Source organism: Paenibacillus contaminans (genome assembly GCF_003285015.1).
Taxonomy (GTDB): domain Bacteria; phylum Bacillota; class Bacilli; order Paenibacillales; family NBRC-103111; genus Paenibacillus_V; species Paenibacillus_V contaminans.
In genome coordinates this window covers 173,015-230,685 of record NZ_QMFB01000010.1, presented here as the reverse complement: position 1 = coordinate 230,685, position 57,671 = coordinate 173,015, and the positions used below count along the sequence as shown (strand labels likewise).

The following is a 57,671-nucleotide window of genomic DNA, read 5'->3' as shown; positions in this document are numbered from 1 at the left end:
AAGAAGCTGGAAAAGCTTGAGGAAACGATGGAGGATGCCAAAGACGCCGACCGGTTCCGAATTCTCGGCGAGCTGGTAACCGCTTCTATCCATCAGATCCGCAAGGGCGACAAGCAAGTCGAGACGATCAACTATTACGATGAAGAGCAACGGACTGTCGCGATCGAGCTGGATCCGCAGCTGTCGCCGTCCGAAAACGCCCAGCGTTATTTCAAAAAATACGCCAAAAGCAAAAACAGTCTGATTGCCGTTCGCGAGCAGCTTGAGAGTACCCGCACGGAAATAAGATACCTCGAAACCGTTCTGCAGCAAATCGGAGACGCCTCGCTTTCCGATATCGAGGAAATCCGCGAGGAATTGATCGAGCAAGGTTATATCCGGCACCGCGGCAAAAAGTCGGTCAAAAAGAAAAAGCCCGACAAGCCGGTCATCACCTGCTACATGTCGAGCGAGAACATTCCGATTTATGTCGGCAAAAACAATACGCAGAACGAGTATTTGACGAACAGGCTGGCGCAATCGACCGATACGTGGCTGCATACGAAAGATATTCCCGGTTCGCATGTCGTCATTCGCAGCGGCAAATTCGGCGAGCCGACCTTGTCCGAGGCTGCGCAATTGGCCGCTTACTACAGCCAAGCCAAACAGTCCAGCCAAGTGCCGGTCGACTACACGCTGATCCGCCATGTACGCAAGCCGAACGGCTCCAAGCCGGGGTTCGTCATCTACGATCATCAAAAAACGCTGTTCGTCACGCCTAACGAAGCCGCGATCAAATCGCTGCAAACCGCCGGAAAGAGCTGAGCAGCGAACGGGCTTCCGGAGTCGTGCCGAGTATATTGACGACTTCAACCATTTATGTGCGCATGCCCTGGAACGGCTTTGCGGCAGCAATCAAAAACGGCGCCTCCGTTACTGCAGGGGCGCCGTTTCTGATTGTTTACCGGTCATCACGGCCGTGTTTGCGCGACGCCGCTTTTTCCCGCAGCGCATCCACCGCGGACATGGCAATTTTCCGCGAGCCGAGCGGAGAATGGAATACGATGCCGTCCCGCTCCCCGTGAAAATCGGAGCCTGCGGTCACGAGCAGCCCGAAGCGCGAAGCGATTTGCTCGTAACGCCCGGCGTCTTCCGCCGAATGATCGGCATGGTAGGCTTCGATGCCGTCCAAGCCGGCTTCGGCGATCCGTTCCACAAGCTCGTCATCCGCGTACAGCCCGGGATGGGCGAGAACGGCCGAGCCTCCCGCCTCGTGGATCCAGCGGATCGCTTCCGCCGGCTCGATTCTCGGCGCATTGACGTAAGCTTTGCCGCCTTTGCCCAAATAATCCGAGAACGCCTCCTCCAACGAGCCCACATAACCTCGCTTGACAAGCAAAGCTGCGATATGCGGCCTGCCGACCGATTCGTCCGGCTTCAGCTCGCGTCCTATATTGGCGATGACTTCATCCATCGTCAATTCGAAGCCGCATGTCTGCAGCTTCTCGATCAGCGCGTCATTGCGCCGCTTGCGCACCTCGCGAAGCTGCTCCAGTCTATCGAGAAGCAACGGGTCGAGCGTGTCGATAAAATACCCGAGCACATGGATATCCTGGCCGCGCGCCGATGTGGATATTTCAACGCCCGGCACGACCTCTAAGCCGATGCTCCGGCCTTCTTCCACCGCTTCGGCAACGCCCGAAACGGTATCGTGATCCGTAATCGCCACAGCGGCAAGACCGGCAGCTTGAGCCAATCTTACATTCCCGCTCGGGGTCAGCATGCCGTCGGAAGCGATCGTATGCGTATGTAAATCCGCAAAACCTCTATCCATCCCCAATTCCTCCATTTATCATTCGATAAAGCGCCATCGGCGCCGTCATTTTATAACCATTTGTTCAAATCGCGTTCCCGCAAAAATTCGAGGAACGTAATGGCAGCCATTGGCAGCAAGGCCGACTTCAAGCGAACGGCATAAAAACTGCGCGTGAACCGGATGCCTTCTATTTCTCTAGCCTGCACGATCCCTAGCGCAACCTCATGCTTCACCGCCGATTGCGATAAAATGGACAGCCCCAGGTTTGCTTCCACTGCCGATTTCACGGCGCCCGTGCTTCCCAGCTCCATCACGATGCGCATGCCGCGGGGATCGACGCCGCGCCGAAGCAGCTCCTCCTCCATCACACGCCGGGTCCCGGACCCTTTTTCCCTGAGTACAAAAGGATAGGACAAGGCGTCCTCCATCGTGATTTTCGTCTGTTTGGCTAGCGGATGCCCCGACGGGACGATCAGCTTCAGCTCGTCGCTCAGAACGGCGTCGGACTGCATATCCGGATGATCGACAAGAGCCTCCACCAAGCCGAAGTTAAGCGTATGCTGGGCGATTTCCTCGACGATTTGCGTCGTATTGATCACCTTCAGACTGACGGATATTTGCGGATATTCCTCGTTAAACGGCCCGAGCAGCCGCGGAAGCATATATTCGCCGACAGTCAAACTGGCTCCGAGGTGGAGCCTTCCCGTCAGCTTATGGCAATAACTCGCCATGGCCGACTCCGTTTCCTGAATCAGCTCGATGCTTCGTCTGGCGTAAGGCATAAGCTCGCGTCCCGCTTCGGTAAGCTCGATTTTTTTGGTCGTGCGGACGAAAAGCTTCACGCCAAGCTGCTCCTCCAGCGATTGCACCTGCATGGTCACAGCCGGCTGGGTCATATGCAGAGCCTGCGCAGCGCTCGAAAAGCTGCCCTTCTCCGCGACGGTATAAAAAATATGCAATTGATGAAAGTTGATTGCCATTTGATGCCGAACCCCCGTTTCAAGCCTTACGGCTCCATCCATTATAGCATAATCAAGCGCAATCCCCGCGACTATTGCTCCGCAACGAAAAAGAAGCCTCCGTCCCCGCAGTTTCAGCGGTTTGGCTGGCTTCTTCGCTTGGATTATGGTCTATCGCAATTTCGCTTCGCTTACCGGGACGCCCGCTGTCGCAACAGGTTCGCCCCTTCGTTATCTGCGTTTACGGCTGTTTTTAATCAGCGTCATTCTTCGGGAATGGCGCAGCCATGAATAATACGATTTAAGATCACGCAGCTCGATCGTTTCGGACATTCGCCCAAGGAACGTAACGACGATCATTTTGTGCAGCACATTCCCCGTTATGTCCGTTTCCGATTCGATGGGCGAAAATTCCGCAACCATAACCAAATCGTCGTCTATTAAATAAACATCCTGCTCATTTCGGTAATAAGATTGTACGCTTGATTGCTTAAGCTTGCTCCATAGAAAAGCACAAATGTCGTCAAAACCTGTTTTTTCGCTTTCAACCCGATCGATCCAGCGAGAGCGGGCATGGTTTGTAATTACGATATCGGCGATTCTTTTTTCCCCAAGCTCTACATAAAAAGGCTCGTAGGTGCTCCACCTGTTCATCATTCTATCTCTCATTATCGCAACTCTCCTCCCAAAAAAACAGGCCCTTCAGACTATGTACTTTTCGATATCGCCCTCTTTAATATATTTTACTCCATATTTACAAATATTACAATTAATTAATTAAGAAGTTTAACGGTTTCCATATAAAATTTGTCCGCCACCGTAATTTCGCCGATAAAATGCCCGGCGAAAGGCGCCTCGTCATACCGTGTAAGAACGTGTTTTGTCCGGTACGTTACGGCTGTACTCCGTCTTGATTTCATTCCGGAAAGAACGTTCAACCTTTTTGACGTAGGGAAGCTTTTGAATGTTGCGCACCGTTTCATCCAGCTTGTCCGCATGAATGTACATGACGACGTAATGCATTTTTTTGGACATATAGTGGATAGAGCCGAATCGCTCCAAGTTTTTGGCCGGCTTCAGATCGTTTACCCATACGATCAGCCCGCTGCGCTGCGTAAGCATGCGAGTCCCTCTCTTCCAATGGTTAATTATGCCGGCGAATACGCTGAAGGCGTTTTCGCAATCGGGTGCTGTCGCAGCATGCCGGGAGCGGAAAAGGCAAAAGCAGTCCGCTCCCTCATGCACTGTGCGATTTATCCGCAATTGCCGCTGCAGCTGCCGCCGGAGCTGCAGCCGCCCGAACCGCAGCCTCCGCCGTCTGCCAGCGGATTATTGCTCGGAACCTTCACCGTTTCGGAAACGGCGTGTGCGATCGTTTTGGAAATTTGATAAAGCAGGTCGTCCACCCGCTCTTCCGCTTCCTTGAATTGCCGTACGGCTTCCATTCCGTCCAATTGCGCCTGAACCCGTTTTACCTCGTCCATAGCTGCATGGTAGTCCGGATGAAAGTGGCCGAACCGCTCGCATTCCTCGAACAGCTCTTTCTTTTTGGCGAAGAGCCGAACAAGCCGTTTGACTTCCTCGTCTTGTTCGACCTTCCGCTTCCAGTATAAATATTGCGAAACTTCAGCCGATCCGTTGATCAGATCGCCAAGCTCGTATGCGTGCATTAAGACACCGGCCATATCGATCGCTTCCGCTTCCAATATACTCATCGAATCACGACCTGTCCTGTAATTTTTCGGCATCCGTTAAGATATACCGTTTTATGACGGGCTGCAGCCGGGCAGCATGATCTGCACCGCATGCCATTGATCCGGCGTCAGCATGACGACATGTTCGGCCTCCCGGCCGCGAAGCTTCCACTCCCCTGACTCTTCGACAATGGCTGTAGGAACGATGTGCCGCTCCGTTCCCTCGACATCCATTCTAACATAAGTCTTCCACTCCATCGCCTGACGCAGCAGCTCCTTGCAGGTAGAAGCGTGATACGGGCGATATTGCTTCACCCACATAGCCGGAATTCGTCTTATGTCGGGAACGAATTCGTTCGGATCGGGCAGAGAAGAATCGACGTTGAAGACCGAAGGCTCCTTATGAAACAAGAAGCTGCCGCAATGCACAGCCTCTGATTCCAGTATAAAGTTTTCCGGGCTCGCGCTCAATACTAAAGAAACATTGTTTTTCATTGTTTTTGTATGATGAAGTTTTTTTTCAGCCGAATCCGCTTGCTGAGAAGCCCACTGAAGCAACGTCGTTTCGACGTTATCGGGAAGCCCGTAGTAGGCGCGGGATCGCAAAAAAAGCAAGGATTCCTGCATATCGCGCACGATCCCAAGATGCCGCGCTTGCAGCAAGCGGTCCTTGGTCAGCCGCAAAACGCCGATATTCCGGTCCACTCTAACCGTCTCGCTTATTGCGGTCAATTGCCAAATATCGGCATAAGAGGCGCCTGACGGGACGAGGAGCTCGAAATCGGGCTGAACATATAACATTCGCTCCGGTTCCTTGCCGGCTTTTGTACCGTCATCGCTGTCTGCGTTCGCATTCCGTGCTGTCGCTTCTCCCGACACCTGCGTAACGATTCCCGTGCCGCCATCGGGCTGGGCGAACAGCTCCAGCCAGCCCAAATCGGCCATCGCTTCCAGCCAGCCGTCGAGAATTTCCCAAGCCGCGTCTTCTTCCGCAGCCGGAACGATGCGATTATCCGCTAGCCAGCTGCGCAATGCGGAAACGGTTTGCATGGCGCCCGCCTCCCGCCCCTCCAGCCAGACAAGCGCATGCTCGAGCCATAACGCTTCCGGCCGGTATAGGCCCCGCCAGCAACGGTATAGCATAGCATGAATGCGCTCGTTCGATACGTCTAGCATATGAGCGACGGCTTGCCGATTAACCGCCAATGTTTTGTTATCGATATAAAGGAGCCCCAGCCGAAACGCCGTTTCCAGCAATACCGCTATATGGGCAGGATAAAACGCTTCATGCTCATAGGAAAGCCCGAACGGGCGGAGCTGCTCTTCTTTGAGTGTCAGCCTTTTGAGCAAGCCGGCGAGATGCTGCTTCGCGATCGTTCCCTTCCCCGTTAACGTTACCTCGAATTCGCTGCAATAACGGAGCAAAAGCAGCAAATTCCAAGCGATGCCAAAATATCCGCCGTTCTCCGGATCGGCGCTTTCGCTTGCAGCCGGCTTCTCAAAGCCATCGTCGCATAAGAGCGACTGCCAGATTGCAAAGCTATCCTCAGGCAGCAGCAAAAGCGTCTCGCCCCATGATTTGCTCAAGGCGAATAAAATGCCCCTGCGGCGCAGCTGCAGAAGTCCAAGCCGCAGTTCCGCGCCGGACAACGCATCATGCCGCGAAGCCTTTTCCAGCGCCGAAGCATCGAACGGCCTGCTGCCGAACGAGATGACAATTCGTTTGAGCGTTTTTATTTCCCATTCTCGCATCGTGCGGTACAGCTCGGACAATATGCGCCTCGTTGTATAGGCTTCCCCAAGCGTTACCCCTTCGTTCAAGCTCCCAGCAATCACATCCTGCTGCTTGAAGATGGCAATGGCCGGCTCAGGCAGCCGTTCCAGCAGTTCTTTTACGTTCATCCGACTATTCCCCTTTACCGGGCGGAAATCGTCAAGTAACCGATACCGCCTTGCTTTGCTCGCCCGTATTCGTATGTTGGAGTGACGACGCTTCGATCATTTCATACCTGTAGCCTTGCTCGACCAAAAACATTTGCCTGTTCAGGGCAAATTCCTCTTCCTTCGTATGTTCGCTCACAAGCGAGTAAAAGTATACCGTCTTGCCGTCCGATTTCGGACGCAGCACCCGGCCGAGACGCTGAGCCTCCTCTTGGCGGGATCCGAAGCTGCCGGACACTTGAATCGCTACGGAAGCGTCGGGCAAATCTACGGCGAAATTGGCCACCTTGGAAACGATCAGAAGCGACAGCTTCCCTTCACGAAATCGGCGGTACAGCCGGTCCCTCTCGTCATGGGGCATTTGCCCCGACAGCAGCGGCGCCCCCGTTTTCTCGGAAATCGTTTGCAGCTGGTCAAGATATTGTCCGATTATTAGGGTCGGCTCGCCCGCATGACGCTTCAGAAGCAAATCCAGCACCTGCCACTTGCCCGCATTCTCCGCTGCAATGCGAAGCTTGTCTCTGGCAGCTGCCTGCTCATACCGTTCATGTATGTCCGATGGCATTTGCACTTTAACCTCCGAGCAAACCGCTTTCGCGATCCATCCCGCTTGCTCTAGCCGTTTCCACGGCATGTCGAATCGTTTGGGACCGACAAGCGAAAACACATCCTCCTCGCAGCCGTCCTCCCTTACGAGAGTTGCCGTCAGGCCGAGTCGTCTAGTTGCTTGTATTTCGGCCGTGACCCGGAAAACGGGAGCCGGCAGCAAATGCGCCTCGTCATAAATGATGAGCCCCCAATCGCGCTCCTGAAAAAGCTGCATATGCGAAAAAATATCGTTTTTCGTTTGGCGATGAGTCAATATTTGATAAGTCGCGATCGTAACGGGACGGACCTCCTTGCGGCCGCCGTTGTACTCGCCTACCATATCGGACGTTAAATCCGTTTTATCGAGCAGCTCGTCCCGCCATTGGCGAACCGACGTTACGTTTGTCGTCAAAATAAGCGTTGCGCAGCCGCATTTTTCCATGGCAGCTATGCCGATGATCGTTTTGCCCGCTCCGCACGGCAGAACAAGCACGCCGCTTCCCCCGTCGCGGGTGCCGTCCCTATAGAACGCATCGACCGCCGCTCTCTGGTAGTCGCGCAGCCCGAAGGGAGTGCCGTCCGCGCGCGCCGTCCGCAAACGAACCGGCAGCGTCTCGCCTTGATGGTATCCTGCCGCGTCTTCGACCGGATAGCCGAGGCGGGTCAGCTCCTGCTTGAGCCGTCCGCGCCATGCAGGGTCGATTACAGCGCTGCGCGAGTCCAACGTCGCCGTCAAATACGGCTGCAGCGAAGGATAGGCCGCGATCTTGAATAAGATGCCCGCATCCTCGGAAACAAGCAGCAGCTTCTCTTCATCCTGCACCATACGAAGCAGCCCGTACCGGTTCATCGCCTGCTCGATGCTGCGTTTGACCGACATGGGAACCCCGAGTTTGCCGTGTTCGTTCAAATAGGAAAGCAGCTCCCCGGTCTTCATTCCGGAAGCGGCGGCATTCCATAGCGATAACGGCGTCATCCGGTACGTATGAAAATGCTGCGGGCTTTTCACAAGCTCGGCGAACCGGCAAAGCTCCATGCTGACCGTTTCCGCATCGGGGTGATTCGCTTCGAGCAGCACCGTCATATCGTTCTGCACGAACAGCGGGGCATTATGTACATGATGGCTCAACGATGTTGCCTCCTATTCCTAGCTATGCCTTTCTCTTAGTATGAAAGGAAAGAACGAAAAATAAACTTGGCGACAGTTCATCCCGCCTGACAGAGAAATGACGCAGCTAATAGCGAAGCACCTCTAAGAGCCATTGGACGAAAAAAAATTTCGTTCACAATATAAAAAAGGCTTTCCGCCTCAATACGAAGCGGGAAGCCTTCTGGTATATCGTTTAGAAACGGGAGCCGGCTGCCGCGGTTTCCTTCAAGCCTTCGGCGACGATTTCTTTCGCACGGTCAGGATATTGATTATGGCCTTCGATAACGACGGTTTCCGGAGTATGAATGCCCCAAAGATGAATAGCCGATTTCACAAAGTTCATCGCCATTTCCATTGCGGCCATTTGTTCGGACGAGTAGTCTCCGCCGCGGGCGCAAAGCAGCATGACTTTTTTATCGGCAGCCATGCCTACAGGGCCTTCCGGCGTATATCTGAACATTTTGCCGGCTTGGGCCAAATACGATATATAAGTGACGAGAGGGGCGGGAACCGTAGAATTCCACAGTGGGAATGCGAAGACGATTTTCTCTGCCGCCATGAATTGATCGAAGTAAAAATTGGCGATTTCGGCCAGTTTGCGTTCGTCCTCGGTCGGCTCCATATTTTGTCTCAGCTTGAAAAGGCCTGTAATCATCGTGTTCCCATAGTAAGGGAGCTCGGCGTCGAACAAATGAAGCTCGGTAATTTCGTCCTGCGGATTCGCTTCGCGGTAAGACTGCAAAAAAGCTTGATGCATTTGAACGCTCACGGCCTGGTCGGCGGGACGGTCGTTCGAGTTGATGAAAAGTACTTTTGCCATGGGGTTTATTCCTCCGATGTTTTAATAGTTGATTGATTTTACTGCAATTATAATTAGCACAGTTAAAGGCGCAAAAAGCCCTGCAATTTCAGGCTTTGCTTAACTGCGTGCAACGGGTTATTCACCCTTTAACTGCAACTTCTACTAGCACATTATATATGCGTCACTAACTTTTTGCAAGTAAATTATGAATTCTCCATGTCCAGCTCATGTATCCGATTCATCAAATCGGCAAGCGTGTAGCCCGCCAAAAACGAAATGGTGTTCCGTTCCGCCTCCTGCATGATTTCTTCGAGCGCGACATCGACTTTTTTGCCCGATTCGCCGCCGCAGCTCATATTTTCTTCGGATTCCGCGGCGTCCGGTTTCACAGCGACATACACATCGGCAAGAGATAGCTCGTTCGGCCGCGCCTTCAACAGATAACCTCCGTCCCGCCCTTCCCTTGCTTCGACGATGCCGGCTTGCACTAGCCTTGCCAGCACTCTGCGTAAAAAAGTGGCATGCGAATTAACCTCGCAAGCGATGGAGCCGCTGGACAAAACGCATTTGCTCTGCGCAAGCCAAACGAGAGCGTGTACGGCGATTCCGAAGCGCGGCGGTCCGATTTGGCCGACCCGATTGATCGAATTCATTGCTATCCCTCCCAACATCATTCTAGTTATCAGTTTACCTTGCTTGCTTACGAGAAGGCAAGACGAGAAAGCGAATCGGTTTGCTAGCCAATGCTAGTAAAAGTCCGCAGCGCAAATTAATCGCCAAGGATAAACGGCTTCGCCGTCCTAAACGCTTTCGAAGAAAGCGACTTCGTAAGCATTTGCTTAAAGACCGGCTCGTTTATCGAGGTTTAGAGCTGCTTCCACGTTATACTTTCCGGCAAACTAAAAAGAGCCGGATCGCTCCGGCCCTTCCCCTGCATATCGTTTATTATTTCGTAGTCGCGAACGTTTTTTCGCTTTCGGATATTTTACCGAGCGCTTCGCCTACATTATCCTCGAAAACGTCGCGGATCGCCAAATCGCCGATTGCCACGACGCCCACCAATTCGCCGTTCTCGACGACAGGCAAGCGGCGGATTTTATCGCGCGCCATAATTTTGGCGGCCTCGCCGACCGGCGTGTCCGGCGTAATGGTCGTCGGATTTTGGCTGACCACTTCCATAACGGCTGTCGAGCCTTCTTTCTTATCGGCGAAGCCCCGCACGACAAGATCGCGGTCCGTAACGACAGCTAGCAGCTTTTTGCCTTCGACGACAGGTATAAATCCGATGTCATGCTGTTTCATTTTGAGCGCAATCTCATATACGTTATCTTTGGGCGTCACGGTTATACAGTCGGTCGACATGATCTGCTTGACGGTTTTGGCGGTGCTCAAAGCAAATTCCCTCCTCCATATGTGTAGAAGCTTTCTTACGTAGCTTCTCCTGCAGGAGGACAAACGATGCCCGCAACAAACTGGAAACGGGCCGCTCGGGAAACCTATGCGTGTTCGTTCATATAGTCCATCGCCAGTCCAATCAGCAGCCTAGCTGCATGCAGCATGGACGTCTCGTCGATATCGAAGAGCGGATGATGATGCGGCATCACGATTCCGGCATCCTTGTTCCCCGCTCCGACAAACACGAAGCACCCCGGCACGCGCTCCAAATAATAAGCAAAATCCTCCGCCGCCATAATGTAAGGCGATACTTGCACATTGCTTTTGCCGAATAAATCTGCGCCTACTTTAAAAAAACGTTCCGTCTCCTTCTCGTCGTTCACCACGGGCGGGTAACCCACCTTATAGCGGAAATCGACCTGAGCGCCGTACATGGCGCAAGTTTGTTCGACGATCTTCCGCATCTGCTCGCGTATCCGATCGCGCGCTTCGATGGAAAACGTGCGGACCGTACCGTTCAACGAGCACGTTTCGGCTATGACATTAAAGGATGAGCCGGCATGTATGGAGCCTACCGATATTACGCAAGGCTCCGTAGGATCCATGTAACGGCTGGCGATCGTTTGGAGATTGACGACCAGCTGCGAGCCGATCAGGACGCTGTCGATCGTTTGATGCGGCAGACCGCCGTGTCCGCCCTTTCCTTTAATATCTATAAAAAATTCGTCGGCGGCAGCCATGAATGCGCCGCTTCTCGTCTGGGCTTCGCCTATCGGCATCTGCGACCATAAATGCACGCCGTATACGGCGTCTACGCCATCGATCGCCCCTTCGCCGATCAGCGGGGCTGCGCCGCCGGGACTGATCTCTTCCGCGGGCTGAAACAGGAATCGGATCGTACCCCGCAGCTCCGATTTTCTGGTGCTCAACACCTCTGCGATCCCGAGCAGCGTCGTCGTATGGGCATCATGCCCGCATGCATGCATGACGCCGGGTGTTTTAGACGCGTATTCGACCGATTTGGCATCCTGGATCGGAAGTGCGTCCATATCCGCGCGAAGCGCGACGGTCGGCCCCGGCAAATCGCCCTTCAGTTCGCCGGTCACGCTGTATCCCTTCTCGCCCCGTTTGATTGGAATGCCAAGCTCCTCCAAGCATTTGGCCACATATGCGGACGTTTCTTTCTCTTGATACGAAACCTCCGGATGCTGATGCAAAAATCGGCGGCGTTTCACCATCTCTGGAAACAGCTGCTCTAGCTGTTGTTCGATCGTTTTCATTTCCCATACCCCCAGCGTTTGCTTACACCGTACATTTTACCAGAAGCCTATTCGGGTTGCCTACCGCCTTCACCTGCAATTTCCAGCTCTCCTTGTCCAAAATTCGACCCAAAAGGCAAGCGGTCGGCCACAAAATAGCCACATATGCGGTATCTCACAGTTTTGCTTTAGGCTTGCACAAGTTTGGGAAACATACTATCATGAAAATGCACGTAACTTATGCATCGATGCATGTAAATGAACCGGGAGGCGTTCTTTAATGATTATTGAAAATACAGGCTTAAAAGGACTGAAAAGCGAGCTCGCCCATCTGGACGAATCCACCGAAAAATTGGGCTTCGTTCGTTGGCAGTGGGAATACTACCGCGCGACATACGATTGCAAATTCGAAGATGTTGCGAATAATGCCGAATACTACTTACGGATCAATGCGCGCGTGGAAACGGGCAAACTCGAAAACCCGTATGCCGTTCTGTATCTCGAGGATGCATACATAGGAAAAGGATCGTTTCCTCACGGACTGGACTACAACGCGCCGATTCCGCAGCCGGTCATGCAAGCGGCCAATCAAAAACTTAGCCAGCTGAAGCAAGCGCTCGAGCACTAGGCGCGTGAGCCATGACCCCGCCGCGTAGAGGAACACCGGACTTTCTGTTGCTGTTTCTGACACTGGCGCTTGTCGCCTTCGGTTTTCTGATGGTGTTCAGCGCCAGCTCCGTGTCTGCGACCTACTACTGGGACGATCCTTGGCACTATACGAAGAGACAATCCGTTTCCATTCTAATCGGTTTGTTCCTTATGTTTTTTTTCATGAACGTGAATCCGGCGAAGCTCAAAAGATGGGTAATGCCTTTGTTCACTCTCGTATTTTTGAGTTTGCTGTTCGTATTGGTCATTGCAGCCGAGAAGAACGGTGCCCGAAGCTGGATCGAAATCGGCCCGCTCAACCTGCAGCCCTCCGAGTTTGCCAAGATAGCGGTCATCATGTATTTGGCGCTTATCATAAGCAAGAAGGAAGAACGTTTCCGCGATTTCAAGAAAGGCCTCATGCCTGCGCTCGTCATCGTCGGGCTCGTTTGCGGATTGATTCTGATGCAGAACGACCTGGGGTCGACCGCCGTTCTTGCAGGCGGCGCCGCGGTCGTCATCATCGTCGGCGGTGCGAATCTTAAGCATATTTTTGCGCTTGCGGCCGGGTTTCTCACTGTAGCCGCTTTGTCCGTTTCCGTCTATTTGCTTAGGAACCCCGGCTTAATGGACGGCACGACAAGCGATTATCGCTTGAACCGGATTACCTCCTTCCTCGATCCGTGGCATAGCCGTCTTGATAGCGGCTACCATTTGACCCAGTCGCTTATGGCCTTCGGGCATGGAGGACTGACGGGAACCGGCTTCGGCAAAAGCATTCAAAAAATGCACTTCCTTCCGGCGCCGCATAACGATTTTATCTTTTCCGTTATCGGAGAGGAATTCGGCTTTTTGGGCAGCACGCTCTTTTTACTCGTGTTTTTGCTCTTTATTTGGCGGGGAATCGTCGTATCGATAAGATGCACCGATACGTTCGCCAGGCTGTGCGGCATCGGCTTTTTCGGATTATTCGGCATTCAGGCGTTCATCAACATCGGCGGCGTCACGGGAGCGATTCCGCTGACGGGCGTCACCCTTCCGCTAATCAGCTACGGGGGCTCGTCCTTAATGGCGATTATGATGGGCATCGGAATCGTTCTTGGCTTCAGCCGGGAACAAAACAAGCCCGAAACGGCGGATCAGCCCGCACGCAACAAAACGAAGCGAGACGATACCAAGGTCAAACGCCGTTCGGCTTCGATGTAAGGACAAGCTTTCTGTCAAACCAAAAAGAGAACGTTGACGAAAAACCGTCACGTTCTCTTTTTGCGTTAGTGATTCCTATGCCTAAACTTTGCCGATAGCTGTTAGCTGCCGGCTGCCTATGTAACATGACCGATAGCTACTTTACGCGATGAGGATCTTCCGTCTCTTCTTCTTTGAAGGCGACGCCCTCTACCTTCACGTTCACTTCGACAACATTCAATCCCGTCATATTCTCAATCGCTTCGCGTACATTCAGTTGCAGTGCCTGACACACGTCTTGAATCGGTGAGCCGTAATCCACGATAACCCTCAGGTCTATAGCGGCCTCAAGCTGCCCAACTTCGACGGAAACACCTTTTTGCACGTTTTTGCCGCTAAGCCGTTTGGCGAGCCCTTCGGAAATGCCTCCGGACATTCCGGCGATTCCTGGCGTATCAAGAGCTGCCAAGCCCGCAATCGTTGCGACCACATCATCGGAAATACGTATAAGCCCTGTTTGAAGTTGTTCCGACATCCAGCTCACCTCCTAAATTATCCCCCGATGCGACGGGATGCTTCGAAGCCTGTTCCGGCTGCAGCGGCGGATTCCCGGACGGAATTCCCATTCCATGCTGCAACCCTACTGCTATTATAATGATTTGACCATACCCCCGTCAACGAAGAAGGTCGAGCCAGTCATATAGCTGTTGCGGGGCGAGAGCAAATAGGATGCTAGCGAGGCGAACTCATCCGGCTTCCCGTATCTTCCGAGCGGAATGTCCTGAACGATAGCCGCGCGAATCTCGTCGACCGACTTGTTCTCACGACCCGCCCTCGCTTCATCCAGCTCCGTGAGCCTATCCGTCATAATACGGCCCGGACATAACGTATTTAGCAATATTTGATCCGCAGCCAGTTCGATCGACAAGGTTTTCATCAAGCCCGCGATTCCCGCCCGCAGCGTATTGGAAAGCACGAGACCGGGAATAGGCACTTTTACCGAAGAAGAGGCGATCGTCACGATTCGGCCGCCTTGCCCGGACATCAGGGGGTAAAACCCTCTGACCAGCCTTACGACGCTCATCATATTCGTCTGAAAAGCTTTCTCCCACGCTTCGTCTTCAATCGACAAAAAGCTGCCGCTCGGCGGTCCGCCCGCACTGCACAGCAAAGCGTCTACCCGCGGAAAAAGCTCCTTCGCTTTGGCGATCAGCCGATCGATATCTTGCTTGCTCCCTACATCTGCGCCAATCCCTTGCGCCATGATACCGTGCTTTCCTTGAAGCTCCGAAGCGAAAGCTTCGATGCTGGAGCCGTCTCTGCTGCACAGAAGCAGGTTCGCCCCCTCTTCGGCAAGCCCTTCGGCCACTGCCCGTCCAAGTCCTTTACTTGCAGCCGTCACGACGGCATATTTACCTTTTAGTCCGAGATCCATCAGCGATCCTCTCCTTTTTCTTTGCCTGTCCTCTTTTTGCATAATCTTTCGCAAAAGAGGGCAATTGTACTATGATACCGATTTACAACCATTAACTGGAAGAGTAAAATGATAATACTTTTTCATTCGCGCGGACGCTGCAATCTGCCCTTGCCCATACGTCCGTTTCAACCAAACCAACCGATGAGGTGAGCCCGTGAGTCAAAAGCTCTTTTTTACCCTTCTGGCCGTTTCATTCGCAGCCAGCGGCGTTGCGCATTACGCCGGAATGAATGCAACCGTGCAATTCATCCTTTCCTGCATTGCGATCGTCTTTGTAGCCGGCTTTCTGGGCAAAGCGACCGAAAGCGTCGCCCATTATGCGGGCGAACGGCTCGGAGGATTTCTGAACGCGACATTCGGAAATGCGGCCGAGCTCATCATAGCCATTATTTTAATCAAAGATGCGGTAAACGGCAAACCGATGCTGTTCGATATGGTCAAAGCCAGCATTACAGGCTCGATCATCGGCAATATGCTGCTCGTTCTCGGACTCAGCTTGCTGCTTGGGGGCTTGAAATTCAAGACGCAGCGGTTTAACGTCACGCTTGCCGGCCATAACGCCTCCCTCATGCTGCTTGCCGTTATTGCCTTATTTATACCGGCCGTATTCGCCGTACAGCTTCCGGAAGCGAAAACGAACACGCTGAGCCTGATCGTTGCCGTTATTTTGATTATCGCATACTTTCTTTGGCTGCTGTTCTCTATGGTTACCCATAAGAAAGAACTGTCCGATGAAATCGTGGAGCACGGCGAGGCGGCTTGGTCGCGAGGCGTTTCAATCGTCATGCTGGTGGTCGCAACCGCAATGGTCGCGCTCGTCAGCGAATGGCTGGTCGGCACTCTGGAGGAGTTCTCGCATAAGTTCGGCTTGTCGGAGCTGTTCCTCGGCGCCTTTGTTATTGCGATAATCGGGAATGCTGCCGAGCATTCCGCCGCGGTCATGATGGCGATGAAAAACAAGGTAGGCGCAGCAGTAGAGATCGCCATCGGCAGTAGTCTGCAAATTGCGTTGTTTGTCGCGCCTCTGCTTGTCATTATCAGCTTCTTTATGGGAAATACGATGAATATCGTGTTCACGACATATGAGCTTGTAGCGATCGCTGTAGCGGCCTCGATCGCCAAATCGATTTCCGGCGACGGTCAAACGAACTGGTATGAAGGTGTGCTTCTGCTGGTCGTTTATATCATTCTCGGCGTCGCTTTCTTCTTCGTATAGGACAATTCGAGACCGCAGGGCATGAACGGTCACGCGAATATACGGTCCATGCAAGGTTAAACGGCTTCGCCAGTCCTGAGCGCTTCGAAGAAAGCGACTTCGTAAGCATACTCTTAAGGACTGGCACGTTTACCGGGAAATCGAACAATCAGCGGAGATATACTTGCTGAGATTTTAAGAAAAACGCCTTGCGGCGTCCTTGGGGTAAGATATACGTTTGCGCGCGGGGGAGGTAGTGGGTTGGGGCTTTCAGCCGCTCTTGAAATCGTGTGATCTGGAATTGGTTTTGCGGGTATCACACGATTTCAAAGGCGGCCCATAGCGAAGCTCCTTTGTAGTCCTTCCCAACCCACCACCTCTTCTTTGCTGCTTCTCTCTACGCCCTTGTTCCTAACCGGTCTTCCAGCCGGTATTCATAACCATGCAATCCCTTGAAATACTCCGGATACATTTCCCCTCCGCATTTCTCGCACGCAAACTGCGGTGGTATCTCCGGATCACCAAATAACGATATTTCATTCATCAATGGTGCCGCAATCCGGCATGGAAGTCTGATAAAACAAAAAAGCAGATGGAGGAACATGAACGCTTTCATGTTCCTCCATCTGCTTTACTTGTGTGAGCTGACGTTATTCTTTCTTGTTGAGCGCTTCGTACAATTTCGCAAGATTCCGCTCCAGCTTGATCAGCAATTCTTTGCCGGCTTGTTCTTGAATAAGCCCGGCACGTACGGCGAAATCGACTTCACGGGAAAGCCCGTACATTTGCGTATCCAGAACCTCTTCATAAAGCGGACATTTGCGCGTAGTCAAATTGTCCATCTGGACCTCGATCAGTTTTTCGATCTTGATCGCATCTTCCTGAAGCAGCTGAATCGCTCTTATATTTAAATTTTGCATGAGATCCGATGAAGACATGCATTCTCCCCCTTGTACGACTTCCAAAGTACGGCTACGACCGAGCGAACCTTCGAGCAAGTCCCTGCAGTATACAACCCTATACCCATTATATTAGTCGAAATCGGGATAATACACAAGACGAATAATCTAGCAGCTCCAAACCGGCAAAACGCCCTTGGACGCGTTCATGCAGAACGGATCCAAAGGCGTTGCCGGCAAAGCGTTACTCGGTGAACGATAATGATTCGAACGCACGCTTCAAACGTTCCACGTTGAGCTCCGTTTTCACTGCGTCATTTATGCGCAGCGTAATCGAATACGTAATGCCGTTTTTCGCAAAGTAGTACTCTTTATTCTCATAAGACACCTTGTTGGCGGAGTACTTTACCGTTATCAGCTTGCCCTCTTCTCCGAACAAAGTCTCGTCGCTGACCGTATACTTATAGTCCGCATCGGCCTCCGAACTCTTCTTATGCGACTCTTCTTCGTCCTTTAATACTTCCTCTAACGTGCTGTCGTCGTCCGCGATAATGTCGAAAGATCCGCCGATAAACGAATAGGAAGCCATAGGGCTGTCTTCCTTGAAATTGAATCGGTACGTTTGCCACTCCTCCGGAAGCCGGACGGAGTATTTATACGTTTTGTTTTTGTAAAGTCTAGTGGCATCCGGATCGGTAATTTCGTCTTCGTCTTGAATGAATCCTAACGCTTCATTCATGAGATCTTTATCGATTTGCAGCGCGCTGACGATACTTGTGATCCACGCTTCGGTATCGGCAGCTTTCTCCTGCTTCGGATAATTGAAGGCGAACTGGTATTTGTATTTATCTTTAATCAGATAAAGAACGCGCATGTTTTCCCAATCTTTGCCCATCGTCCAGCCGTAACGCACTTCCATCGCAGGTACGCCGGCGATGGTCGTCTCCTTCTTCTCGCCGATTTCGCGGTAGCTTTCGACGAATGCGGTCTTGAATTTCTCCACATCGCGTTCCACCCAATCGTTAAGCCGATCTCCGGAAGAGGCGGATGTGACGGAAACATTAAAGCTGCGTTTGTCGTCATCGGAGAAAGAAAGCCCATCGCCGTAGACGTCCTTGTCCCAGCCTTCCGGAAGCTCCATCGTAAGGCCGTATTCCGTCGTAATCGTTTGGGATGCCTTACTCTTGGTCAAATCCTTGAGCGATGCGTCTTTGGAATCGAACGACAGCGTAAAGCTGTCGAGCAAGTCGATAAAGCTGTTCACCTTAGTGCTGCTAATACTGTTCTCGCTTGGATATATGTACAGAGAAACGAGGTATGCTTTGCCTTCTTTCTGATAGGCCCTCGACTGGAAATAGCCGCCTTTATCCGAAACTTTGCCGGATATTTTCGCGTAAGGCGCTTTGGCCGATTCCACAAAACGCTTCTCCAGAACGGTCGCATCGCTCGCTTCTTCGGAAATCCTCCGCAGCAGCGCCGCCTGGGACAAGTCTTCGCCGTTATCCTCAACTTCGATGAAAATAAGGAACTCGCCTTTGGCATCTACGAACGTTACGGAGTTTTCCTCATTATAGCCGGCATTGCTCACAAGTCCCGGCGGATATTTCATCGACCAGCCGTTTTTGCTGTCGCCGATTTTCGTTTTTCCTTTATCCGTATCGAACAAATCGTCGCTATCGTCCTTCGACTTTTGGGAAGCCGGAGCCGATTTGTCTTCGCCGAGTACGATCGTAAACGTTTTTTCTTTATCCTCCGATTTGACGGTAAGCTGGACACTTTGGCCCGGCAAATAAGTTTTAAGCGCTTCGTTGTAATCGACCAGCGTGTTGAGCGGTACGGATCCCAGCTTCACGAGCACGTCATCCTGCTTGACCCCCGCCTTCGCCGCAGGCGAATCCGAATCCACATAAGCGACCTTCAGAGACTCTTCAGTAGGCAGCCCCACAACCGCTTCCCAGCTTTCTTCCAGCTCCAGGCCGAGATACGGGCGCATTACTTTTCCGTACTCGAGGAAATGCTTGAGCACGTACTGTACGGTTTCTACAGGGATGGCGAAGCCTAGATTGTCGACGCCGTATTCGACGAATTTCATCGAGTTGATGCCGACAACCTGCCCTTTAAGGTTCACGAGTGCTCCTCCGCTGTTGCCGGGGTTAATCGCGGCATCCGTCTGAATCAGCTTGTATTTGGATTGCACGGCTCTCTCGATGCCGCTGACGATCCCCACGGTAACCGAATTGCGCAGCGCGAACGAGATCGGCGTTCCGATGGCGACGACGGTTTCTCCCGCCCGGATATCGCTTGGAGCCGCAAAGGTTGCGGCAGGCAGTCCGCTTGCATCGATTTTGACGAGCGCCAAATCGCTTTCCTCGTCGATATGCGTCATTTTCCCATTATATGTTTTGCCAGTGGACGTTACGACGATCATGCTGCCCATATCTTTGACGACATGGGCGTTCGTCATAATAAGTCCGTCCGCGCGAACGATAACGCCGGTTCCGTGCGCTAAATTGAAACGATTGGAGCTGCTGCTCCGCTCGCCTTCGGCAGGCCGGCCGATAATGGCGACAACGGATGGAGATGCCTGTTCCACAACTTTTGGAACGATGTCGTCGCCTGTTGCAACAGCCGCGAAAGCGCTGTTACCGAATGGCATGACGAATACGCTCAACATGAGCGCCAATGCGGTGAGCCATTTTAACGATTTGAATGATAACCTCACAGGCCTTTTCCTTCCTCTCGCCACATATGATAACTTCTTCGTTAATCTACCACATTTTGCTAGAAGCGACAATCAAAAAAATACGAGTTGCCCAAAACTAACCGTACGCACAGTTTGCGCCAAAATAAAAAAAGTGCTCCCCTTAGGAAACACTCTCGTTTAGACCTATTCGCTGACGATATTTACGCTCAGGTTATGCTTGGCGAACACTGCGGACATCGCCGCTTTGGCCTCTTCGGCATCCGGTCCGTGTACGTGCAGGTTGTAATCTCCGGATGTCATCAGCGTTGTGAACAATCCCAGTATGCTTTTTACATCGATATACTTATTGTCGTATTGAAGCACGATTGAGGATTGAAATTTACCCGCGGTTTGAGAAATTTCCACAATTGCGGCATTCGTTGTGTTGGACATGAAATCCCCTCCAAAATAATGAGTTCTTGGCAATCGATACCTACCTGATACCTTATCTTATGATACCTTGTAACCGCTTGAAAGCGCAAGAGATGTTTTGTACAGAAGAAGCCGCGGCGGCTTACCGGTATTTACCGTTCGTCCCGGGGTTTGAAAAATCGTATGTCGTCGTGACCGTTTCTATTTTGGTCCGGCCTTCCTCTATATAGGTCAGTTCGGTGACCAAGCTCATTCTAAGCAGCTTGTTCGATCTGCGGTCCGTAAAGACGGTGCAAGTCGGCTTCGCGGCCATGGACGGCAGCACATTCGTCAATCGTTCCTTGGCGCGTTCCGTTATGTTCAAACGCTCTTCCGCAAGCCTTGTGCCGTCGGCTTTGGCAAACGAACCCGAAGGAACGGCGCGAGCCTCTTCAAGCGCTTCCCGGAGTCGCGCCTGCCAATTGTTCTCGACGATACGTTTCCAATCGGCCGCATCGATATCCGTTTCGTAGATGCGTTCACCGGCTGCTTGATCGAGCCGTTCGGATCGAACGGTCTTTTTTACTTCGCTTAGCTGACCGGCCGTCAGGAACGGATCGGCATCCGATCCCGGGCTCATGCCGTCTGCCGACGCGCTGCCTAATCGACCTTCGCTCCCCGCGTCTCCCGGCAGCCGGTTTGCGATCGTTACCCCCGCTATGCTTAACTCGGAATACCCCCGATACTTGACCGAAGAATAGTCCGCCAACTGAACAAAAGCCTGGTCCAGCCTCCGCTTCGCCGCATCGCCGGCTTCCGGCTGCGCGCACGCGAAAAGCGCTCCAAGCATAATGATAAGCGATATGCCGAGCTTTCCTGCTTTATAATGTACTGGATCGTTATTCTCGCGGTTTTCCGGTATTCGTACGCCATCCCGGACAAGATGCCGCTGTCGTTTAGCCATACCTGATGACTTCCCTCCGGGAGCCTATTAACCATGGGCCGGCCACAGTCCGATGCTCATCTATAGCGTTTCCCGGGAGTATCATCTTATCCGTCAGCCGAATTTGATTTGATTTTTGCCTTCGTGCTTCGCTTTGTACAAGGCCATATCCGAACGGTAAAACAGCGATTCCACGCTTATCTTGTCATCCTGCCAATGCCAGTCGGACAAGCCGCAAGAAACCGTCACCTCCGGCTCCGTTTCGTTAACGACCCTTGACCGTATCCTTTCGGCAATCCGCACCGACTGGTCGCGCGACACTTGCGGCAAGTAAATGGCAAGCTCTTCCCCGCCCCAACGAGCGGCTATATCGGTATCGCGGATGCAGGTCCGAATGATGGCACTCACCTGAATCAATATTTTATCCCCGATCTGATGGCCGAACGTATCGTTAACCGATTTGAAATTGTCGATGTCCACGACGATCAGCGAGCCGCAAAAATCTTTCTTCTGATGAAGGTTGACCTGCTCGTCTAAATAATGGCGCTCGTAAAGACCTGTCAAATTATCGGTAATCACCATCCTCTTCACTTCGTTATGAAGCGAAGCATTCGCAATGGCAAGCCCGATATGGCTCGACAACACCTGAAGCAGCTTATAGTTTTCGTATGAGAAGAAGCTCGGAAGCTGATGCGTAACCAGCACGACGCCGACCACATCGCCGTTTACGATTATCGGCGACGCGATCAAGGAACGTGATTTGCTCTTCTCCATCAGCTTCGACTGTACCTTCGGGTTCGACCAATAATCCGAGATGATAAGCGCTTCCTTCGTCTCGACGACGATGCCCGAAAAACCGTAATCCGGAGAAAAGCTCTCATTGACAAGCGCAGGCAAATTGGTCGCTTGCACGACCAATTTGCCGCACTCCCGGTCAAGCTGCAAAATGCAGCAAAAATCCGCATCGAATATTTTGATCAGCTCGGTAGAAGCGAAATTGAATATTTCGTTAAGCTGCAAGCTTTGGTTGAGACGCTTCGTAATTTCATTAATGAGCCGGAGCTCGCTTACAAGCACATTCGACTGCTCGTACAGCTTGGCGTTCTCAAAGGCCGTTCCGGCGGTTCGCGCGAGCGCCGAGAGCATCTGGATGTCGGATGACGGAATCTCGCCCGCTATGACCGAGAAATGAATGACTCCGTAGACGCCCTGATTTCCTACAAGCGGAAGCGCAGCTTCCTTAATAAATCCGACCGAGCCGTGCGCCACTATTTCTCTGCCTTCCATAAACGAGCGCGTACAAATATCTTCCTCGACCCTCATGAAATTAAGCGGCTTAACCGGGATTGACGAGCTGTGATTGTCTTGGGACAGCAATAAATCGATCGACGCGGCGGGAAAAAGCGCACGCAGACGAGCGATCAATTCGGTTAATATGGATTCGACATCGATTAACGAATGCAGCTTCTCGGCAGCCTGGTAAAGCAGGTCGCGCTTCTTCGTTTCGATTTCGAGCTGTTGCTTCTCGATGGCCGTCACGGCTGCGAGCTGTTTCTCAAGGTTCCATTTCAAATGCGGGACAAAAGAAAGCGATATGGCATGGAACCAACTTGACGGTAGCTCTTCATCGGACGTCAAAAGGCCGATCATGGCGACGATTCCGTTGCGGGCGCATTCGACCGGAACGAGCGGCGCGCGTACCTTCGTCATCAGGACGGCTTCCGCAGCTGCCGGCTCCCGCCCAAGCTCTCGTTCCAAAAAATCGAACGACGTACCGGATTCAATTAAAGATCCGGATTCGAATAGTGCGATCAGCCTACCGTTTCCGTCGCAAAACAGAAGCGTCCGCGGCGTGTCCGGATCCATTCCGGTTACCTGCTCCGCCCAACAACGAAAGCTTTCTTTAAGAAGTATGTGAAACGAGCGCTCCTCCATTCCTTTGTCGGACGGAAGAAATTCGCATGACAGTTTGAATTTCGGTTCTATTTCCACGGAATAGTATGCGGATTTATTTTCGGTTGCCATTATCGAAAGCTGAAAATAACCCTTCATACCTCGTCTCCTCTTATGATCGAATAAAGCCGGCTGCTTGTCTTATGCGGAAGCATTCGACGTATGTATGCAAACTATCGTAACAAATGATTCCGAAGCTACGACATCTAGTACTATCATACTATGTTTTTCTACAAGATGCACTATCTTTGTGAAATATTACAATATAACAGACATGGTATATTGTCTGTGTACAGTCTAATATATACGAGCGGTTTCCGCAAAAAAACGTTCGAAAATGAAGCTCGCACTTGACTTTAATGCACCTTTTTTATAGAATTAGACGTTGAGTGGAACCAACCAATATCTTGTTGGACGTTAACGAATGCGAACACCCTCACCGATTTTGTTACTGACCGGCCAGCGGCTGAACTAGCCTGTCAGTATGCGGCTTACCAAGCCCCGGCAAAATTGGACGCGTCCGGACCGGCCAGCCTAGAGCTTCGTCCTTAGACGACACCGGTTGATCTCCGCCGTAACCATACAAACGAAAATTAACGTTTAAAGGAGTAATCGATACATGGCTCGCTACACAGGTCCGAAGTTCAAATTAAGCCGCCGCCTGGGCATTTCCCTTAGCGGTACGGGCAAAGAATTAAGCAAACGTCCTTTTCCTCCAGGCCAACATGGTCCGGGACAAAAGAAAAAACTGAGCGGCTACGGCGTTCAGCTCCAAGAAAAGCAAAAATTGCGCCATATGTACGGCTTGAACGAGAAGCAATTCCGCAACCTGTTTGACAAAGCGTCGAACATGAAGGGGATCTCCGGCGAAAACTTCATGATCCTTCTTGAAAGCCGTCTGGACAACCTCGTTTACCGTCTGGGCTTTGCGAACTCCCGTGCAGGTGCTCGCCAGCTCGTCGCACACGGCCACATTACCGTCAACGGCAAGAAAGTGGACATCCCGTCCTACCTTGTCAACACCGGCGACGTAATCGGCGTTCGCGAGCGCAGCCGCGGTCTTGCCGTTATCAAAGAAGCGATCGAAGGCCGTCACCACGTGCCTGCTTACCTCGACTTCAACGCTCAAGGTCTGGAAGGCAAATATGTACGTCAACCGGAACGCGCCGAGCTGTCGCAAGAAATTGACGAGAAACAAATCGTCGAGTTCTACAGCCGTTAATATTTTCCTATCGCAAGCCATACCTCGCAAGCGATTTGCGAGGTTCCAAAAAAACCAGGAGACTTTTGTCTCCCGGTTTTTTTATTTTATCGGAAATGATCTCGTAGGAGTGGCTCTAAAACTTCGGTAAATGGGCCGTCCTTAAAGGACGGCGTAACGTAACCCTTTATCCTTGTTCGTCCCGGCTTCGCCTTGCCGCCGCAAATAATCGTACAATCTGTTCCGCCGCATCTGCTAGCCAAATTTCCGCTTTGGCAATCGCATCAGCCAGAGACGCCGGATGTGGCATGATGCTGAAGCAGGCGTCTATGCCAAACTCGTGAAGACTCGAATAGCTTCCGGTCAAGCCGCCTGACAAGCAGATGACCGGTACGCCGCGCTTCCTGGCGAGCTGGGCTATGCCGGCTGCCGTTTTCCCCATCGCCGTCTGCTCGTCGGTGCGCCCTTCCCCTGTTATTACGAAAGCGGCACCTGTCAGCCGCTCATCGAATTTGCAGGCGTCCAGCACAAGGTCGACGCCTTTCTGCATCGCGGCTCCGCAAAACGCATAGAGCCCGGCCCCCAAGCCGCCGGCTGCGCCGCCGCCCGCCAGCGCGTGCACGTCGACGCGAAGATCGCGTGTGATGCATAAGGCTAGACGGCGCAGCACGGCGTCAAGGCGTTCGACGGTTTCCGGCGATGCGCCTTTCTGCGGGCCGAAAACGGCCGATGCGCCGCTTTCCCCATATAACGGCGCATCGACATCGCAGGCCGCGATAAACCGAACGTCCGCCAGCCGCGGGTCCGCCCCGCTCGTATCGATTGCCGCAATATCATGCCAGCCCTCGCCGAAAGCGGGAATCGCTTCTCCCGCCTCATTGAGGAAGCGGAAGCCTAGCGCCTGCGCCATGCCGATGCCGCCGTCATTCGTCGCGCTGCCGCCGAGACCGAGCAGGATGCGGCTGCTTCCGCGGTCAAGCGCAGCCTTGATTAATTCGCCGGTGCCGTACGTCGAAGCGCGAAGCGGATCGCGCTCCCCGTCGGCCAGCAGCGTCAGTCCGCTAGCCGCAGCGCATTCGATGACAGCCGTACCCGTCGCCTCGTCGAATGCATAGCTGGCGCGAAGCGGGCGGCCCAGCGGATCATGCGCATCGGCTTCGATCATCTCTCCGTTCATCGCCGCCGCGAGCGCTTCGGTAAACCCTTCCCCGCCGTCCGCCATCGGCACCAGTTCTATTTGAGCTTCCGGAGCGGCGCGCAGTATTCCTTCCCGAATCGCCTTCGCCGCTTGCAGCGCGCTTAGCGATCCTTTAAACGAATCGGGTGCAACTATGATACGCATCGGATTCTACCTCTCTCACGTTTCGTTTTGGAATGCGGTTGAAACAAGCCGTCATACGATCGCGAATACGATAAACGCGTTTTAGCGAATGGCGAGCTTAACGAACTGGCGTTTGCCGACTTGAATGATGTCGCCGTCGGCGACGGCCACCTCGCCGTTCGGATCGAACAGCTTCTCTTCATTGATTTTGACCGCCCCGCCCTGGATGCTTCGGCGGGCTTCGCCGTTGGACGATTGCATCCCAAGTGCGACGAGCAGCTTGACGATACGGATTTTGCCTTCCTCCAGCTCGGTACGGGCAAGCGTCTTCTCCTCGATGTCCGTCGGCAGCGCCCGCTGTTGAAAGACGGTTACGAAATGCGCTTCCGCCTGCTTCGCCGCATCGATGCCGTGAAACATCCGCACGAACGTGAAGGCAAGCTGCATTTTGGCGTCGCGGGGATGGACGGTGCCGTCGGTCAAGCCTTCCTTCAACTTCGTCAGCTCATCGTCCGGCAGGTCGGTAGCAAGCCCGAAATATTTCAGCATCAGCTCATCCGGCACAGACATCGCTTTGCCGTATATTTGATTGGGCTCCTCGTCGATCCCGATGTAGTTGCCAAGGCTCTTGCTCATTTTGTTCACGCCGTCGAGCCCTTCGAGCAGCGGCATCATCATCGCAGCTTGCGCCGGCTCGCCGTATTCTTTCTGCAGCATGCGGCCCATCAGCAGATTGAACTTTTGATCGGTGCCGCCGAGCTCGATATCGCTTTTCAGCGCGACCGAGTCGTAGCCCTGCATCAACGGGTAGAAAAACTCGTGAATATGAATCGGAAGTCCGGTCGTATACCGCTTGGCAAAATCGTCGCGTTCCAGCATGCGAGCAACCGTCATTTTGCCCGCCAGCTGAAGGACGTCGGCAAAATTTAGCGGCGACAGCCATTCGGAGTTGTAGAACAGCTGCGTTTTTTCCGGATCCAAAATTTTGTAGATTTGCTTCTGGTACGTTTCGGCGTTTCGCTTGACATCTTCCTCGGTCAACTGCTTGCGCGTTTCCGATTTGCCGCTCGGATCTCCGATGCGTCCGGTGAAGTCGCCGATCAGAAGCTGCACATGATGTCCCATCTCCTGAAATTGACGCAGCTTGTGCAGGACGACGGTATGCCCGACATGGATATCGGGTGCCGACGGATCAAGGCCCAGTTTCACGTTTAGCGGCTTGCCCGTAGCGACTGCGTCGATTATTTTTTGCTTGAACGCATCCTCCGGCACGATCTCTACGGCTCCGCGGCCGAAGAGCTGCACCTGCCGTTCGACCTCCGCTTGCTGCTCCGGCGTCAATTGTTCCCACTTTTTCATGTTGGTTCGCCCTCCGTTTCATTATTTCGCTTGCCATCAGAAGCGTTTGGCTCAGTAAGCCTGCCGGCTGTTGGGATGTATTTGCCCAAACATGCAAAAAAGACCTTCTCATCCACAAAAAAGGGACGAGAAGATCTCGCGGTACCACCCTAATTAAAACGTCCGCCGCTTCTTGGCAAAACGTTTTCGCTCGGCAAGTTGTAACGGGATTGCCCCGGAAGAAAGCTACTGAGCATAAACGCACGACTGCCTGCTCCGCTGCAATGCGGTCAAAGCAATAATACGCCGAACGCCCGTCCGAAAACGGTGCACGGCAAAACGTGCTGCTTGTTCCCTTTCCCAGCTCCGGACAGTATTTCGAAAAAGTGCCCTTACCGGTTCGCAGCGACCACCGGCTCTCTGAAAACGAAAGCATTCTTTCTACTTAGATGACGGCATATGCCGTCATTCGGTCCATCAACGCTTTTAAAATCATGAAATTCATTATATTAAATCACATTTGCCCCGATATTGTCAATTACCGTTCGCTATTCAGCGCTTTCCGCTTTATGTTATAATAATGGCGGCGATTGACATACATATTGGATTGTCGATAGGCATACATAAACTGCCGATCATTTAGAACGCCGTTTGCAGGGATTTGCGATATAGGAGGTTTCAGGTTGAAAAAGTGGTGGCTGAAGTCCAAACCGATCTTAAAAGGAATTGGCCTTTATACGTTAATTACGTTGAAATGGCTTGTCATTACCGGAATCGTTGCCGGATTCCTGGTGGGGGGAGCCGCATTCGGCTACGTGTCCGCCGTCGTCAAAGACGAACCGGTGCGGACGAAGGAATTCATTACCGAGCAAATTAGCGACAACGCGGTTACCGGCTTCGTCTTTTTCAACGACGATACGCCGATCGGTCAGCTTCGTACCGACGAAGACCGCAGACTTGTCGGTTTGAACGATATCCCCAAGATGCTGCTGGACGCCGTTATCGCGGTGGAAGACAAAGATTTTTATACGCACTACGGGGTAGACGTCAACGGACTTTTCCGCGCAGTCAAGCAGAAGCTGCTGAACGAGCCCGTTCAAACCGGAGGAAGCACGATTACGCAGCAGCTGGCGCGGCGCGTCTTTCTCAGCCTTGACCGCGATATAACGCGGAAGTTCAAAGAGATTTTTCTTTCGCTGCGGCTCGAGCGCATGATGTCCAAGGATGAAATTTTGCTCGCTTATTTGAACAAAATCCCGTACGGAAACGGTTCGAACGGCTACAATCTGTACGGAATCAAAGCGGCCGCCAAAGGGATTTTCGACATCAACGACTTGAATGAGCTGAACATTGCGCAAACCGCTTATTTGGCGGGACTGCCGCAGCTTCCGTCCGAATATTCCGCCTTTACGAGCAAGGGCGATCTCGACAAGAAAAAATTCGACAATGCGATCAAACGGCAGCAGCTCGTGCTCAAACGTATGACGGAGGAAAATGTAATAACCTCACAGCAATACGAGGAAGCACTTGCCTTCGACCTGAAAGGCTCGCTTGCCGCGAAGAAGGATAAGGAATACAGCACCTATCCTTACCTGATGCTTGAAGCGGAGAAGCAGGCGGCGGAAATCCTGCTCAAGCTTCAGTATCCGAATTTGGTGATCGACTCCGACAAAAAGAAAGAAGCCTATAACGAAGCGATCAAAGATGTCAATGCGAACTTGCAGCGCGGCGGCTATCAAGTGTATACCACGATCGACAAAACGATCTACGACGCGATGCAGGAAATCGCCAAAAACGATAAAAACTTCTCGCCTTTCGATGAGAAGAAAGGGATCGAACAGATCGGCGCCGTACTGATGGACAGCAAAACGAGCGCGATTCTCGGGATGATCGAAGGGCGCGATTTCTTCGCCGAGCAGCTCAATCATGCGAACCAGGCATATCGCCAGCCGGGCTCCGCCATGAAGCCGATCGCCGCATTCGTTCCGGCTCTCGAAATGGGTGCCGTGCAGCCGGCCAGCGTGATCGACGATTCGCCGATCATTTTGCCTGACGGCCAGAAAGGCGTGCATCTCCCCAACAACTGGGACAATAAATATCACGGCTTGATCACGGCACGCAAAGCGCTCAATTCGTCGTACAACATTCCGGCGATCAAATTGTTCCTTAATGTCGTCGGCATCAACAAAGCATGGGATTACGCGATGAAGATGGGAATCAACTCGATTACGAAGCAGGATTATACGGCGCAAACAGGTGTAATCGGCGGCTTGTATAAGGGAGTTAACGTCGAGGAGATGACGAACGCCTATGCGACGATCGCCAATAAAGGATTGTTCAACGAAGCGTACCTGATCCGCAAGATCGTAGACGCGAAGGGAAAAACGATCTATGAGCACGAGCTCAAGCCATCGTTCGTATTTTCCGAGCAAACCGCCTATTTGATGACGGATATGATGCGCACGGTCGTAACTTCCGGTACGGCTAACGATTTGCCGGGCAAATTCAAGCATTACAAGCAAATGCCGATCGTCGGCAAAACCGGTTCGACGCAAGATGACGGCGACGCTTGGTTTATCGGCTATACGCCCGATATGACGCTTGGCGTCTGGGCCGGATACGATCAACCCGTTCATAAGCTGAGCAAAGCGACGGGCGGCACGAACCGCGCCAAAAATATTTGGGCGCTCGTCATGGATGCCGCGATGGATAAACGGCCCGATCTGTTCCCGACCAAAAAATTCGAACGGCCGGCAAACATCGTGGAAATGACCGTTTCCGACCTGTCCGGCAAGCTCCCTACCGAGCTTACGACATCGTCTGGCCATCTGATTACGGACATATTCAACAAACGGGATGTGCCGAACTCCGAAGACGACGTCATGGTCAAAATGAAAGTGATCAGCTACAACGGCGTCAACTACATCGCGCTTCCGTCAACTCCCGACGATTTCGTGCAGGAAAAAATCGTCATCCGGCGGGAAGAATCGATTAGCGCGATGCTGAAAAAAATCGAGGCTGCTCAGCAAAAGCTGCCGGCCAACAAGCGCAACTCGCTTAAATATTACATCCCGCTGGACGCTGATACGGACGCTCCGTCGGAGAACGATCCGCGCGGCGACGACGGCAAAGCGCCGGATCAGCCTTCCCAGCTGCTGCTGACTCGCAGCGGCGACAGCTACAAGCTTTCATTCGCGCCAAGTCCGAGCGGGGACGTAGTCGGCTATCGACTTTACCGTTCCGCGGCTCACGGACAATTACAGGCCGTCGGCGGCAAAGTCGTAATGACCGGAGCCGAGCCCATTTTCTCCGACTCGCCGGGAGGCGGAATATTCGGCTATACGGTAGTTGCGGTAGACGTTGCGGGGCATGAATCGGCGATCGGCAAGGTGCTTTATACGGACGGGACGGAAGGAAGCGGCTCCTCTCCGCCGAATCAGTCGGGCGCCCTACAAGAGCCGGAACCGAACGACAACGGCGCCGCCAGCCCAAGCCCGACCCCCGGACAGAACGGCGGCGCAACCCCCGACAAGGGCGGAGATAAGCCGAAGGCGACTGCGGTTCCTTCCGCACCTGCCGGCTTGACCGTCAAATTGAAGGGAATGTCCTTACAGCTTAATTGGAAAGCGAATGCGGACAAAGAAGGCGTGAAGCAGTACAATGTTTACTACGCGGAGAAAGAAAACGGAAAATACCGAAAGCTCGGCTCCGTTAATAACGCCGTCGAATTTTCCTATTATGCCGTCCTTTATGACGGCAGCTACCGGGTCACCGCAGTGAACGACATTGGAGAATCCTCCCCGTCTGCCGCTGTAAGCTACAAAACACCGAGCGAATAACGATTCGCACTATAGCAATCGGAGCGGCTGAATATAAGCTTCAGCCGTCCGCAAAAAATCCCCCAGCGACATTGGCCGCTGGGGGATTTCGTTTAGTCTTCGATCGTCGACATGTCACCGGAAGGCAAATTCAGCTCCCAAGCTTTCAAGACTCGGCGCATAATTTTACCGCTTCGCGTTTTGGGCAGCTTATCCTTAAACTCGATTTCACGGGGAGCCGCATGAGCGGACAACCCTTCCTTCACGAATTTGGAAATATCCGCTTTCAGCTCTTCGGACGGCGCATAACCCTCGCGAAGGGAAATAAACGCTTTAATGACTTCGCCGCGAACGGGATCGGGCTTGCCGATTACACCGGCTTCCGCAACGGCCGGATGCTCGACGAGCTTGCTCTCGACCTCGAAAGGACCGACGCGTTCCCCCGCGGTATTGATGACGTCATCGACGCGGCCTTGGAACCAGAAATATCCCTCATCATCCATATAAGCCGAGTCGCCGGACACGTACCAGCCGGTTAAACGGAAATATTCCTCATACTTCGCCGGATTGTTCCAAACCTTGCGCATCATCGCAGGCCAAGGCGTCCGAATTGCAAGATTGCCCATCCGAAACGGAGGCAGCACTTTGCCGTTGTCGTCGACGATAGCCGCATCGACTCCCGGAATCGGTTTGCCCATCGATCCCGGCTTGATGTCCATCGACGGATAGTTGCATATGAGCTGGCCGCCGGTTTCCGTCATCCACCAGGTGTCATGAATGCGCTGACCGTACACTTTCATTCCCCATCTGACGACTTCCGGATTAAGCGGCTCGCCGACGCTTAGCACGTGCCGCAATGAGGAAAGATCGATTTCCTTCACGGCTTCGTCGCCTGCGCCCATAAGCATGCGAAACGCCGTAGGCGCGCTGTACCAAACGGTTATTCGATATCGTTCGATCGTTTTGTACCACGACTGCGGACTGAAGCGTCCTCCACGAACGACATTCGTCGCGCCATTCAGCCATGGAGCGAATATCCCGTAGGAGGTGCCGGTTACCCATCCCGGGTCCGCCGTACACCAATACACATCGTTCTCATTCAAGTCCAGAACGATCTTCCCCGTATAATAATGATGTATCATTGCATTATGTACGTGATATACGCCTTTCGGCTTGCCTGTCGAACCGGATGTGTAATGCAGGAGCATGCCGTCCTCCCGATCCATCCATTCGATTTGCAATTCTTCCGAGGCTTCTTCCATTTCCTTGTAAAAATCGTATCGGCCTTCAGCCGGCTCGATATCATGACCGACCAGAATGACATGCTTCAGGCTCGGCAGTTCGCCGACCGGAACGCGCGAAAGCAAGGCCGGCGTCGTAATGATCGCAACGGCGGAGCTGTCTTCAAGACGGTCCCTGACCGCCGTTTCCATAAACGCTTCGAAGAGAGGCCCGACAATAGCGCCGATTTTAAGCGAACCGAGCAATGCAAAATAAAGCTCCGGAGTGCGCGGCATAAAAATAAAGATGCGATCGCCTTTGGCAATGCCCGCTTTGCGGAGAACATTGCCGAAACGGTTCGAATTCCGCTTCATCTCTCCGAACGTATAGGATTCGTCGCGATTGTCATCGCTGTAGTAAAGCGCTACCTTATCCTTGAGACCGGAATCGGCATGCCGATCGATCGCTTCGAACGCCATATTGATTCTACCGGTATCCGACCATGTAAATTGCCTTTCGATTTCCTGCCACGAAAAGTTTTCCCGTGCCGCATCGTAGCTCCCTAAGTTGGAATGCGCCGCGATCGCCTTCATGATCTCTTCATTCGGATTTGACATCCATACTCCTCCTACTCGAAAAAAAGAATGATATTTTAAACGCTTTCACATTATGCGGGACTACAGAAGCGTGCCGTCGGCGTCTGAATGATTATATCATAAATATTTCAATTCCGACTACTTGCGCCTTACTTGCAGCACGACATTAAATGGGCGAAAAAAGCCTTACCGAATAGACAATATCCCACCCCAATATGTTAGCTAGCCATTTCAATAAAAATAAAGAAGCCTCCAAATCCACAAAAACATGGAAATGGAAGCTTTTATCAGGCTGATTCAAACGCGATTTGGCGCGACAATTCGAACCGTCGCCCACAGGAATGAACCCGGTAATCCGGGGCGAATCTACTATCCCAAATCGGGTGTATCCAAGAAGGTTACCGCAGGCTCGTTCGTTCCGTGCAGCTCGAAAATGACGATTTCGTTCTCCCCTTCAAGCAGCAGCGGACCCGGTACGTACATCGTTTTTTGCGGTCCGCGTTCCCAATACCGGCCGATATTGAAGCCGTTGATATACACAACGCCCTTCGTCCAGCCGGCCGTGCTCAGGAACGTATCGCATGGCTCGTCGACAGTGAACGTAGCGCGATAAAACGCAGGCTCGCCTTTGGCATACGGATCGATCGCGCAGCCCTCCGGACCGCATGCTTCTTCCGCAGCCGCGAGTGTCGTAAAAGGAGATGCCGTGCCGGATGACAAGGCGCCGAACGTCAAACCCTTCAAATCGTCGAGGGGCAGCGTGTGGATCGTCCAGTGGTACAGGAATTGATAGCCGAATTTTACGCCTTCCGTAATGCCTTTGTAGTCCTTCAGGAAAGCGCCGTAATTGGTGCGGCCCATATTTTCCACCAGAATGCCGAGCGTTGCGCCTTCAGCCGGAATTTCGAGCATGATTTTGCCCGTCCAATCTTTGCGGCGTTCGATAACGCCCTTGTACTCGCCGTTTAAGAAAATAAGCGCGCGGTCATGCACATCCTGCAGTACCAGCTCATGGCTGCCGCGAGGACCGGAAACCTGTGTCGTATACATGATAAATCCGTACGCTTGGCCGAGCTTCTCCATCGGCTCAGGACATGTCGCTTGGATAGGAGCCGAAAGATCGTTCAAGCTTTCGAACAGATCGGCTTTTTGATCGAAAGCGACTCGGCCGTATCCTTTTTTCTTGATCGGCGGAGGCAGCTCCAGCTCGCCAAGCTCGACATATTTGCCGACGATCTCGCGGACGGCGTGGAACTTGTCCGTAATATCGCCCGCCTCGCCGACAGGCACATCGTAATCGTAGCTCGTGATCGTCGGCTCAAAGTTTTCTTTAGGCAAGCAGTTCGCACCGTTCCAGAAGCCGAAATTCGTACCGCCGTGGAACATATAGAAGTTGACCGACGCGCCTGCGCCGAGCATTTTATCCAGAACATTCGCCACATCGGCCGAATCGCGCGTATGGTGCTGTTCCCCCCAATGATCGAACCATCCGTTCCAAAATTCCATGCACATCAGAGGCTGGTCCTTCTGATACTCCTTGAGCTTCTCGAACGCTTCCTCGGGCCGCGAGCCGAAGTTGACCGTTTCCAAAACGCCCGGCACCGTACCGCCTTGAATCATCACGTCGGTCGGTCCGTCGGACGTAAACAGAAGGACGTCGATACCGCGCTCAATCATGCTGTTTTGCAGGTGCTGCAAGTATTTTACATCGTTTCCGTAGCTGCCGTATTCATTCTCGATTTGCATCGCGATTACCGGTCCGCCGTTCGTACACAGCAGAGGCTTTAATTTAGGCAGCAGCACGTCGTAATAAGCGTCTACTTTATCCAGGAAAGGCTTATGGTAACAACGCAGCCGAATATTCGAATCGGCCAGCAGCCATGCCGGCAAACCGCCGAACTCCCATTCCGCGCAAATATACGGACTTGGACGCACGATCACATGCAGACCGAGCTCCCCTGCAATCTCGATAAAGCGCACGATATCGGCAATGCCTTCGAAATTGAACTGCCCTTCCTTCGGCTCGTGAATATTCCATGCCACATAAGTCTCAACCGTGTTGAAGCCGCATGCTTTCAGCTTCAACAAGCGATCGCGCCAATATTCCGGAACGACGCGGAAGTAGTGAATAGCGCCGGAAATAAGCTGAATCGGCTTGCCGTCCAGCATAAAGTTCGGTCCCTCGGTATAGAAACGTCCCATTGATGATTCCTCCGTTACGATAAATGGCAGCTTGAGCGCGATACTGCGCAACAGCCTTACTCTCATCATAGGCGAGCGGCGCGATTGACACAATTAGCAAACCATCCGTGTTTTTAACCATTTGTGCCGACTCCGTGATATACTATTTCCAGAAATACTCCATTCGAAAAGGGTGCATGGCATTGAACATCGAGGTTCGTTTCCCGAACATGACCAGTACGCTGCAAATTATCGGCTGTCACTTTGGCGTCAAGCAGCCGGGCTGGTCTTACCCGAAGCACCATCATCACCTGTTCGAGCTGCTCCATTGTTGGAGCGGCGAAGTTATGCAGACGATAAACGGCACGTCGATCGCTGTTCGCTCCGGCGATTGGCTGCTTCTAAAATCCGGCGTTCGTCACCAACTGGAAAACGTTTCGCAGGAACCCTACTCTTTCTTCGACGTGCATTTCGATATCGACGACACGGAAATGCGCAAGCTGCTCAGCAGAAATCCGTTCGGGCACATTACGCGGGAAGCTGCGGCTCGAACTCGCTTGCCGGTATACCGAATCGAAATCGAACGCATTTTGCAAACGTCCCTGGCTGCGAATACCACATCCGGTCCGGACTATACGGCAGTAAAGCCGTCCTTCGGAAATATGCTTTCCTTACAAGCCTATATTTTGCTCATGATCCAGGAAATGATTCCGCTGCTGCTGGCAAGCGACGAGGCGCAGGAGGAGGGCGGCTTGCAGCGGGCATCCGCTTTCGAAACCGATATCGCCCATGCTATCGAGGAAAAGCTGCGAAGCACCGTATACTCGACGGGGGCGGTCGAAGAAATTGCTAAAGAACTCAACCTCAGCCGAAGCCAATGCTCCAAAGTATTCGTCAAAATATACGGCATTTCTCCTCGGCAGTATATCAGCCAGCTGAAGCTGAGCGAGGCCAAGCAGCTGCTTATCGGCAGCGATCTGACGATCGAAGCGGTCTCCCGGCGGCTGGGCTTTGCATCGGTCAGTCATTTCTCCCGGCAGTTTCGCAGATGGACCGGCTTGTCCCCCAACCAATACCGGCCGAAGCATGCCGTACAACCTTTGGAGCCCGGGAAGTAGCAGGAGTTCCTCTGGCGGGGGCGGGCTAATAGTCTTGCAATCGTTTACGAAATCGGGCATTTTATTTTTCCAATAATCGTTTATAATTGTTTTACATAAATCATGCCATTCTTATTGCGTTTTTCCAGACCGCTGAGCGGACTGCTTTTTCAGCTTGCCAAACTTGCACGGACGAAAGTTTAGCCTACAATGACTAACTACCGGCAAAGGAGCTGTACGACATGGAGCATAGGAAACAGTATCATGCCGATTGCATCGAATCAGCGGAACGAACGATCCGCATTGAAGGCCCCGTACCGCCCGGGCAGCTCGTCGGCATGCACATGCATAAAGATTTGGATGCGTTCCGCCGTCCGAACGACCAGCACGAGGCGCTCGTCGAGATCGCAGGACTTCCGGAGGGACGGATCATTATCGCCAGAGACGGGGAAATGATCGTCGGTTACGTGACCTTTCATTATCCGGACGAGATGGAACGCTGGTCGGAAGGAAATATGCAGGACTTGATCGAGCTCGGCGCCATTGAAGTCGCGAACGACTACCGCGGACTCGGTCTGGGTAAAAGAATGATAAAGCTTGCGTTCGAGGGCCAGCAGCTGGAGAATATGATCGTATTTACGACGGAGTACTATTGGCATTGGGACTTGCAGAACAGCAAGCTTAGCGTATGGGATTATCGGGCGATGATGGAAAAATTGATGAAATGCGTGGATATGGTCTGGTTTGCGACGGACGACCCGGAAATATGTTCGCATCCCGCAAACTGCTTGATGGTCCGCATAGGCAAAGAGGTCCCTCTTTCCTCCGCGGAGCAATTTGACCGTATAAGATTTCGGCAGCGGTTTATGTACTAGCATGTTGTCGCGGCTATCAAAAAATAAGAGAAAACCTGCTTGCTTATCGAAGCTTCATAGATTGACAGAAACGTCTGGTTTTGTCCATGTGGTGGGGGGGATTTGCAAATGAGCGACGAAGCCGTGTTCGTTTATGATCCGGACGAGCTGAAATATTTTTTCAATAACGAACATCCTTTTAACCAAAAAAGACTGCGCCTGACCGTTGACTTGCTCACGCGTTTCGGCGCGCTTTCAAGCGAGGCGATCGTCACTCCCCGCCGGGCCTCCGATAGCGAGCTGCTGCTCGTTCACAACTCCGATTACATAAACGCCGTCAAGGCGCTAAGCGCTCCTTCCGCGGATCCGGCGCTTCTGCAATTGGCCGAAAAATTCGGTCTCCGGACCGAGGATACGCCTTTTTTCGAAGGCATGCACGATGCCACTTCGCATCTGGTCGGCGGGTCGTTGACCGCAGCCGAGCTGGTGCTCGAAGGAAAGGCCAAACGCGCGCTTCATCTTGGCGGCGGCTTGCATCATGCCATGTCCAACAAAGGCGCGGGTTTTTGCGTATACAATGACGCTTCCGTGGCGATCACCCATATTCGGAACCGCTGCGGCTTCCGGGTGCTTTATATCGATACCGACGTTCATCATGGAGACGGCGTGCAATGGTCGTTTTACACCGAGCCGGAAGTATGCACGTACTCGATTCACGAAACAGGTAAATATTTATTTCCCGGCACAGGTCTTGTCAATGAGCGGGGCGACGGCGACGGCTTCGGCACCTGCGTCAACATGCCCGTTGAGCCTTATACGGAAGACGAGTCCTGGCTGCACTGCTTTCAAGAACCGCTTGAAAGCATCTTCCAAGCCTTTAAGCCCGATATCATCGTCTCCCAGCACGGCTGCGACGCCCATGCGTTCGACCCGCTTTCTCACGTTCACTGCAGTATGCGCATATACTTGCAGATGCCTTTAATCATTCGCCGGCTGGCGGACCGCTACTGCGAAGGCCGATGGATTGCCTTAGGAGGCGGCGGCTACGATATGTGGCGCGTCGTACCGCGCGCATGGAGCCTCCTATGGCTCGTCATGAGCGACCACCCGTTAATCGGAAGTCTGGAGACGGAGCCCGACTCGAAGCTCCCTCGCGATTGGATCGATGCCTGGCAGCCGGATTCGCCGGTCAAATTGCCGGAAGCTTGGCTCGATGCCGTCGGGAGATGGAGTCCGATGCCCCGCCGCCGCGAAATAACGGCCAAAAACCTGCATACGAAAGACATTGCCATGCTGTATTTACCCAAAAAATAAGTCGAAATAATCGGCGCACGGTCAACTCGCTGGATTGCGGCATTTATGGCTTAAATCCGTTAAGGCAGCGCCGGTCGTTTTAACCTTAAGAACGAATCCGGCTTATTCGAATACGGAACAATCAACGGGGAATCTGCTTTATGACATGTCCTAGAAGGGTCGCTTCGAATGGGCAATTTCCCGTAAACCGAACAAATACGCTTCCAAGACACTGTTAAAGTGGATGGAAGCGTATTTGTTCGGTAATTTGGCATTTTAAGCGATAACAGATGTGGCATGGAAATGGAAATGACAATCGGGCTAGCTCCGTTTATATCTTTTCCCGTGTCTAGCCGGAAAACCTAAAGCTAATTTCGCTTAGGAGAGCCCTTTGACGATCTCTTCGACGATCCGGTACGAGTTCTCCGAAGCTTGCACCGTAAATTCGGCGAAATTGACATGGGCGGAGCCGTCCGCTTTATCCGACATCGAACGGACGACGACGAACGGGATGCCGTTCATGCTGCAAACTTGCGCTACCGCCGCCCCCTCCATCTCGACGCAGCTGCCGCCGTGCTGCTCGAACAGCTCTTTGACGGCTTCGCGATCCGCGAGGAACTGATCCCCGGACAATATGCGCCCTTCCTTCGCGCGGCCCGCAAAGAGCTTGTCGCTTGCGGCCGCCGCAAGCTTGCGCAAGTCTTCTGCCGCCGCAAATACGGACGTCTCCTGATACGGGATGACGCCTTTCGCAAAGCCGAGCGCCGTCACGTCAATATCATGCTGCATGCATTCGGTCGAGACGACGATATCTCCGATGTTTAAGCCGGGATCCAAAGCGCCGGCAACACCGGTGAAAATGACCGCATCCACTTGAAACAGGTCGACCAGCAGCTGCGTGCAAACCGCCGCATTTACTTTCCCGACCCCCGATTTGCAAACGACAACCGCTTTTCCGAAAAACTGTCCCTCGTAAAAAGTAATGCCGGCCCGGCTCACTTCGCGAACGTCACGCATATGTTCATGAAAAAGCTCGATTTCTTCCTTCATAGCGCCGATCAACCCTATTTTAACGTATGCCATAAACGTGTAAGCTCCTTCTGCTTAACTTCTTGAATGACATGTTGAGGTTCTGAACAGAACCGCCACCGCCCCGGCGTTTACCGCTCGCCTCAAAGAAAAAAGGCGGCTCAGGAGAGCTGAGCCACCGTTTTGCGTTGGATGATTTCATGCGGAAGCGTGAACTTCGCTTGCTCCACCGATTCCTTGTCCATCAGCTTCGTAAGCAGACGCATCGATACGGCACCGATATCATACATCGGCTGCGCCACCGCCGTCAGCTGCGGACGCACCATCGAAGCCATACGGCTGTTGTCGACGCTGATCACCGAAATGTCGTCCGGCACGCGAAGACCCTCGTCTTGAATCGCATGAATCGCGCCGATCGCCATTTCGTCCGTTGCGGAGAAAATTGCGGTTGGCCGTTCTTTAAGCGACAAAAAGTACTTCATCGCTTCGATTCCCGACTCATAGCGGTAATTGCCTGCCCGTACCCACTCGTCGCCGGCCGGAAGCCCGGCTTGCTCCATCGCATTCTTGTAGCCGTGATAACGCGCATAACCGAGCGCGGGATCCTGCAGCGTTCCGCTGATCATGCCGATGCGGCGGTGTCCGTTGTCGATCAGCATCTGAACGGCGTCGAAAGCGGCCTTCTCGTGATCGATGTCGACAGCCGGCATCGTGTTGTTCTCGTCGGCCGTCGCGCAAAGCACGATCGGCACGGAGGAGGTTTTGAACGCTTGGATATGCTCTTCCGTTACCGTTCCGCCCATAAAGAGGAGCCCGTCCACCTGCTTCTCAAGCAGCGTGTTGATGACGCGAATTTCCTTCTCTTTCTTCTTGTCGGCATTACACAAAATAATGTTGTAGTGGTACATGTTCGCGATATCCTCGATGCCCCGCGCCACTTCGGCATAAGTCGCATTTGAGATATCCGGAATAACGACTCCGACCGTCGTTGTCTTCTTGCTTGCCAAGCCGCGCGCTACCGCATTCGGACGGTAACCGAGCCTTTCGATCGCTTCGAATACTTTCTTGCGCGTTTGGGGCTTCACGTTCGGGTTGTTATTCACAACGCGGGAAACGGTCGCCATCGAAACGCCTGCCTCGCGGGCTACATCATAAATTGTTACAGTCAATGTCGCTCTCTCCATTTTGTCCATAATAGACGCTTATTTTGTCCTGCGTTATGCTAAAAACCGTTGCGTCACATCGAGTTTAGCGCATGATAACGTTCGTTGATCTTTACAGCTATGATACGACAAAAAGCGTTTTCGTGCAATGAAAACCAATTAATTCCCTGTCATTGCCAAAAGAAAAAGGGAGAAACGTTACGAAATTCGCCGCAACTCTTTGAAAACGGCTCCCTCTCCTCTTTCGTAGAAGGCCGGCCGAAACCGGCCGACCGCGCCTGATCCGGACTATTGCAGATGCTCGCGCAGAGCTTGCTCGGTAATGCGCCAATGGGACGTATGCCATGCAATTTTGCCGTCCTTAATATAGATCGCTTGCGGCGACTCGTGCTTCAAGGAAAGCGACTCCGCAATCGCATTTGAAACCGGACGCGATTCGATGACCAGCACATGCGCATGCGTAATATCGGCGTTCGGATGCTTATGCAAATATTTGGCATACTCGTCAAACGCTTCGGCACTTATCGGACATGTCGTGCTATGCTTAAAAATGAACAAAGGCTTTTCCTTGCTTTCCGCAAGCGCAGCCTGCCAATCGGATATGCTTTTCAATTCGCGATTACCTTCCATACTATTACCCATCCTTCCCAAATAACCTGCTATAATTTCATACTAACAAAAACAAAAAAGAAAAGCCAACAGGATGTCGGCTTTTAACGTTCTGCGTATAAGCTAGCAAGCTCGGATGCACTACGTAAAATCGTATGTAGATAGGGCATACTCCGAAATCTGCTTCAACCGCCTGCGGGCATCCTCCGCCCAGGCTTCGTCTTTAAGCGACTGTGCAAGCAGCAGCAAATCAAGCAGCTCGTTGATGCGCTCCTCCAATATTTTCTCCACGGGAATCCGTTTGTTTTTCTCATCCGTCGCCTTCTTCATCAGCAGCGCAAGCTCGCTCAGCTCCTGGAACGGAAGCTGCTGCTTGTCCGGCTTGGCGCCGAGCTTACCGATGAGTCCGGTCAGCTCCGGCTTCACTTCGGGAAACACTTCGCTTCTGCCGCAAGCTTCGCAGTAGTAAATCGGAACGTTCTCAATCTCCACTTTGTTCTGGTAAATAACCGTCCGCAAACGAATCGACATCCGTTCGCTGCACTTACATGCTCTGGACAACGACGACCACTCCTCTACGCCAAAAACAATGCTACTCTGGTACACGTATTCGACTTTTCCGCGATGAACTCCTTCTAGCGGACCCTTAGTATTTTGTGGAAGGGAGGAGCTTTCGGTACAGCGCCGAATATGTACTTTTCACAAATGGAATAGACAGTACCAGCATGGCGATCGTTGCCCCGATTACGTCGTTCCGGATATCGTAAATATCCGGCATGCGGCCAGGCACGAAGGATTGATGGTATTCGTCGCTAAGCCCGTACAGCAAGCATAGTCCGACTGCAGCCAGCTTCATAAGCGGCGCGGGCCGCTCTCCGCCGATTCCCCATACGAAAGTCAAAGCAAGGATGAAATAGGCGACAAAATGCCCCCAATCGAAGCTTTGCATCGCAGGCAGGAACCATTGGAAGAATGGCAATATCGTGTTCATATCGTCGCTTGTCCGGCCGGATAATAGAAAGATGACTGCCATCCAAAGCACGCAAGGCATCCAGCGTATCGCATTCCGCATCTTTAATGCCCCTATTCTATCGGTTCAAGTATGCAACTAGACTAGTAGAAATGCCTCATTCTGTCAAGCAAACCGGCGTCATGCCCGCCTCGGAGCCATGCAAGGGAAGTGCTTTGCCCTCCTCTCTATGATACAATACCGATTGAACGGCGTCGGAGCGTCCATTTTTTAATGGCTGCAGGCGCACAACGATATCTAGCTGTAAGGGAGGACAAACCAATGAGGCTGCAGGACAAACAAATCATTGCTCTTGTTGACGAAGAGTTCGAAGATCTGGAATTATGGTATCCGATTTACCGCGCGAGGGAGGAAGGCGCAACCGTAAGGCTTGTCGGACCGGAGAAGGGAAAGACGTATATCGGAAAATACGGCGTTCCCGCCACGGCCGAGCTTTCGTTCGACGAGGCGAACAGCGCCAATTACGACGGCATTCTCGTACCGGGCGGCTGGGCGCCGGACAAGCTTCGCCGCTACTCGAAGGTGCTTCAGCTTGTTAAGGAGATGCATGCCGATCGGAAACCGATCGGACAAATATGCCATGCCGGATGGGTGCTTATCTCGGCCAAAATATTGCAGGGCGTCCGCGTAACGTCCACGCCGGGCATTCGGGACGACATGGAAAATGCCGGCGCTATCTGGTTCGACGAAGCTGTCGTTGTAGACGGACACATCGTTTCGGCCCGCCGGCCGCCCGATTTGCCGCCTTACGCCAAAGCGTTCTGCGATCAGTTGGCGCAGAAATAAGAAATCTGCTTTCCAAGATTAGTAAAAGTCCGCGCAACCGATGTAGAGCATATCGGCGGCACGGACTTTTTTTGCGTTCGATCATGATTCGGCATCGGCGGAAATTGACCTGCGAGATTCGAGCAGCTCGCGGATTTCATCGCTGGTTCTGCATGCCAGCGCAAGCTCGACCGTTTCTTTACCGTCGTTCTCGCTGGATGCCAACAGGCACTCCTTAAGCGGCAGAAGCGTTTGAACCGACATGCTGAGCTCGTTGATGCCGAGGCCCAGCCAAATCGGCAGCGCCAGCGGATCGCCGGCGAGCTCTCCGCAGACGCTCACCGGAATGCCGCTGCGAAGCGCCGCTTCCGCCGTCTGACGGAGAAGGCGGATAACGGCGGGGTGATACGGGTCGTACAAATGGGCGATCGATTCGTTCATCCGGTCGACCGCAAGCACATACTGGACCAGGTCGTTCGTCCCGATGCTAAAGAAATCGACCTCTTCCGCCAGCAGATCGGCTATGGCCGCCGCTGCCGGCACTTCAATCATGATGCCAACCTCAATGTCCGCCTTAAACGGCTGTCCGGCGGCCGTCAGCTCCTTCTTGGCCAATGCCAGCACCTCGTTCGCCTTGCGCACCTCTTCAAGCGAAGAAATCATCGGATACATCAGTTTCACGTTTCCGTAATGGCTTGCCCGCAGGATCGCCTTAAGCTGCGTCTTGAATAAATCGCGCCGGTCGAGCGATATGCGGATCGCCCGGTAACCGAGAGCCGGATTCTCCTCCTCGGGAAGCGGCAAAAAATTAACGTCCTTATCGCCCCCGATGTCCAGCGATCTGATCACGAGCGGTTTGCCGGTCAGCTTCTCGGCCGCCGCTTTGTACACCTCGAACTGCTCTTCCTCCTTCGGAAGCGTCGTTCGGTCGATATACAAAAATTCCGTACGCAGCAGACCGACGCCCGACGCCCCGTTGCGAAGCGCAACGTCCAGCTCCTTCAGCGAGCTGATGTTCGCTTTCAGCTCGATCCGCTTGCCGTCCTGCGTGACCGAAGGCAATTCGGCGATTTCCCTAAGACTTTCTTTGCGTTCGTGCAGCTTTTCCTGACGCTTGCTGTAATGCGCGATTTCAACGCTGCACGGATTTACGAAAACCGTTCCGTCATCGCCGTCAATAATAAGCGTGTCGCCGGTTTGAACGGGCGACCCCAACTTGCCCTCCAAGCCGAGCACGAACGGAATCCCCATGGCCCGCGCCATAATCGCCGAATGAGAAGTCGTTCCGCCGAGCAGCGTGACGATGCCGAGCACCTGCCCCGGTTCGACATGCACCATTTGCGACGGCGCAATTTCTTTGGCCACAAGAATGAAGGGCGCTTCGACAGGCGGAACGAGCTGCTCGTAATTTCCAAGCAAATGCTTAAGCAGCCGGTTGCCGACATCTCTGATGTCAGCCGCGCGTTCCTTCATGTATTCGTCGTCCAAAATTTCAAACATGCCGACGAATTTGTCGATCGTTTCCTTAACCGCAACCTCTGCGGCTTTATATTGTCGCTGCATAATTTCCTGCACTTCATTCAAAAAAATCGGATCTTCCAAAATAGCCAGATGCGCATCGAAAATATGCGATTCCTCGGGACCGATAATGTCGGAAATATCCTGCTTGATCGATTCCAGCTCGCCGCGTGACGTGCGCACGCTGTCATACAGCTTCTCGAACTCGAATGCGAGATCCGCGACGTCGATCATTTTCTCCGGAAGCTCCCATTCCCAGGCCGGAAGCACGAACGCTTTACCGATTGCAACTCCTGATGATGCCCCTATGCCCTTAACCATGCGTTTGTCCTCCAGCAGCTTGAACTTCATCTTTCAATACGACGGACATGACCGACGCCTGTCCTTTCTTGACCGTCTTGAACGGAGCGAAGCTCCAAGACCGCACACGCCCCGTATTCGTAATCAGCATGGGCGTTGCAAGCGATTTTGCATTTTTCTTGATCATCGACAAATTGAATTTGATGAGCAGCTGCCCCGGTTCGACAAGATCGCCTTCCTTGACATAAGCCGTAAACCATTTGCCTTGCAAATGGGAAGTGTCGATGCCGATGTGCAGCAGCACTTCGAGCCCTTCCTCCGTTTTCAGCCCAAGCGCGTGCATGGACGGGTAAATTAATGCGACCGTCCCTTTCACGGGAGAAACGAGTTCGCCGCGGTCGGGTATGAACGCTACGCCGTCGCCGACCAGCTTTTTGGCGAAAATTTGGTCGGGCACTTCATCCAGCGGAATCATCCGGCCTTGCATCGGAGAACTGAAATGCACAGTCTGAACGTCTTTACGCGTCACCTTGACGATTTCTTCGCGAATCAACTCGGAATACGTTCCGAATACGACCTGAACGTTCCCCCCGCCGAGGCTGATGACGCCCGCAGCGCCCAAATGCTTCAAAGCGGCGATGTCCATCAGCTTGTCGTTCGCAAGGGTCAAGCGCAGGCGCGTAATACACGCTTCGATCGTCTTAATATTGTTTTTGCCGCCGAGCGCCTGCAAAATAAGCGGTGACCGGTATGGGATGTCACCCGCCCATTCCTCAAGCTGCGAGCCTTCCTCGCGGCCCGGTGTCGGAATGCGGAATCGTCTGATCGCCCAGCGAAATAAGACGTAATAAACGGAGAAATAAACGAGACCGATCGGGATCAGCCATAGTCCGCGGGTAGCCAGATGCTCGTTGATGATAAAATCGATCGCGCCGGCGGAGAACGAAAAGCCGTGACGAATGTCCAGCGCATAGGCAATCCACATCGCGACGCCGGATAAAATCGCATGAACGAAAAACAAATATGGCGCCACGAATAAAAACGCGAATTCGATCGGCTCGGTAATTCCCGTCAAGAAGGAAGCCAAAGCGGCAGTCGCGAACGTCGCGCGCACCTTCGCTTTCAAATCCTCCCGCGCCTCTTGTACGATCGCGAGGGCAATGGCCGGAAGCGCAAACATCATAATCGGATAAAGACCGGCCATAAATACGCCCGCATCCGGATCGCCTGCGAAATAACGCGGCAGGTCGCCGTAAACGATCGTGCCGTCCGCACGCTCGAACGCGCCGAGCTGGAACCAATAGACGTTATTCAGAATGTGATGAAGCCCGGAAGGGACGAGCAGCCTGTAGCCGACCCCGTACAAAAATGCGCCGAAGCCGCCCATTTTGAGCAGCATCGCCCCCGCTCCGGCGAACGCATGCTGAAGCACAGGACCGACAGCGATGATGCAGAGCGAAAAAATGATGCTCACGACGCCCATTACGAATGGAACCATCCTGTGGCCGCCGAAAAACTGAATATATTCCGGCAATTGAATATTTCGGAAGCGATGGTAGGAGAGCGCTGCCAAAATACCAATAATGATCGCGCCGGAAACGCCGAGCTGAAACTGCGGCATGATGTATTTTTGCGTCATTTGCGTAAATAAATAATAACCGAGCAGCGCGGACATTCCCGCAATTCCGTTGTTCTCGGTTAAGCCTAACGCTACGCCGATCGCAAATATGTACGGAAGGTAAGTAAAGATGGTCTCCCCCGCAAAATGAAGCATGTCCCCGAACGTTTCAAGATGAACGACTTCCCAGGGCATAGCGCCGAGCCGCAGCAAAATGGCGGCGATCGGAATAACGATCGTGGGCAGCATTAAAGAACGGCCCAATTGCTGCAAATTGCCCATCCAGTTCATCCTATCGCGCTCCCCCTATACAAAATAAACGCCGTCGCGTTTACCGCTTAAACTATAAGTTATTGATATGTGAAACCATACGAATCCTAAAAAAAACGTTCGTTCTGTAAACGTACTAAAGATGATGGTAAAGCCAAAGCCGCATTTTGTCAAAGCTCGTCTCATAACAAAGCCCTGAATGCAATCATTCAGGGCAGTCCGACAACACGTTGCAATGTCCGCAGCTTTCTTAATGAAAGCTAGGAAATTGCGTTTTATAATTATTGAACTGCGTATGAGCCTGCGTAATTTCCTGCGCATCCGCAGCCTTCATTTTGTACCAGCCATTCTGGAACATCAGATTGAACAACTGCGTCTGGGATTGATGCACATCGTTCAAAATCTGCTGGATCGTCTGATGCAGCTGCGGATTTTGCATTTCGTTCAGTCCGGTATTATAGCCGGAGGTTAAATATTTTTCTTGCGTCAAAATATCGTTAATGTAGTCCCGGTCGTTCATTTCGGGTCCTTTGACTTGAGGTTCGTTCGGCGACTTCGGCATTGCCAATTCCACTGCCATGTCAAATTCCTCCTTCACATTGTGTTCGTTCAACGCTTATCGCAGATGGCTCAGAATCGCGTCGTAATGCTGCTGATGCTTACGCCCTGTCTCCTGGATCAACTGCTTGATTTGCGCATCCTGGCAGTTGTTTGCCGCTTCATTGCATTTTTTCATCGCGAGCAGCTCCCAGGACAAGTAGTCCTTCACGTAATGCAGCTCCTTATCGGTAAGCAAGCTGCGGTCGCTAGTCGTTGTCGTATTTTGATTTTGCAAGGGAACTCATCTCCTGTTTATGGATTTCAATAGCCGGAAAAGCGGACCATAGGCCCGCTTCCCGTATTGCAAGTTATCTTGCGAAGCCGCTGTTGTTCATCATGCCGTACGACGAAGGCGTGCTGGAGTCGGAACGAAGATAGTTGTCATGTCCCTGTTGATCGCCGCGGTAGTTGGCCGTATGGAAAGACTGTTGGTTTTGGGCTTGTTGACCATATTGCGCAAAGCCGCTTGTCATCGGTTGATATTGGCTGGTTACACTTGTAAAGCTCGGCTGGTATTGCGCGTTTCCGCCCGCATAGCCCGATTGATATTGGCTGCTTCCGCTCATGAAGCTCGGCTGGTATTGGCTGCCTGCACCGCCATATTGGCTTTGAGCGGGTGTTTGCGAGTCGGAGTGCAAATAGCTGTCGTGGCCTTGCTCGTTTCCGCGATAGTTAGCCAAATGGAACGACTGGGCGGATTGCGGCGCATAGGATGTTTGATTCGTATAGGAGGACGATCCGAACGAACCGTAAGAAGCTGCCGACGGGATATACGAGCTTTGGCTCGGCATTTGCGAATCCGAACGCTTGTAGCTGTCGTGACCAGGCTGGTTCCCCATGTAGGAAGCCGTATGGAAAGACTGCTGTGATTGCGGCTGGTAAGCGGAATACGAGCTGCTCGGCTGATATTGCGTTGTCGAGTACCCGAAGCCCTGGCCGGCTTGACCTTGGCTTTGGCCTTGGTTTTGACCGTAAACCGATGTCACAAAGCCTGTAGGCTGGAATTTTTGCATGCCTTGGTATTGGCTTGTTTGCGCGCCGCCTCTAAATTGCGATTGCTGATAGCTATTATTCATAAAGGATTGGTTTTGCACGTGTCGTCCTCCTAAAAATGTCGGTTAGTCCTCAAGAATGCTCCTCCCGAGGCCTTCTATATTTTCAGCAGTGCGCCGTTTTTTTATAATTGGATACTGTTGGATACTTTGTCAAGTTAATAACACTGTGCCTCAAATAATCGGCATTTCCCTTCCATGCAAAAAAACCGCCCGAGGTATCGGAACGTATCGTTCCGGTTAACCTCGAGCGGTTTATCTAGCTATTTAAGCTTGCCGATCGCCTTAAGCAGCTCGCGTGCGGCTTCTTTCGGCTGCGGATGGCGTGTAATCGCCGAGACCACGGCGACGCCGTCAGCTCCTGCGGTAACGACTTGAGCGGCGTTTGCCGCATCGATACCGCCGATCCCCACGATCGGCAGCTTAAGCTGCTCGGCGGTTTTCGCAATGAGTGAGGTGCCGATAGGAGCGCCGGCATCGGATTTCGTACCCGTGGCATAAACCGCTCCGATTCCCACATAGTCGGCCCCATCTCTTTGCGCAATTACCGCTTCTTCCCATAAGCCTGTAGAAACGCCGATAATTTTATCGGGTCCAAGCAAGTTGCGCGCCAGGCCGTAAGGCAAATCGTCCTGGCCTACATGAACGCCGTCGGCGTCAAGCAGCAGCGCAACGTCCACTCTGTCGTTTACGATAAACGGCACGCCATTGGCGCGGCAAAGCTCGCGAATCTTCGCCCCTTGCTCTATCACTTGTTTGAGCGGCGCATGCTTCTCGCGAAGCTGCAGCATCGTCACGCCGCCCTCCAGCGCTTCCCGGGCAATCTCGACAGCTTGTCGTCCTGCAAAGTCACCAAGCCCCATGACCAGGTACAGCGCCAAGCTTTCGCGCACCGTTTGGCGGACAGCCGTCATTGAATATCCCGTCTCGGCTGCAGAATCGAGTCTTCTACCTTGATGCACCGGTCCATAATCATTTCAAGCCCGCCGGCTTTGGCGATTTCGGCGGCTTCTTCATTGATGACGCCCAGCTGCAGCCATAAAACTTTAGCATTGATTTTCACCGCTTCTTCCGCAATCGGCACGCAAAGCTCGCTGCGTCGGAACACGTTAACGATATCGATCGGCTCGGGAATGTCGCTAAGAGACTTGTAGCAGGTTTCACCCAAAATGCGCTCGGCATTCGGATTTACGGGAATGATGCGGTAACCTCGCTTCTGCATCACTTCCGCAACCATGTACGAAGTCCTCTCCGGATTGTCGGACAAACCGACAACCGCTACATTTTTGGCTTGCTCCAGCAGCGTTTTGATATGCTCCCTGGATGGGTTTTCAAATGTCATGGCGAAAACTTCCCTTCATTGTATATTTTACAGGACGCTAAAGTTTATGTCCCGAGAAACACCGTTATTTATAAGAAATCGCCTGCTTGCCCATCGCTTCCCACGTTTGGATAAAACGGTCCTTCTCGATCGGAAGATTCGCTTTGCCCGTGTACGGATCATTTACGTATACGTACTGTTCGTCATATCCGACAAGCAGCACAGAATGCTCCATAAACGTTGTCCGGATCGGTCCGATCGGCGTATCCCACACGACCCAGCGGTCCGTCAAGTTGAAATCGAGCGTCGTCCAAACGACTACAGGGAATCCGTCCTGGATTTGACGTTCCAGCTCTTCAAACTCGGAGCCCGTCAAATCGAATCCGGTCGGAATGTACGTCTGCATCAGCTCTAAAAGAGCGGTATGATAAATGCCAAAGCCGCGGCCCGTCCGGCCTGTCGGATCGCCGACATAACCGGTGTTCGGATTGCCCCACGAAACGACCTCGCCCTTCGCGCCAAGCTTAAGCGGAGTCGGATCGTATTTCATTTCTTTCGTAAGCTCCATCTTATCCTTATCGATCCCTTTAAAATTGAACAACATCGTCAGGCTTGTAATTTCACAGCCGGAGGGCAGCTCGGGTCTTTGCCGGATGATGGGCGCTTCGATCATCGCCGAGGGCTTTAACGGTTCCGGAGTCGGCTCAGGAGCTGGCTCCGGTACGGCAGCGGGATCGGACGGCGGCTTCGGCGGTTCGGCGAATACGGCAGCCGTATACGGATTTCGAAGCAGCGCCCAGTCCTTTCCCGTTATTTTGGCGTATAGCAGCAGACTCAATACGCCGCTTGTAAAGGCAAGCGCGATGACAAGCAGCAAGCTGAACGTTTGGGTAATCATTTTCCAAAGAACCATGCTTATCACTCACAGTCTGGTTTCTTCTGCCGGTTGCTATGTCGGACAAGTGAATCAAGCACAGCCAAGCGACCGATCTTACGGGACTGACGGCTAGTCTGCAATCAGTTCGACATGAGCGCCTAACGCTTTCAAATGCTCGAAATAATGCGGATACGATTTGGCTACGTGATGCGCGTCGCGGATCGTCAGCCCTTGCTTCGAGCGAAGTCCGACGACGGTTAACGCCATGATGACGCGATGATCGATATGCGCGTCGATTTCGACGCCGCCCTCTACCCCTTGCGGACGTCCGTGTACGATGATTTCGCTTTGTCTTTCCTCCACATCGGCACCGGCTTTGCGAAGCTCCGTAACGAAGTCGGTAATGCGGTCGCATTCTTTATATCGTAAATTTTCCACATTGTAGAACCGGGTCGTTCCTTCCGCAAACACGGCGGCGGCAACCATAGCAAGCACCGCATCCGTAAAATGATCCCCGTCGAACTCCCCGCCAATGAGCCGGCTGTTGCCCTTAACATGGACGATATCGTTATCGTGCGTGAGCGGTACGCCCATCGCGCGAAGAACGTCGACTACGGCGCGTTCTCCTTGCCGGCTGTTTTCCGCGAGCCTCAACACTTTTACGTCCGAGTCGGTAACGGCTGCGGCGGCCAAAATGGCGGCAGAGCCCGGATAATCGCCTTGTACGACGTATTCCTTGGCTTGGTAGCGCTGCTTGCCCGGGATGCGGTAAAACATCAAATCTTCGCTTGCTTCGATCCGGATGCCTGCCATCTCAAGCACTTCAAGCGTCTGTCCGACGATAACCTTCGATTTCAAATCATGAAGAACTTCAATCTCGCTGTCTTCGTCAAGCAGCGGGGTCATGAACAGCAGCGAGCTTAAAAATTGAGAGCTGACATTGCCGGATACCGTAATTTTGCCCCCGCGAGGATTGCCCCCGCGTATCGTAATCGGCAGCTTGCCGCCGTTATGCTCCACCTGAACGCCCATTTGCTCGAGCGATGAGATCAAATCGTCATGCGGACGCTTGCCTAACGATTGCGGATACGCATTGACGAAAGTAAGCTCCGGACAAAATGCCGCCGTCGACATTAAAAAGCGAAGTACGGCGCCGGCATTGCCTACATTCAATTCGCTAATAGGCTTCGGATTACGGCCAAAGCCGGTAATCGTCATTTTGACGTCGTCCTCTTCGACGATCGCCCCGAGATCTTTGATGCAGCGGCGCATCGCATCGCTGTCTTCGCTGTGCGCAGGATAGTGAATCGTGCTTGTCCCTTCCGCGAGCGCTGCAATCAGCATGTAGCGGGTCGTATAATTTTTGGAAGACAGCGCTTGAATGGAACCGCTCAAGCTTGCCGTCGGTTTTACTATGGCTTTCATAACCGTTATCTCTCCCCTTATGTAATCGGTATGCGCGTAGGAGAAATCCTGATTACCTGCCGCACAAGATTGTTTTCCACCAGTTTACCATAGTGGGACTGGCTTTGGAATACAAGGATAAGCGCCGGAGGGTTAACTAACCGGGACTTTACACAAAAAAATCGGCCCTCTGCATAACAAAGGGGCCGATTGCAATCTTGCTATGATAATTTCGTCACTTGCCCGCCGTCGACGACAAGACAGTGGCCCGATACGTATCGCGAATCGTCCGATGCCAGGAATAAGGCGGCATCGGCAATTTCCTCCGGCTGTCCGACCCGTTTCATCGGAACGGTTTTTAAATATTCGGCGATAGCCGGTCCGTTATCGATCAGCGGTTTGGTCAAGCGCGTCTCAATCAATCCGGGACAGAGCGCATTCGTCCGGACGCCGAGATGGGAAAGCTCGACGGACATCGACATGGTAAGCAGGTTGACCGCCCCTTTGGTGGCGTTATAATGCGCTTGATCCGCTTCCGCATTAATACCGTTTACGCTGGACATGTTGATAATCGATCCGCCCGTGCCTTGCTTAAGCATTTCCTTCGCTGCGCGCTGTGCGGCGAGGAACGTCCCTTTGGCATTGATCGCCATATGGCGGTCCCATTCCTCTTCCGACATGTCAAGGAATGAAACCGGCGTGCAAATACCTGCATTGTTTACGAGAATATGAAGCTCTCCCCACTCGGCGAGCACGGTCTCGAACATCGCGTCTACATCCTTTTTGTACTGGACGTCTGCCTCAATCGCAAGCGCAATACCGCCTTGCTCACGAATAAGCGCAACCGTTTCGTCAAGCGCCGCTCTGCCGCGGCCGCTGACCGCAACCTTGGCTCCTTCTTGGGCGAAGCGTAACGCGATAGCTCTGCCGATCCCCAGCGTACCGCCAGTAATAAGAGCCACTTTGCCATTCAATCTCATGCGGAATCCCCCTTTGAATTCGAAGCCGCACCTTATAATCTTGCGAAAATGCGGTCGATCGCCTGCAACGTCAGGTTAACTTCTTCTGCGCCGTGCACGATCGAAACGTACCAAAGCCCGTTCGGACGGACAAGCACGCCTTCTTCAAGCATCAATTCGGCGAAACGGGTATATTTTCCTGCATCCCGCTGCTGGAATTGATCGAAATGGACAACTTCCTTCTGGTCGGTGAACATCATATGGAATACCGGACCGACTTGGTTGACGACGCCTCCGATGCCGTGCTTCTCGAACAAGCCTCGAATCCCTGCGGCAAGATCGGTCGCTATGCGCTCCAAGTGCGTATAAGCGGCTCCGTTATCTTTGGCCAGCTCGCCGATCGTCGCAAGAGCGGCTGCCGTCGATACGCCGTTGCCGTTCAGCGTTCCGAGATGATTCACTTGGCCGCTGTCGACCAAATTCATAATTTCGGCTTTGCCTGCAACGGCGCTGATTGCGATACCCCCGCCCATCGCTTTGCCGATCGTAACGAGATCCGGCTTGATGCCGAAACGGCCGTGCGCGCCGCCGATGCTAAGACGGAAGCCCGTAATGACCTCGTCGAGAATAAGCACAATGCCGAGCTCTTGGGTCAGCGCCCTCATTTGCTCCAAAAATCCTTCGCGCGGCGCGATACAGCCCGAGTTGCACATAACAGGCTCGGAAATAACCGCAGCGATTTCATGCGCGCGGCTGCGCAGCGTAGCTTCCAGCACCTCGGGCTCGTTCCACGGAAGAAGAATAACGTCTTCCAACGCGTTCTCGCTTTGTCCGGCCGTACCCGGCGGCACTTTATCCGCACCTGCGTCGGCAGCCTGCGATTTCATGTCCGGAGCCGGGAACGAAGTGAAGATCGAATCCGACCAGCCGTGGTAATGGCCGTGGAAACGAACGACCTTCGTTTTGCCGGTATATGCGCGCGAAAGACGAAGGGCAAGCATGACCGCTTCCGTGCCGGAGCCGCTCAAGCATACTTTATCGGCGCAAGGCAGAACCTCGGTCAGCAGCTTGGAAAGCTCGATTTCGCCGCTGTGCTGAAGGCCGTACGTGTAGCCTTTGTTCATCGCTTCCAGAATCGCCGACGTAAGCACTGGATTCGCGTGTCCTAAAATGAGCGGGCCGTACGCAAGCATGTAGTCGATATATTCGTTGCCGTCGACATCGCGAAGTCTGGCTCCCGAAGCGGATTCGGCAAACAGCGGTGTCGGCTTCATCGATGCGCGAAGGGAGCTCGCAACGCCGCCGGCCAGAACCGCTTTCGATTCCGCAAGCATCGAAACGGATTTATCATAGTTTTTCATATGGGTCCTCCTAATGAGCGATTATTGATGATGATGGATCGTTAAGCAAGCTTGCCGTTAACGCACCGCATCGCTCGGATCGAGCGGATACAGCGGACGTTTTACATTTTCGTATGTGAAATTATGAAGAGAGAAGCTGCAGCACCCAGGCGAGTCTACATGCAGCTCCGCCTTGGCGATATCACCGAAGGCCGTCTTCCAGGCGACCGCCGATTTGACGACGATAATATGATAATCTTCAGGCGTGATCCCGATCGACTTCACATGGCCCGCATCCCAAGGCGCGACTCGTTTCTCCGTTAAAACAACCGTAACATTCCCGGTCTCGATAACGGCGGTCAGGCCCATCTCCGCCCATTGGCCGGTCATGTAGCGGCCGATATGGCGGTAATTCCCGTCGGCAAGAAGACGAATCTTCCCTTCTATCGGCACAGGCGACCCGCTGAGCGCGCTCGAACGGCCGCCTACGGACTCCGCAAAGCGCGAACCGACGCCCAAGCTATGAGCGAGCTTAGCCGCTTTTTCGTCGCGGATGACGATCAGGCTTTTGCAAGACGCCGCAAGCAGGGCAGGCAAAGTATGCGTAGCGTCCGCCGGTGCGCCGCCTCCGACATTATCCGAGCCTTCGATCAATATAACCGGTCCTTCGGTAACCTGCTGCGCTTCTTGAACGGCTTCTTCCGGAGAAAGGCCCGTAACGAAAAAGCGGTCGCGGTTTTCCCATGTAAAGTCGCTCAAGGCGTCGGCGATCCGCTGCGCGCCTTCAGCATCGCCGTCAGTCAGGACGACGAATGCGAAGCCTGCGTCAGGCACGTCGCTGTACGGGAAGCCGCCGGCTACCGTTATGTTCAGCACGTTCGCTTCCTTCTCGTAGGCGAACGCCAAATCCATCAGTTCCTTCATGGCGCCTTCATCCGTAACCATGCCTTGCGGCGGGACCATCAGCCTTGGCTGAGACAGCGCCATGACGGGAACGATCTCCCCGCGTATTTGCCGCGCCAAATAACCGACGGCCTCGACGGCCCTTTCGTACGCGTCAACATGCGGGTAAGTATCGTAGCCGACGATAATATCGGCCTTCTCCACCATCAGCGGGCTAACGTTGGCATGAAGATCGAGCGTCATGGCAACCGGAAGCTGAGAGCCGACCCTCTCGCGAATACGCGAAAGAATCGCGCCTTCCATGTCCATATACGTTTCGGAAACCATCGCCCCGTGCAGAATGACAAGCAGTCCGTCCAGCCGGGGATCGATGGAGTCGAGCATGCTTTCGATTAACGTTTCCGTCGCCTTCGCCGATACCATTCCGCTCGGTACTGCGGCCGTATACAGTCCCGGCACGAGTTCGAGACCGTTCTCCTCCGCACCGTCGATAGCGCCGCCCATCGAAGTCCGCGCTCCGAGATAACGATGATAGTAGGCTTCCTTGCCTTGAACCCATTCGAACTGAAAATGCTCGACCTCGGTCGTTCCGGGTGCATAGCTGTTCGTCTCATGCAAAATGCCTACGACGCCAATACGTTTCTTTTCGGACATCTTTTCGTCCCCTCTTTCGACTCGTTTAAGCCTCTTTGCGTTCTCCGCACCATGAGGCGATGATTTCGGCGTACCAGCCGATCAGCTTTACATAGCTGTCCAAATCGAGGTGTTCGTCAGCCGCGTGCGCATTCCCTCCGGCTGGACCGAGAACGAGGGCAGGCGTGGGACTGTAAAGATTAAACATGAATCCGTCGCAAGCGAAAGGCGCGCCGACAGGAGCCGAGCTTGACCCCGTCATAAGTTCTCCCGCTTCCTGAACCGTGCGCAGGAACACTGCGCCGTCTCCGCTTTCGTCCATCTTGCTTCCGCTCAAAAAACGGATCAGCGGCGTTATTTTCGGCGGACACTTTTGCAGATCCGGATATTTATAAACGTTGGCTTCATAAAACTTCACAAAGGATTCCAGCACTTCCTCGCCCGTTAAGCCGGGGAAGCTGTCGATCCAAAATTGCACTTCGCCCGTCGCCGGAAGCTTCTCCATAATTTCGCGGTGCGTATCGCCGGAGAGAATCTTCATGACGCTGACTTCAGGCGTTCTGCTTTCCTCCCAAGGCGCCGGAGCCTTAATCGTGTAACGGCGGTAAGCGTCAAACTCCTTAAGCAGGTTGGCGAAGGAAATCGACGCATCTAGCGCGCTGATCAGCACTTCTCCCGCAAAGGATATCCCGCTTCTTCCTTCGAACGTCGCCTTCCAGATGCCGCCGCCCAAGTGCGCGGTATAAAGCGCAAGATTGGTCGGCTCCGGAATGATGGCCATATCGGCGGCCGGTCCTCTCAGACGTCCCGCCAACGTTCCGTTTGCGCCTCCGTGTTCTTCGTCGATGACGCTCTCCACGTAAATATCGCCTGCAATCGGGAGTCTCAGCTCGCGAATGCATTTGACCGCCATCATCGAAGCGGCCAAGCCGCCCTTCATGTCGTAAGCGCCGCGTCCATACAGCTTGCCGTCGGTAATAACGCCTTCGAAGGGCGGATGTGTCCACGTTTCGGTTCCTTCGAAAACCGTATCGGCATGGCTTGAGAAAATGAGCGATTTTCCGCCGCCGCTGCCTCGAAACGCGCCAAGCACGTTCGGTCTGCCTTCGTAATTCCGTCCGTCCATGTACGCCGGGTGCTCGGTAAGCGACGGCACCTCGGAAAGCTCGTACTGATCGACTTCCGCGCCGGCCTCTTTGAGCCATCCGGCGATGAAATGCTGATGCTCCGCTTCGCTTCCGTTAGGAGGCAAATTAACGCTGTATATACGCACCATCTGCTGCGCCAATTGAATGGCCTCATCGCGATGGCGCTCGACCCATTCTTTGATCAAAACCGAACGCTGCTCCATTTTCCGTTCCCTCCGACACCCTTGTTGGAATCGCGATTGCTTATGCGCCTTCTCCGCGCTTCGTCGGTGCGTATGCGATGACGTCTATTTCGATCAAATAAGTGCCGATTCCGCTCACGACCGAAGTACGGGTCGGGTAAGGAGTCGAAAACGCATTTGTATAAGCTTCGTTATATTTAGGGAAAAGATCGTTCGAGCTTAAATGAGCGTTCACTTTGATAACGTGGTCAAGCGTCAAGCCTGCGGCTTCCAGGATCGTTTCGATATTCTTAATGCATTGCAGCGTTTGCTCTTCGACCGTATCGCCGACAACTTCGCGGGTAACCGGATCTACGCCGACTTGGCCGGATACGTAAACGAAATCGCCTGCGCGGAGCGCGTGCGAGAACGGAAGCGGGAATTGCGGTGCTTGCGGTGCTTTGATTTGAATAGACATGGTATATTCCTCCATGAGTTCGTTTTTTGGTTGGTTTAAGCTTCAGCTTCAGCAAAAAAACGATTATTTCATGTTTATAAGCCGATGCTTAAGTGAAAGACGTTATTTGATTTTCCCGCGGGCATCGACGCTGATTTCGCGTTCCACTTTGCCGTTGCGAACGCCGATAAGCGTTTGATGCAAATTCGTCGTACCGCAGCAGTGATTGACGAGAAACTCGAGCCGGTCGCCTATGGCGAACGTAACGCCCTCCGGAACCCGGACGATTCCATGCTCCTCGCTAAGCCTTTCGATGTAGACGCTGTCATTGCCGCGAAGCGTTCCATATCCCGGACGCAAAGCGTTAGCGTCGCTTGAGAATGTTTTGGTGCCGCCGTCGACAATAACCGTTCCTTCGCGCGGCATGCTGACGACCGTCACCAGCACGTGCATGGCGCATTCCGCTTCCGTGATACTTTTGGTCACGAGCTGGGATGCATCGCCGAATACGTATGCGCCCGGACGCGTTTCCGTGGTTTCGCTTTGTTCGCCGATAAACTTCGAGGTAGGAGTCGAGCCGACGCTGACCTCTTCGATCTCAATTCCTTCCTGAAGCA

General features: G+C 53.1%; 52 protein-coding genes (2 of these 52 running past the window's edge). 10 read left to right on the top strand and 42 right to left on the bottom strand.

All coding sequences use genetic code 11. The features are described 5' to 3' along the window. On the top strand, positions 1-804 hold the final stretch of the coding sequence (locus DQG23_RS18615; protein ID WP_113032365.1) for an Rqc2 family fibronectin-binding protein. 954 nt of this gene lie to the left of the window's left edge; only the last 804 of its 1,758 coding nucleotides appear in the window; its start codon lies beyond the left edge, outside the window; it ends in the stop codon at positions 802-804. 136 nt (positions 805-940) lie between these two features. Here the strand turns inward: DQG23_RS18615 and DQG23_RS18610 are convergent, their stop codons facing one another. From DQG23_RS18610 to DQG23_RS18560, 11 genes are all read right to left on the bottom strand, one after another. Then, complete coding sequence (locus tag DQG23_RS18610) at positions 941-1,813, bottom strand: PHP domain-containing protein (RefSeq protein ID WP_192894605.1); 873 nt, start codon at positions 1,811-1,813, stop codon at positions 941-943. 50 nt (positions 1,814-1,863) lie between these two features. Then, positions 1,864-2,775: a selenium metabolism-associated LysR family transcriptional regulator gene (locus tag DQG23_RS18605; protein ID WP_113032363.1), complete on the bottom strand. Its 912-nt coding sequence runs from the start codon at positions 2,773-2,775 to the stop codon at positions 1,864-1,866. A 210-nt stretch (positions 2,776-2,985) separates the two neighbouring features. Beyond that, the gene (locus DQG23_RS18600) at positions 2,986-3,423 is read right to left on the bottom strand and encodes a hypothetical protein (protein WP_113032362.1); all 438 of its coding nucleotides are present in this window, start codon (positions 3,421-3,423) and stop codon (positions 2,986-2,988) included. Positions 3,424-3,612: 189 nt separating this feature from the next. Beyond that, on the bottom strand, positions 3,613-3,876 hold the full coding sequence (locus tag DQG23_RS18595) for a YlbG family protein (RefSeq protein ID WP_113032361.1): 264 nt from the start codon (positions 3,874-3,876) through the stop codon (positions 3,613-3,615). A gap of 131 nt (positions 3,877-4,007) precedes the next feature. Then, complete coding sequence (locus tag DQG23_RS18590) at positions 4,008-4,469, bottom strand: YlbF/YmcA family competence regulator (protein WP_113032360.1); 462 nt, start codon at positions 4,467-4,469, stop codon at positions 4,008-4,010. A 51-nt stretch (positions 4,470-4,520) separates the two neighbouring features. After that, positions 4,521-6,350, bottom strand: a complete 1,830-nt coding sequence (locus tag DQG23_RS18585) for a hypothetical protein (RefSeq protein ID WP_113032359.1) — start codon at positions 6,348-6,350, stop codon at positions 4,521-4,523. Between the two features lie 31 nt (positions 6,351-6,381). Continuing rightward, positions 6,382-8,106 carry a DNA repair helicase XPB gene (locus DQG23_RS18580; protein WP_272949055.1) on the bottom strand — a complete coding sequence of 575 codons (1,725 nt, stop codon included), beginning with the start codon at positions 8,104-8,106 and terminating at the stop codon, positions 6,382-6,384. Positions 8,107-8,320: 214 nt separating this feature from the next. Continuing rightward, positions 8,321-8,947, bottom strand: a complete 627-nt coding sequence (locus tag DQG23_RS18575) for an FMN-dependent NADH-azoreductase (protein WP_113032358.1) — start codon at positions 8,945-8,947, stop codon at positions 8,321-8,323. Positions 8,948-9,132: 185 nt separating this feature from the next. Further along, positions 9,133-9,582 carry an RrF2 family transcriptional regulator gene (locus DQG23_RS18570; protein WP_113032357.1) on the bottom strand — a complete coding sequence of 150 codons (450 nt, stop codon included), beginning with the start codon at positions 9,580-9,582 and terminating at the stop codon, positions 9,133-9,135. Positions 9,583-9,874: 292 nt separating this feature from the next. Then, positions 9,875-10,291, bottom strand: a complete 417-nt coding sequence (locus DQG23_RS18565) for a CBS domain-containing protein (RefSeq protein WP_113032453.1) — start codon at positions 10,289-10,291, stop codon at positions 9,875-9,877. Positions 10,292-10,425: 134 nt separating this feature from the next. Further along, entirely contained in the window at positions 10,426-11,604 is a 1,179-nt protein-coding gene (locus DQG23_RS18560) for a M20 metallopeptidase family protein (protein ID WP_113032356.1), read from the bottom strand. Between the two features lie 259 nt (positions 11,605-11,863). Between DQG23_RS18560 and DQG23_RS18555 the strand changes: the two genes are divergently transcribed. Both DQG23_RS18555 and ftsW read left to right on the top strand, forming a co-directional pair. Next, entirely contained in the window at positions 11,864-12,211 is a 348-nt protein-coding gene (locus DQG23_RS18555; protein WP_113032355.1) for a YugN family protein, read from the top strand. An 11-nt stretch (positions 12,212-12,222) separates the two neighbouring features. Further along, entirely contained in the window at positions 12,223-13,437 is a 1,215-nt protein-coding gene (ftsW, locus tag DQG23_RS18550) for a putative lipid II flippase FtsW (protein ID WP_113032354.1), read from the top strand. A gap of 136 nt (positions 13,438-13,573) precedes the next feature. Here ftsW and DQG23_RS18545 read toward each other — a convergent pair whose 3' ends face one another. Together DQG23_RS18545 and DQG23_RS18540 are read right to left on the bottom strand one after the other, a co-directional pair. After that, complete coding sequence (locus DQG23_RS18545; protein ID WP_113032353.1) at positions 13,574-13,951, bottom strand: Asp23/Gls24 family envelope stress response protein; 378 nt, start codon at positions 13,949-13,951, stop codon at positions 13,574-13,576. 114 nt (positions 13,952-14,065) lie between these two features. Continuing rightward, positions 14,066-14,851, bottom strand: a complete 786-nt coding sequence (locus DQG23_RS18540) for an SDR family oxidoreductase (protein ID WP_113032352.1) — start codon at positions 14,849-14,851, stop codon at positions 14,066-14,068. A gap of 196 nt (positions 14,852-15,047) precedes the next feature. Here DQG23_RS18540 and cax point away from each other — a divergent pair, with 196 nt between their 5' ends. Beyond that, a complete protein-coding gene (cax, locus tag DQG23_RS18535) occupies positions 15,048-16,109 on the top strand; it encodes a calcium/proton exchanger (RefSeq protein ID WP_113032351.1) in 1,062 nt (353 codons plus the stop codon). A gap of 629 nt (positions 16,110-16,738) precedes the next feature. On the opposite strand, the gene DQG23_RS18525 is transcribed toward cax, so the two are convergent. The 5 genes from DQG23_RS18525 to DQG23_RS18505 all read right to left on the bottom strand — a co-directional run bounded on the left by DQG23_RS18525 (position 16,739) and on the right by DQG23_RS18505 (position 23,076). Further along, entirely contained in the window at positions 16,739-17,026 is a 288-nt protein-coding gene (locus DQG23_RS18525) for an Fpa/YlaN family protein (protein ID WP_113032349.1), read from the bottom strand. A gap of 205 nt (positions 17,027-17,231) precedes the next feature. After that, positions 17,232-19,709 (bottom strand): trypsin-like peptidase domain-containing protein, encoded by a 2,478-nt coding sequence (locus tag DQG23_RS18520; protein ID WP_238177933.1) that lies wholly within the window; start codon positions 19,707-19,709, stop codon positions 17,232-17,234. Between the two features lie 165 nt (positions 19,710-19,874). Further along, positions 19,875-20,123 carry an HPr family phosphocarrier protein gene (locus DQG23_RS18515; RefSeq protein ID WP_113032348.1) on the bottom strand — a complete coding sequence of 83 codons (249 nt, stop codon included), beginning with the start codon at positions 20,121-20,123 and terminating at the stop codon, positions 19,875-19,877. 121 nt (positions 20,124-20,244) lie between these two features. Further along, positions 20,245-21,045, bottom strand: a complete 801-nt coding sequence (locus tag DQG23_RS18510) for a hypothetical protein (protein WP_113032347.1) — start codon at positions 21,043-21,045, stop codon at positions 20,245-20,247. A gap of 93 nt (positions 21,046-21,138) precedes the next feature. Continuing rightward, entirely contained in the window at positions 21,139-23,076 is a 1,938-nt protein-coding gene (locus DQG23_RS18505) for a sensor domain-containing diguanylate cyclase (RefSeq protein WP_238177932.1), read from the bottom strand. A 520-nt stretch (positions 23,077-23,596) separates the two neighbouring features. On the opposite strand from DQG23_RS18505, the gene rpsD reads away from it, so the two are divergent. Continuing rightward, the gene (rpsD, locus tag DQG23_RS18500; RefSeq protein ID WP_113032346.1) at positions 23,597-24,199 is read left to right on the top strand and encodes a 30S ribosomal protein S4; all 603 of its coding nucleotides are present in this window, start codon (positions 23,597-23,599) and stop codon (positions 24,197-24,199) included. Between the two features lie 166 nt (positions 24,200-24,365). Here the strand turns inward: rpsD and DQG23_RS18495 are convergent, their stop codons facing one another. Beyond that, positions 24,366-25,520, bottom strand: coding sequence for a glycerate kinase (locus DQG23_RS18495; RefSeq protein WP_113032345.1), 1,155 nt, complete (start codon positions 25,518-25,520; stop codon positions 24,366-24,368). A gap of 81 nt (positions 25,521-25,601) precedes the next feature. Next, positions 25,602-26,858 carry a tyrosine--tRNA ligase gene (tyrS, locus tag DQG23_RS18490; protein WP_113032344.1) on the bottom strand — a complete coding sequence of 419 codons (1,257 nt, stop codon included), beginning with the start codon at positions 26,856-26,858 and terminating at the stop codon, positions 25,602-25,604. A gap of 662 nt (positions 26,859-27,520) precedes the next feature. Here tyrS and DQG23_RS18485 point away from each other — a divergent pair. Beyond that, a complete protein-coding gene (locus DQG23_RS18485) occupies positions 27,521-30,676 on the top strand; it encodes a transglycosylase domain-containing protein (protein ID WP_113032343.1) in 3,156 nt (1,051 codons plus the stop codon). A gap of 92 nt (positions 30,677-30,768) precedes the next feature. On the opposite strand, the gene acsA is transcribed toward DQG23_RS18485, so the two are convergent. Then, positions 30,769-32,493: an acetate--CoA ligase gene (gene acsA, locus DQG23_RS18480; protein WP_113032342.1), complete on the bottom strand. Its 1,725-nt coding sequence runs from the start codon at positions 32,491-32,493 to the stop codon at positions 30,769-30,771. 348 nt (positions 32,494-32,841) lie between these two features. Beyond that, on the bottom strand, positions 32,842-34,674 hold the full coding sequence (locus DQG23_RS18475; RefSeq protein ID WP_113032341.1) for a glycoside hydrolase family 35 protein: 1,833 nt from the start codon (positions 34,672-34,674) through the stop codon (positions 32,842-32,844). 182 nt (positions 34,675-34,856) lie between these two features. On the opposite strand from DQG23_RS18475, the gene DQG23_RS18470 reads away from it, so the two are divergent. From DQG23_RS18470 to DQG23_RS18460, 3 genes are all read left to right on the top strand, one after another. After that, positions 34,857-35,771: an AraC family transcriptional regulator gene (locus tag DQG23_RS18470; protein WP_113032450.1), complete on the top strand. Its 915-nt coding sequence runs from the start codon at positions 34,857-34,859 to the stop codon at positions 35,769-35,771. 221 nt (positions 35,772-35,992) lie between these two features. Further along, positions 35,993-36,625, top strand: a complete 633-nt coding sequence (locus DQG23_RS18465) for a GNAT family N-acetyltransferase (RefSeq protein ID WP_113032340.1) — start codon at positions 35,993-35,995, stop codon at positions 36,623-36,625. A gap of 108 nt (positions 36,626-36,733) precedes the next feature. Then, on the top strand, positions 36,734-37,918 hold the full coding sequence (locus tag DQG23_RS18460) for an acetoin utilization protein AcuC (RefSeq protein WP_113032339.1): 1,185 nt from the start codon (positions 36,734-36,736) through the stop codon (positions 37,916-37,918). A gap of 357 nt (positions 37,919-38,275) precedes the next feature. Here DQG23_RS18460 and DQG23_RS18455 read toward each other — a convergent pair whose 3' ends face one another. From DQG23_RS18455 to DQG23_RS18435, 5 genes are all read right to left on the bottom strand, one after another. Then, positions 38,276-38,980 carry a 5'-methylthioadenosine/adenosylhomocysteine nucleosidase gene (locus DQG23_RS18455; RefSeq protein WP_113032338.1) on the bottom strand — a complete coding sequence of 235 codons (705 nt, stop codon included), beginning with the start codon at positions 38,978-38,980 and terminating at the stop codon, positions 38,276-38,278. 107 nt (positions 38,981-39,087) lie between these two features. After that, entirely contained in the window at positions 39,088-40,095 is a 1,008-nt protein-coding gene (ccpA, locus tag DQG23_RS18450; protein WP_113032337.1) for a catabolite control protein A, read from the bottom strand. Between the two features lie 282 nt (positions 40,096-40,377). Continuing rightward, positions 40,378-40,719 (bottom strand): bacillithiol system redox-active protein YtxJ, encoded by a 342-nt coding sequence (gene ytxJ / locus DQG23_RS18445; protein ID WP_113032336.1) that lies wholly within the window; start codon positions 40,717-40,719, stop codon positions 40,378-40,380. 120 nt (positions 40,720-40,839) lie between these two features. Continuing rightward, complete coding sequence (locus DQG23_RS18440) at positions 40,840-41,259, bottom strand: YgiT-type zinc finger protein (protein WP_113032335.1); 420 nt, start codon at positions 41,257-41,259, stop codon at positions 40,840-40,842. A gap of 85 nt (positions 41,260-41,344) precedes the next feature. Then, on the bottom strand, positions 41,345-41,770 hold the full coding sequence (locus tag DQG23_RS18435; protein WP_113032334.1) for a VanZ family protein: 426 nt from the start codon (positions 41,768-41,770) through the stop codon (positions 41,345-41,347). A 219-nt stretch (positions 41,771-41,989) separates the two neighbouring features. Here DQG23_RS18435 and DQG23_RS18430 point away from each other — a divergent pair, with 219 nt between their 5' ends. Next, positions 41,990-42,514, top strand: a complete 525-nt coding sequence (locus DQG23_RS18430; protein WP_113032333.1) for a type 1 glutamine amidotransferase domain-containing protein — start codon at positions 41,990-41,992, stop codon at positions 42,512-42,514. An 81-nt stretch (positions 42,515-42,595) separates the two neighbouring features. Here DQG23_RS18430 and ptsP read toward each other — a convergent pair whose 3' ends face one another. The 15 genes from ptsP to DQG23_RS18355 form a co-directional block, all read right to left on the bottom strand. Then, positions 42,596-44,332, bottom strand: coding sequence for a phosphoenolpyruvate--protein phosphotransferase (ptsP, locus tag DQG23_RS18425; RefSeq protein ID WP_113032332.1), 1,737 nt, complete (start codon positions 44,330-44,332; stop codon positions 42,596-42,598). Beyond that, entirely contained in the window at positions 44,325-46,220 is a 1,896-nt protein-coding gene (locus tag DQG23_RS18420) for a glucose PTS transporter subunit IIA (RefSeq protein ID WP_113032331.1), read from the bottom strand. The genes ptsP and DQG23_RS18420 overlap by 8 nt, the downstream gene beginning before the upstream one ends. Before the next feature lie 229 nt (positions 46,221-46,449). Beyond that, positions 46,450-46,779 (bottom strand): spore coat protein, encoded by a 330-nt coding sequence (locus DQG23_RS18415; protein WP_113032330.1) that lies wholly within the window; start codon positions 46,777-46,779, stop codon positions 46,450-46,452. A gap of 36 nt (positions 46,780-46,815) precedes the next feature. Then, on the bottom strand, positions 46,816-47,034 hold the full coding sequence (locus DQG23_RS18410) for a hypothetical protein (protein WP_113032329.1): 219 nt from the start codon (positions 47,032-47,034) through the stop codon (positions 46,816-46,818). A 73-nt stretch (positions 47,035-47,107) separates the two neighbouring features. Continuing rightward, positions 47,108-47,893, bottom strand: a complete 786-nt coding sequence (locus DQG23_RS18405; protein WP_238177931.1) for a hypothetical protein — start codon at positions 47,891-47,893, stop codon at positions 47,108-47,110. A 221-nt stretch (positions 47,894-48,114) separates the two neighbouring features. Beyond that, positions 48,115-48,765, bottom strand: a complete 651-nt coding sequence (gene thiE, locus DQG23_RS18400) for a thiamine phosphate synthase (protein WP_113032328.1) — start codon at positions 48,763-48,765, stop codon at positions 48,115-48,117. After that, positions 48,762-49,193 carry a CoA-binding protein gene (locus tag DQG23_RS18395; RefSeq protein ID WP_113032327.1) on the bottom strand — a complete coding sequence of 144 codons (432 nt, stop codon included), beginning with the start codon at positions 49,191-49,193 and terminating at the stop codon, positions 48,762-48,764. Before DQG23_RS18395 ends, thiE begins: the two co-directional genes overlap by 4 nt. Positions 49,194-49,257: 64 nt before the next feature. Beyond that, positions 49,258-50,085 (bottom strand): C39 family peptidase, encoded by an 828-nt coding sequence (locus DQG23_RS18390; protein WP_113032326.1) that lies wholly within the window; start codon positions 50,083-50,085, stop codon positions 49,258-49,260. A gap of 93 nt (positions 50,086-50,178) precedes the next feature. Beyond that, a complete protein-coding gene (gene aroA / locus DQG23_RS18385) occupies positions 50,179-51,474 on the bottom strand; it encodes a 3-phosphoshikimate 1-carboxyvinyltransferase (RefSeq protein ID WP_113032325.1) in 1,296 nt (431 codons plus the stop codon). Positions 51,475-51,674: 200 nt separating this feature from the next. After that, on the bottom strand, positions 51,675-52,433 hold the full coding sequence (locus DQG23_RS18380; RefSeq protein WP_113032324.1) for an SDR family NAD(P)-dependent oxidoreductase: 759 nt from the start codon (positions 52,431-52,433) through the stop codon (positions 51,675-51,677). Positions 52,434-52,465: 32 nt separating this feature from the next. After that, on the bottom strand, positions 52,466-53,773 hold the full coding sequence (locus tag DQG23_RS18375; RefSeq protein WP_113032323.1) for an aspartate aminotransferase family protein: 1,308 nt from the start codon (positions 53,771-53,773) through the stop codon (positions 52,466-52,468). 57 nt (positions 53,774-53,830) lie between these two features. Next, complete coding sequence (locus DQG23_RS18370) at positions 53,831-55,309, bottom strand: M81 family metallopeptidase (RefSeq protein WP_113032322.1); 1,479 nt, start codon at positions 55,307-55,309, stop codon at positions 53,831-53,833. A 25-nt stretch (positions 55,310-55,334) separates the two neighbouring features. Next, on the bottom strand, positions 55,335-56,639 hold the full coding sequence (locus DQG23_RS18365; RefSeq protein ID WP_113032321.1) for a M20 family metallopeptidase: 1,305 nt from the start codon (positions 56,637-56,639) through the stop codon (positions 55,335-55,337). Positions 56,640-56,679: 40 nt separating this feature from the next. Further along, positions 56,680-57,075, bottom strand: a complete 396-nt coding sequence (locus DQG23_RS18360; RefSeq protein ID WP_113032320.1) for a RidA family protein — start codon at positions 57,073-57,075, stop codon at positions 56,680-56,682. A gap of 102 nt (positions 57,076-57,177) precedes the next feature. Beyond that, a protein-coding gene (locus tag DQG23_RS18355; protein ID WP_158560583.1) for an alanine racemase crosses the window boundary here: on the bottom strand, positions 57,178-57,671 show its final stretch. The gene runs 607 nt beyond the window's last position; 494 of the gene's 1,101 nt are visible here — the last part of the coding sequence; its start codon lies off the right edge, out of view; its stop codon occupies positions 57,178-57,180.

Coding starts and splice junctions, on each gene's coding strand:
- DQG23_RS18585 (WP_113032359.1), bottom strand. CDS start 6,350: ATGAACGTAAAAGAACTGCTGGAACGGCTGCCTGAGCCGGCCATTGCC.
- DQG23_RS18575 (WP_113032358.1), bottom strand. CDS start 8,947: ATGGCAAAAGTACTTTTCATCAACTCGAACGACCGTCCCGCCGACCAG.
- DQG23_RS18435 (WP_113032334.1), bottom strand. CDS start 41,770: ATGCGGAATGCGATACGCTGGATGCCTTGCGTGCTTTGGATGGCAGTC.
- DQG23_RS18495 (WP_113032345.1), bottom strand. CDS start 25,520: ATGCGTATCATAGTTGCACCCGATTCGTTTAAAGGATCGCTAAGCGCG.
- ytxJ (WP_113032336.1), bottom strand. CDS start 40,719: ATGGAAGGTAATCGCGAATTGAAAAGCATATCCGATTGGCAGGCTGCG.
- ptsP (WP_113032332.1), bottom strand. CDS start 44,332: ATGGTTAAGGGCATAGGGGCATCATCAGGAGTTGCAATCGGTAAAGCG.
- DQG23_RS18460 (WP_113032339.1), top strand. CDS start 36,734: ATGAGCGACGAAGCCGTGTTCGTTTATGATCCGGACGAGCTGAAATAT.
- DQG23_RS18610 (WP_192894605.1), bottom strand. CDS start 1,813: ATGGATAGAGGTTTTGCGGATTTACATACGCATACGATCGCTTCCGAC.
- DQG23_RS18380 (WP_113032324.1), bottom strand. CDS start 52,433: ATGAGATTGAATGGCAAAGTGGCTCTTATTACTGGCGGTACGCTGGGG.
- DQG23_RS18390 (WP_113032326.1), bottom strand. CDS start 50,085: ATGGTTCTTTGGAAAATGATTACCCAAACGTTCAGCTTGCTGCTTGTC.
- acsA (WP_113032342.1), bottom strand. CDS start 32,493: ATGTCAAATCCGAATGAAGAGATCATGAAGGCGATCGCGGCGCATTCC.
- DQG23_RS18475 (WP_113032341.1), bottom strand. CDS start 34,674: ATGGGACGTTTCTATACCGAGGGACCGAACTTTATGCTGGACGGCAAG.
- DQG23_RS18415 (WP_113032330.1), bottom strand. CDS start 46,779: ATGGCAGTGGAATTGGCAATGCCGAAGTCGCCGAACGAACCTCAAGTC.
- DQG23_RS18365 (WP_113032321.1), bottom strand. CDS start 56,639: ATGGAGCAGCGTTCGGTTTTGATCAAAGAATGGGTCGAGCGCCATCGC.
- DQG23_RS18525 (WP_113032349.1), bottom strand. CDS start 17,026: ATGTCTTCATCGGATCTCATGCAAAATTTAAATATAAGAGCGATTCAG.
- DQG23_RS18595 (WP_113032361.1), bottom strand. CDS start 3,876: ATGCTTACGCAGCGCAGCGGGCTGATCGTATGGGTAAACGATCTGAAG.
- tyrS (WP_113032344.1), bottom strand. CDS start 26,858: ATGAAAAAGTGGGAACAATTGACGCCGGAGCAGCAAGCGGAGGTCGAA.
- DQG23_RS18360 (WP_113032320.1), bottom strand. CDS start 57,075: ATGTCTATTCAAATCAAAGCACCGCAAGCACCGCAATTCCCGCTTCCG.
- DQG23_RS18560 (WP_113032356.1), bottom strand. CDS start 11,604: ATGAAAACGATCGAACAACAGCTAGAGCAGCTGTTTCCAGAGATGGTG.
- ftsW (WP_113032354.1), top strand. CDS start 12,223: ATGACCCCGCCGCGTAGAGGAACACCGGACTTTCTGTTGCTGTTTCTG.
- DQG23_RS18515 (WP_113032348.1), bottom strand. CDS start 20,123: ATGTCCAACACAACGAATGCCGCAATTGTGGAAATTTCTCAAACCGCG.
- rpsD (WP_113032346.1), top strand. CDS start 23,597: ATGGCTCGCTACACAGGTCCGAAGTTCAAATTAAGCCGCCGCCTGGGC.
- DQG23_RS18605 (WP_113032363.1), bottom strand. CDS start 2,775: ATGGCAATCAACTTTCATCAATTGCATATTTTTTATACCGTCGCGGAG.
- DQG23_RS18370 (WP_113032322.1), bottom strand. CDS start 55,309: ATGTCCGAAAAGAAACGTATTGGCGTCGTAGGCATTTTGCATGAGACG.
- thiE (WP_113032328.1), bottom strand. CDS start 48,765: ATGACGGCTGTCCGCCAAACGGTGCGCGAAAGCTTGGCGCTGTACCTG.
- DQG23_RS18570 (WP_113032357.1), bottom strand. CDS start 9,582: ATGAATTCGATCAATCGGGTCGGCCAAATCGGACCGCCGCGCTTCGGA.
- DQG23_RS18505 (WP_238177932.1), bottom strand. CDS start 23,076: ATGAAGGGTTATTTTCAGCTTTCGATAATGGCAACCGAAAATAAATCC.
- DQG23_RS18420 (WP_113032331.1), bottom strand. CDS start 46,220: ATGAACTGGATGGGCAATTTGCAGCAATTGGGCCGTTCTTTAATGCTG.
- DQG23_RS18510 (WP_113032347.1), bottom strand. CDS start 21,045: ATGGCTAAACGACAGCGGCATCTTGTCCGGGATGGCGTACGAATACCG.
- DQG23_RS18465 (WP_113032340.1), top strand. CDS start 35,993: ATGGAGCATAGGAAACAGTATCATGCCGATTGCATCGAATCAGCGGAA.
- DQG23_RS18545 (WP_113032353.1), bottom strand. CDS start 13,951: ATGTCGGAACAACTTCAAACAGGGCTTATACGTATTTCCGATGATGTG.
- DQG23_RS18540 (WP_113032352.1), bottom strand. CDS start 14,851: ATGGATCTCGGACTAAAAGGTAAATATGCCGTCGTGACGGCTGCAAGT.
- DQG23_RS18430 (WP_113032333.1), top strand. CDS start 41,990: ATGAGGCTGCAGGACAAACAAATCATTGCTCTTGTTGACGAAGAGTTC.
- DQG23_RS18375 (WP_113032323.1), bottom strand. CDS start 53,773: ATGAAAAACTATGATAAATCCGTTTCGATGCTTGCGGAATCGAAAGCG.
- aroA (WP_113032325.1), bottom strand. CDS start 51,474: ATGAAAGCCATAGTAAAACCGACGGCAAGCTTGAGCGGTTCCATTCAA.
- DQG23_RS18395 (WP_113032327.1), bottom strand. CDS start 49,193: ATGACATTTGAAAACCCATCCAGGGAGCATATCAAAACGCTGCTGGAG.
- DQG23_RS18600 (WP_113032362.1), bottom strand. CDS start 3,423: ATGAGAGATAGAATGATGAACAGGTGGAGCACCTACGAGCCTTTTTAT.
- DQG23_RS18455 (WP_113032338.1), bottom strand. CDS start 38,980: ATGGCATACGTTAAAATAGGGTTGATCGGCGCTATGAAGGAAGAAATC.
- DQG23_RS18590 (WP_113032360.1), bottom strand. CDS start 4,469: ATGAGTATATTGGAAGCGGAAGCGATCGATATGGCCGGTGTCTTAATG.
- DQG23_RS18555 (WP_113032355.1), top strand. CDS start 11,864: ATGATTATTGAAAATACAGGCTTAAAAGGACTGAAAAGCGAGCTCGCC.
- DQG23_RS18565 (WP_113032453.1), bottom strand. CDS start 10,291: ATGTCGACCGACTGTATAACCGTGACGCCCAAAGATAACGTATATGAG.